This window comes from Paenibacillus sp. PAMC21692 (assembly GCF_014303795.1).
GTDB lineage: Bacteria > Bacillota > Bacilli > Paenibacillales > Paenibacillaceae > Pristimantibacillus > Pristimantibacillus agaridevorans.
Window position 1 is genome coordinate 1,560,001 of record NZ_CP060293.1, and the last position, 57,671, is coordinate 1,617,671.

At 49.9% G+C, this 57,671-nt stretch carries 42 protein-coding genes, 14 tRNA genes, 1 rRNA gene and 2 pseudogenes (1 of these 59 running past the window's edge); 51 read left to right on the forward strand and 8 right to left on the reverse strand.

The annotated features are described in order from the left end of the window. The first annotated feature begins 108 nt into the window (after positions 1–108). From H7F31_RS06310 to H7F31_RS06355, 10 genes are all read left to right on the forward strand, one after another. A tRNA-Ile gene (locus H7F31_RS06310) sits at positions 109–185 on the forward strand. Positions 186–215: 30 nt separating this feature from the next. Further along, positions 216–291: transfer RNA gene (locus H7F31_RS06315), tRNA-Ala, on the forward strand. 158 nt (positions 292–449) lie between these two features. Continuing rightward, positions 450–3,382, forward strand: a 23S ribosomal RNA gene (locus H7F31_RS06320). Positions 3,383–3,525: 143 nt separating this feature from the next. After that, positions 3,526–3,601: transfer RNA gene (locus tag H7F31_RS06325), tRNA-Asn, on the forward strand. Between the two features lie 3 nt (positions 3,602–3,604). Further along, positions 3,605–3,680, forward strand: a tRNA-Thr gene (locus tag H7F31_RS06330). A 41-nt stretch (positions 3,681–3,721) separates the two neighbouring features. Continuing rightward, a tRNA-Glu gene (locus H7F31_RS06335) sits at positions 3,722–3,796 on the forward strand. 5 nt (positions 3,797–3,801) lie between these two features. Continuing rightward, positions 3,802–3,877 (forward strand) — tRNA-Val (locus tag H7F31_RS06340). 12 nt (positions 3,878–3,889) lie between these two features. Continuing rightward, positions 3,890–3,964, forward strand: a tRNA-Gln gene (locus tag H7F31_RS06345). Positions 3,965–3,973: 9 nt separating this feature from the next. Further along, a tRNA-Lys gene (locus H7F31_RS06350) sits at positions 3,974–4,049 on the forward strand. A 24-nt stretch (positions 4,050–4,073) separates the two neighbouring features. Further along, positions 4,074–4,156 (forward strand) — tRNA-Leu (locus tag H7F31_RS06355). A 544-nt stretch (positions 4,157–4,700) separates the two neighbouring features. Here H7F31_RS06355 and H7F31_RS06360 read toward each other — a convergent pair. Then, on the reverse strand, positions 4,701–5,045 hold the full coding sequence (locus H7F31_RS06360; protein ID WP_187103441.1) for a hypothetical protein: 345 nt from the start codon (positions 5,043–5,045) through the stop codon (positions 4,701–4,703). A gap of 240 nt (positions 5,046–5,285) precedes the next feature. Between H7F31_RS06360 and H7F31_RS06365 the strand changes: the two genes are divergently transcribed. Continuing rightward, positions 5,286–6,623 (forward strand): hemolysin family protein, encoded by a 1,338-nt coding sequence (locus H7F31_RS06365; protein WP_187103442.1) that lies wholly within the window; start codon positions 5,286–5,288, stop codon positions 6,621–6,623. A gap of 138 nt (positions 6,624–6,761) precedes the next feature. Further along, positions 6,762–6,844, forward strand: a tRNA-Leu gene (locus H7F31_RS06370). A gap of 173 nt (positions 6,845–7,017) precedes the next feature. Here the strand turns inward: H7F31_RS06370 and H7F31_RS06375 are convergent. Then, a complete protein-coding gene (locus tag H7F31_RS06375) occupies positions 7,018–7,413 on the reverse strand; it encodes a DUF2203 domain-containing protein (RefSeq protein WP_187103443.1) in 396 nt (131 codons plus the stop codon). Positions 7,414–7,637: 224 nt separating this feature from the next. Between H7F31_RS06375 and H7F31_RS06380 the strand changes: the two genes are divergently transcribed. From H7F31_RS06380 to H7F31_RS06405, 6 genes are all read left to right on the forward strand, one after another. Then, on the forward strand, positions 7,638–8,501 hold the full coding sequence (locus tag H7F31_RS06380; RefSeq protein WP_187103444.1) for an ABC transporter ATP-binding protein: 864 nt from the start codon (positions 7,638–7,640) through the stop codon (positions 8,499–8,501). 261 nt (positions 8,502–8,762) lie between these two features. Beyond that, positions 8,763–8,837 (forward strand) — tRNA-Gly (locus H7F31_RS06385). A gap of 7 nt (positions 8,838–8,844) precedes the next feature. Further along, positions 8,845–8,921: transfer RNA gene (locus H7F31_RS06390), tRNA-Arg, on the forward strand. A 25-nt stretch (positions 8,922–8,946) separates the two neighbouring features. Further along, positions 8,947–9,023 (forward strand) — tRNA-Pro (locus H7F31_RS06395). 12 nt (positions 9,024–9,035) lie between these two features. Then, a tRNA-Gly gene (locus H7F31_RS06400) sits at positions 9,036–9,109 on the forward strand. 73 nt (positions 9,110–9,182) lie between these two features. After that, a complete protein-coding gene (locus H7F31_RS06405; RefSeq protein WP_187103445.1) occupies positions 9,183–9,971 on the forward strand; it encodes an HAD family hydrolase in 789 nt (262 codons plus the stop codon). A gap of 61 nt (positions 9,972–10,032) precedes the next feature. Here the strand turns inward: H7F31_RS06405 and H7F31_RS06410 are convergent, their stop codons facing one another. Next, on the reverse strand, positions 10,033–11,013 hold the full coding sequence (locus tag H7F31_RS06410) for a hypothetical protein (protein ID WP_187103446.1): 981 nt from the start codon (positions 11,011–11,013) through the stop codon (positions 10,033–10,035). Between the two features lie 370 nt (positions 11,014–11,383). Between H7F31_RS06410 and ppc the strand changes: the two genes are divergently transcribed. The 8 genes from ppc (at position 11,384) to glmS (ending at position 24,153) form a co-directional block, all read left to right on the forward strand. Further along, positions 11,384–14,188: a phosphoenolpyruvate carboxylase gene (gene ppc / locus H7F31_RS06415; RefSeq protein WP_187103447.1), complete on the forward strand. Its 2,805-nt coding sequence runs from the start codon at positions 11,384–11,386 to the stop codon at positions 14,186–14,188. A 523-nt stretch (positions 14,189–14,711) separates the two neighbouring features. Continuing rightward, a complete protein-coding gene (locus tag H7F31_RS06420) occupies positions 14,712–15,956 on the forward strand; it encodes a S1C family serine protease (RefSeq protein WP_187103448.1) in 1,245 nt (414 codons plus the stop codon). A gap of 336 nt (positions 15,957–16,292) precedes the next feature. Further along, on the forward strand, positions 16,293–16,859 hold the full coding sequence (sigW, locus tag H7F31_RS06425; protein WP_087570670.1) for an RNA polymerase sigma factor SigW: 567 nt from the start codon (positions 16,293–16,295) through the stop codon (positions 16,857–16,859). A 276-nt stretch (positions 16,860–17,135) separates the two neighbouring features. Then, positions 17,136–17,783 carry a zf-HC2 domain-containing protein gene (locus H7F31_RS06430; RefSeq protein ID WP_187103449.1) on the forward strand — a complete coding sequence of 216 codons (648 nt, stop codon included), beginning with the start codon at positions 17,136–17,138 and terminating at the stop codon, positions 17,781–17,783. 134 nt (positions 17,784–17,917) lie between these two features. Next, entirely contained in the window at positions 17,918–18,757 is an 840-nt protein-coding gene (cdaA, locus tag H7F31_RS06435) for a diadenylate cyclase CdaA (RefSeq protein ID WP_087570669.1), read from the forward strand. Between the two features lie 3 nt (positions 18,758–18,760). Continuing rightward, entirely contained in the window at positions 18,761–20,194 is a 1,434-nt protein-coding gene (locus tag H7F31_RS06440) for a CdaR family protein (protein ID WP_187103450.1), read from the forward strand. A gap of 121 nt (positions 20,195–20,315) precedes the next feature. After that, positions 20,316–21,659, forward strand: coding sequence for a phosphoglucosamine mutase (gene glmM / locus H7F31_RS06445; RefSeq protein ID WP_187103451.1), 1,344 nt, complete (start codon positions 20,316–20,318; stop codon positions 21,657–21,659). A gap of 661 nt (positions 21,660–22,320) precedes the next feature. After that, positions 22,321–24,153 carry a glutamine--fructose-6-phosphate transaminase (isomerizing) gene (gene glmS, locus H7F31_RS06450; protein WP_187103452.1) on the forward strand — a complete coding sequence of 611 codons (1,833 nt, stop codon included), beginning with the start codon at positions 22,321–22,323 and terminating at the stop codon, positions 24,151–24,153. A gap of 243 nt (positions 24,154–24,396) precedes the next feature. On the opposite strand, the gene H7F31_RS06455 is transcribed toward glmS, so the two are convergent. Both H7F31_RS06455 and H7F31_RS06460 read right to left on the reverse strand, forming a co-directional pair. Continuing rightward, on the reverse strand, positions 24,397–25,089 hold the full coding sequence (locus tag H7F31_RS06455) for a VanZ family protein (RefSeq protein WP_187103453.1): 693 nt from the start codon (positions 25,087–25,089) through the stop codon (positions 24,397–24,399). Next, complete coding sequence (locus tag H7F31_RS06460) at positions 25,086–25,415, reverse strand: PadR family transcriptional regulator (RefSeq protein ID WP_187103454.1); 330 nt, start codon at positions 25,413–25,415, stop codon at positions 25,086–25,088. Before H7F31_RS06460 ends, H7F31_RS06455 begins: the two co-directional genes overlap by 4 nt. Before the next feature lie 186 nt (positions 25,416–25,601). On the opposite strand from H7F31_RS06460, the gene H7F31_RS06465 reads away from it, so the two are divergent. The 8 genes and pseudogenes from H7F31_RS06465 (at position 25,602) to H7F31_RS06505 (ending at position 32,116) form a co-directional block, all read left to right on the forward strand. Then, positions 25,602–25,787 (forward strand): MOSC domain-containing protein, encoded by a 186-nt coding sequence (locus H7F31_RS06465; RefSeq protein ID WP_187103455.1) that lies wholly within the window; start codon positions 25,602–25,604, stop codon positions 25,785–25,787. Positions 25,788–25,864: 77 nt separating this feature from the next. After that, positions 25,865–26,806, forward strand: a complete 942-nt coding sequence (locus tag H7F31_RS06470; protein WP_187103456.1) for a DUF5667 domain-containing protein — start codon at positions 25,865–25,867, stop codon at positions 26,804–26,806. A 122-nt stretch (positions 26,807–26,928) separates the two neighbouring features. Continuing rightward, positions 26,929–27,237, forward strand: coding sequence for a TolB family protein (locus H7F31_RS06475; protein WP_222622741.1), 309 nt, complete (start codon positions 26,929–26,931; stop codon positions 27,235–27,237). 412 nt (positions 27,238–27,649) lie between these two features. Continuing rightward, positions 27,650–28,197 (forward strand): annotated as a pseudogene (locus H7F31_RS06480) (transposase). A gap of 250 nt (positions 28,198–28,447) precedes the next feature. After that, positions 28,448–28,660: a hypothetical protein gene (locus H7F31_RS06490; RefSeq protein ID WP_187103459.1), complete on the forward strand. Its 213-nt coding sequence runs from the start codon at positions 28,448–28,450 to the stop codon at positions 28,658–28,660. A 1-nt stretch (position 28,661) separates the two neighbouring features. Continuing rightward, positions 28,662–29,615 carry a hypothetical protein gene (locus tag H7F31_RS06495; protein WP_187103460.1) on the forward strand — a complete coding sequence of 318 codons (954 nt, stop codon included), beginning with the start codon at positions 28,662–28,664 and terminating at the stop codon, positions 29,613–29,615. A gap of 4 nt (positions 29,616–29,619) precedes the next feature. After that, positions 29,620–30,105, forward strand: a complete 486-nt coding sequence (locus H7F31_RS06500; RefSeq protein WP_187103461.1) for a hypothetical protein — start codon at positions 29,620–29,622, stop codon at positions 30,103–30,105. Next, positions 30,089–32,116, forward strand: coding sequence for a hypothetical protein (locus H7F31_RS06505; RefSeq protein ID WP_187103462.1), 2,028 nt, complete (start codon positions 30,089–30,091; stop codon positions 32,114–32,116). The genes H7F31_RS06500 and H7F31_RS06505 overlap by 17 nt, the downstream gene beginning before the upstream one ends. Positions 32,117–32,563: 447 nt before the next feature. Here H7F31_RS06505 and H7F31_RS06510 read toward each other — a convergent pair whose 3' ends face one another. Next, entirely contained in the window at positions 32,564–33,037 is a 474-nt protein-coding gene (locus H7F31_RS06510; RefSeq protein WP_187103463.1) for a carboxymuconolactone decarboxylase family protein, read from the reverse strand. A 117-nt stretch (positions 33,038–33,154) separates the two neighbouring features. On the opposite strand from H7F31_RS06510, the gene H7F31_RS06515 reads away from it, so the two are divergent. Continuing rightward, on the forward strand, positions 33,155–34,024 hold the full coding sequence (locus H7F31_RS06515) for a sigma-70 family RNA polymerase sigma factor (RefSeq protein ID WP_187103464.1): 870 nt from the start codon (positions 33,155–33,157) through the stop codon (positions 34,022–34,024). 89 nt (positions 34,025–34,113) lie between these two features. Here H7F31_RS06515 and H7F31_RS06520 read toward each other — a convergent pair whose 3' ends face one another. Next, the gene (locus H7F31_RS06520) at positions 34,114–34,530 is read right to left on the reverse strand and encodes a VOC family protein (RefSeq protein WP_187103465.1); all 417 of its coding nucleotides are present in this window, start codon (positions 34,528–34,530) and stop codon (positions 34,114–34,116) included. Positions 34,531–34,903: 373 nt separating this feature from the next. On the opposite strand from H7F31_RS06520, the gene H7F31_RS06525 reads away from it, so the two are divergent. From H7F31_RS06525 to H7F31_RS06580, 12 genes and pseudogenes are all read left to right on the forward strand, one after another. After that, complete coding sequence (locus tag H7F31_RS06525) at positions 34,904–35,152, forward strand: type II toxin-antitoxin system Phd/YefM family antitoxin (protein WP_261800326.1); 249 nt, start codon at positions 34,904–34,906, stop codon at positions 35,150–35,152. Next, positions 35,149–35,586 carry a type II toxin-antitoxin system VapC family toxin gene (locus tag H7F31_RS06530; protein WP_187103468.1) on the forward strand — a complete coding sequence of 146 codons (438 nt, stop codon included), beginning with the start codon at positions 35,149–35,151 and terminating at the stop codon, positions 35,584–35,586. Before H7F31_RS06525 ends, H7F31_RS06530 begins: the two co-directional genes overlap by 4 nt. Positions 35,587–35,995: 409 nt before the next feature. Then, entirely contained in the window at positions 35,996–36,952 is a 957-nt protein-coding gene (locus tag H7F31_RS06535) for an ABC transporter permease (protein ID WP_187103469.1), read from the forward strand. A gap of 31 nt (positions 36,953–36,983) precedes the next feature. Continuing rightward, positions 36,984–37,862 carry a carbohydrate ABC transporter permease gene (locus tag H7F31_RS06540; RefSeq protein WP_187103470.1) on the forward strand — a complete coding sequence of 293 codons (879 nt, stop codon included), beginning with the start codon at positions 36,984–36,986 and terminating at the stop codon, positions 37,860–37,862. Between the two features lie 93 nt (positions 37,863–37,955). Further along, positions 37,956–39,554, forward strand: a complete 1,599-nt coding sequence (locus H7F31_RS06545) for an extracellular solute-binding protein (RefSeq protein WP_187103471.1) — start codon at positions 37,956–37,958, stop codon at positions 39,552–39,554. A gap of 82 nt (positions 39,555–39,636) precedes the next feature. Further along, complete coding sequence (locus tag H7F31_RS06550) at positions 39,637–41,370, forward strand: polysaccharide deacetylase family protein (RefSeq protein ID WP_187103472.1); 1,734 nt, start codon at positions 39,637–39,639, stop codon at positions 41,368–41,370. 27 nt (positions 41,371–41,397) lie between these two features. After that, positions 41,398–42,639, forward strand: a complete 1,242-nt coding sequence (locus tag H7F31_RS06555) for a DegT/DnrJ/EryC1/StrS family aminotransferase (RefSeq protein WP_187103473.1) — start codon at positions 41,398–41,400, stop codon at positions 42,637–42,639. 46 nt (positions 42,640–42,685) lie between these two features. Then, positions 42,686–44,527, forward strand: coding sequence for an SMP-30/gluconolactonase/LRE family protein (locus tag H7F31_RS06560; RefSeq protein WP_187103474.1), 1,842 nt, complete (start codon positions 42,686–42,688; stop codon positions 44,525–44,527). Between the two features lie 29 nt (positions 44,528–44,556). Continuing rightward, positions 44,557–45,597 carry an alpha/beta hydrolase family protein gene (locus H7F31_RS06565; RefSeq protein ID WP_187103475.1) on the forward strand — a complete coding sequence of 347 codons (1,041 nt, stop codon included), beginning with the start codon at positions 44,557–44,559 and terminating at the stop codon, positions 45,595–45,597. A gap of 109 nt (positions 45,598–45,706) precedes the next feature. Further along, positions 45,707–47,149: an extracellular solute-binding protein gene (locus H7F31_RS06570; protein ID WP_187103476.1), complete on the forward strand. Its 1,443-nt coding sequence runs from the start codon at positions 45,707–45,709 to the stop codon at positions 47,147–47,149. A 191-nt stretch (positions 47,150–47,340) separates the two neighbouring features. Next, positions 47,341–47,837, forward strand: a pseudogene (locus tag H7F31_RS06575) (GNAT family N-acetyltransferase). Positions 47,838–48,108: 271 nt separating this feature from the next. Further along, positions 48,109–49,242: an SGNH/GDSL hydrolase family protein gene (locus tag H7F31_RS06580; RefSeq protein WP_187103477.1), complete on the forward strand. Its 1,134-nt coding sequence runs from the start codon at positions 48,109–48,111 to the stop codon at positions 49,240–49,242. 18 nt (positions 49,243–49,260) lie between these two features. On the opposite strand, the gene H7F31_RS06585 is transcribed toward H7F31_RS06580, so the two are convergent. Next, positions 49,261–50,202 (reverse strand): AraC family transcriptional regulator, encoded by a 942-nt coding sequence (locus H7F31_RS06585; RefSeq protein ID WP_187103478.1) that lies wholly within the window; start codon positions 50,200–50,202, stop codon positions 49,261–49,263. A gap of 190 nt (positions 50,203–50,392) precedes the next feature. Here H7F31_RS06585 and H7F31_RS06590 point away from each other — a divergent pair, with 190 nt between their 5' ends. The 4 genes from H7F31_RS06590 to H7F31_RS06605 all read left to right on the forward strand — a co-directional run. Beyond that, entirely contained in the window at positions 50,393–52,288 is a 1,896-nt protein-coding gene (locus H7F31_RS06590; RefSeq protein WP_187103479.1) for an ADP-ribosylglycohydrolase family protein, read from the forward strand. An 87-nt stretch (positions 52,289–52,375) separates the two neighbouring features. Next, on the forward strand, positions 52,376–53,752 hold the full coding sequence (locus H7F31_RS06595) for an ABC transporter substrate-binding protein (protein WP_187103480.1): 1,377 nt from the start codon (positions 52,376–52,378) through the stop codon (positions 53,750–53,752). An 84-nt stretch (positions 53,753–53,836) separates the two neighbouring features. Beyond that, complete coding sequence (locus H7F31_RS06600) at positions 53,837–54,955, forward strand: ABC transporter ATP-binding protein (protein ID WP_087570641.1); 1,119 nt, start codon at positions 53,837–53,839, stop codon at positions 54,953–54,955. After that, positions 54,949–57,671 carry the 5' portion of an extracellular solute-binding protein gene (locus tag H7F31_RS06605; protein ID WP_187103481.1) on the forward strand. It continues 238 nt past the right edge of the window, so the window shows 2,723 of its 2,961 coding nt (coding positions 1–2,723); it begins with the start codon at positions 54,949–54,951; the stop codon falls past the right edge of the window. The genes H7F31_RS06600 and H7F31_RS06605 overlap by 7 nt, the downstream gene beginning before the upstream one ends.

Here is a 57,671-nt window from a genome sequence, read left to right on the forward strand (position 1 = left end):
CTGGATAGGAAGCAAAGCTTCCATAACAGTAACTCTCAGGCAGGAAGTTGCTCGCTCGTTGTCAGTTTTGAAAGACTAATCCTCTTTCACAAGCGTAATCATACCCAAGGGCCTTTAGCTCAGCTGGTTAGAGCGCACCCCTGATAAGGGTGAGGTCGGTGGTTCGAGTCCACTAAGGCCCACCATTATCATCACTGAAGTGTTGATCCCATTACGGGGCCATAGCTCAGCTGGGAGAGCGCCTGCCTTGCAAGCAGGAGGTCAGCGGTTCGATCCCGCTTGGCTCCACCAAGCACATCCCCTTAGGGAGTATGTGCGAATTTGCACCTTGAAAACTGGATAACGAAAGTAAAAGAAGATGAAAATCTTCTGCTGAAACATCCTTTAGCTGGATTAAAAGCGACCGTATTTTCCGGAGTAATTCGGAGAAGCGATCGCAGCAAATACTAGGTTAAGCTAGTAAGAGCGCACGGAGGATGCCTAGGCACCAGGAGCCGAAGAAGGACGTGGCGAACAACGATACCGCCTCGGGGAGCCGTAAGCAGGCTTTGATCCGGGGATTTCCGAATGGGGAAACCCAGCTGGAGTAATGTCCAGTTACTCTCAACTGAATACATAGGTTGGGTAGAGGCATACCGGGGGAACTGAAACATCTAAGTACCCCGAGGAAGAGAAAACAAAAGTGATTCCGTCAGTAGCGGCGAGCGAACGCGGATTAGCCCAAACCAAGGAGCTTGCTCCTTGGGGTTGTAGGACATCTCACATGGAGTTACAAAGGAATGGATTAGGCGAAGAGGTCTGGAAAGGCCCGCCATAGCAGGTAAAAGCCCTGTAACCAAAAGTCCATTCTCTCCGAGGTGTATCCTGAGTACGGCGGGACACGTGAAACCCCGTCGGAATCCGGCAGGACCATCTGCCAAGGCTAAATACTCCCTGGTGACCGATAGTGAAGCAGTACCGTGAGGGAAAGGTGAAAAGCACCGCGGGAGCGGAGTGAAAAAGAACCTGAAACCGTGCGCTTACAAGAAGTCAGAGCCCGATCAATGGGTGATGGCGTGCCTTTTGTAGAATGAACCGGCGAGTTACGATTACGTGCAAGGTTAAGGTGGAAAGCCGGAGCCGCAGCGAAAGCGAGTCTGAATAGGGCGATTTGAGTACGTGGTCGTAGACCCGAAACCGTGTGATCTACCCCTGTCCAGGGTGAAGGTGCGGTAACACGCACTGGAGGCCCGAACCCACGCACGTTGAAAAGTGCGGGGATGAGGTGGGGGTAGCGGAGAAATTCCAATCGAACTCGGAGATAGCTGGTTCTCCCCGAAATAGCTTTAGGGCTAGCCTCGGTTATGAGTGTCGTGGAGGTAGAGCACTGATTGGGTGCGGGGCCCGCCAAGGGTTACCAAGTCTAGTCAAACTCCGAATGCCATTGACATGCTTACCGGGAGTCAGACAGTGAGTGCTAAGATCCATTGTCAAGAGGGAAACAGCCCAGATCATCAGCTAAGGTCCCCAAGTGTGTGTTAAGTGGGAAAGGATGTGGAGTTGCACAGACAACCAGGATGTTGGCTTAGAAGCAGCCACCATTTAAAGAGTGCGTAATAGCTCACTGGTCGAGTGACTCTGCGCCGAAAATGTAACGGGGCTAAACACACCACCGAAGCTATGACATTGCAGCTTGCTGCATTGGGTAGGGGAGCGTTGAATACGGATTGAAGTTGGACCGTGAGGACTGGTGGACTGTATTCAAGTGAGAATGCCGGTATGAGTAACGAAAAGACAAGTGAGAATCTTGTCCGCCGAAAGCCTAAGGGTTCCTGAGGAAGGCTCGTCCACTCAGGGTAAGTCGGGACCTAACGCGAGGCCGAAAGGCGTAGTGGAAGGACAACAGGTTGAAATTCCTGTACCACCGTAAGCCGTTATGAGCAATGGGGTGACACAGAAGGGCAGTGACGCGGACTGATGGAATAGTCCGTCCAAGCAGTGAGGCTGACTTGTAGGCAAATCCGCAAGTCGTTAGGCTGGGCTGTGATGGGGAGCGAAAATTGCAGTAGCGAAGGTCATGTACTCCGGCTGTCAAGAAAAGCCTCTAGCCAGGTGATGGTGCCCGTACCGCAAACCGACACAGGTAGGCGAGCAGAGCATGCTAAGGCGCGCGGAAGAACTCTCGTTAAGGAACTCGGCAAAATGACCCCGTAACTTCGGGAGAAGGGGTGCCTCGGTAGGGTGAATAGCCCGAGGGGGCCGCAGTGAAAAGGCCCAATCGACTGTTTAGCAAAAACACAGGTCTGTGCGAAGCCGTAAGGCGAAGTATACGGGCTGACGCCTGCCCGGTGCTGGAAGGTTAAGGGGAGCGGTTAGGGGCAACCCGAAGCTGTGAACCGAAGCCCCAGTAAACGGCGGCCGTAACTATAACGGTCCTAAGGTAGCGAAATTCCTTGTCAGGTAAATTCTGACCCGCACGAATGGCGTAACGAATTGGGCGCTGTCTCAACGAGAGATCCGGTGAAATTTTAATACCTGTGAAGATGCAGGTTACCCGCGACAAGACGGAAAGACCCCATGGAGCTTTACTGCAGCTTGATATTGGACTTTGGTACGATCTGTACAGGATAGGTGGGAGCCTTTGAAGCCGGAGCGCCAGCTTCGGTGGAGGCGCCGTTGGGATACCACCCTGATCGTATCGGAGTTCTAACCTGGTACCGTGAATCCGGTACGGGGACCGTGTCAGGCGGGCAGTTTGACTGGGGCGGTCGCCTCCTAAAATGTAACGGAGGCGCCCAAAGGTTCCCTCAGAATGGTTGGAAATCATTCGAAGAGTGCAAAGGCATAAGGGAGCTTGACTGCGAGACCTACAAGTCGAGCAGGGACGAAAGTCGGGCTTAGTGATCCGGTGGTACCGAATGGAAGGGCCATCGCTCAACGGATAAAAGCTACCCTGGGGATAACAGGCTTATCTCCCCCAAGAGTCCACATCGACGGGGAGGTTTGGCACCTCGATGTCGGCTCATCGCATCCTGGGGCTGAAGTAGGTCCCAAGGGTTGGGCTGTTCGCCCATTAAAGCGGTACGCGAGCTGGGTTCAGAACGTCGTGAGACAGTTCGGTCCCTATCTGTCGCGGGCGTAGGAAATTTGAGAGGAGCTGTCCTTAGTACGAGAGGACCGGGATGGACGTACCGCTGGTGTACCAGTTGTTCCGCCAGGAGCACCGCTGGGTAGCCAAGTACGGACGGGATAAGCGCTGAAAGCATCTAAGCGTGAAGCCCCCCTCAAGATGAGATTTCCCAGTATGTAAGACCCCTTGAAGACGACGAGGTTGATAGGTTCGGGGTGGAAGCACAGCAATGTGTGGAGCTGACGAATACTAATCGGTCGAGGGCTTATCCTAATCGCTTACTTGGTCATACAACCGGTAAGCAAGCTAAAGATTCAGCACACTTTCGTATCCAGTTTTCAATGTGCAAACATTGAAGCCGCAATTGTCTCTTAGCCGCTTATGCTCAAGGACACATTTCAACACATGTTTAATGTTCCCTGATAGCTCAGTTGGTAGAGCACTCGACTGTTAATCGAGTTGTCACAGGTTCGAGTCCTGTTCGGGGAGCCATACGCTCTCATAGCTCAGTAGGTAGAGTGCATCCATGGTAAGGATGAGGTCACCGGTTCGATCCCGGTTGAGAGCTCCATTACTTTCTTGGTAAGCAGACAAGCAGTGCAATTTACGCATGGCCCGTTGGTCAAGGGGTTAAGACACCTCCCTTTCACGGAGGTAACAGGGGTTCGAATCCCCTACGGGTCACCATTTACGGAGGATTAGCTCAGCTGGGAGAGCATCTGCCTTACAAGCAGAGGGTCGGCGGTTCGATCCCGTCATCCTCCACCATACCGCCCACGCTGGGGATTAGCCAAGCGGTAAGGCAACGGACTTTGACTCCGTCACTCCAAGGTTCGAATCCTTGATCCCCAGCCATTTTATTAAGAGCCATTAGCTCAGTTGGTAGAGCACCTGACTTTTAATCAGGGTGTCGAAGGTTCGAGTCCTTCATGGCTCACCAGTTTTTTACCCAAGCTTTATCCTTGCGCGTATGGCGGAATTGGCAGACGCACTAGACTTAGGATCTAGCGGGCGACCGTGGGGGTTCAAGTCCCTCTACGCGCACCATACCATGAAAAAACCCTTCTGAGACGAAGGGTTTTTTGCGTACCACAATAGAATGTATAAGTTTTCGAGAACTCGAAGAAAAAATTCTATTTGCAAAAAATTCTACCTTTAAACGCGATCGCTCACCGAGGGGCCGTTCGTACATCGCATCGGAAAATAGAGGGAAAAGCTCCCTCTAATCCGGAAAAATCGGAATATCGGCTCCGCTTAGAGGGAAAACCTCCCATTAATCGGGGTGATTAAACCCGAAAATAACGATTCGGCCAGAATTAGAGGTGGGATTTCCCTCTAAAGAGCAAGCAAGGGAGGAGACGGGGTTATTAGAGGGTGTTTTTTCCTCTTAGCCGAGAGCAAGGTGAACGAACAGACAGGAGTGACGTCGTTTCTTTCTGGCGCTAGCACAAAAGGGACCGTCAGGATGATCTGCTCTGACGGTTTTTCTCATCTGCAAGAACAAACAAATTATCAAACGATAATCCTGACAAAAAGGAAAGCTTAATTCTAGCCGATCCGGCAGTTAAGCTTTCCTTTTGCTGCATAACGACTAGAAGCAAGTGAAGGACTGAATAGATCTCAGATCGAAGCCGGTGTACATCCAGAAAAATCCTGTCCAGCGGAATCCTGCAATCGAGTTTGGTCCAACAAAGACGGGGAAAAACCAGAATTGATTGCCGTTATGCATCCAAATATACGTATTGCGGAACACGCAGCGACGAATGGCGCCAGGATCTACGGCAAGCAGCGACGCAGAAGGCTGCTGCGGCACGAATGACGGCGGAGGAGAGGATGGTGCGGCATGGGGACCTCCAGGTGTTGGCCCTGGTCCTGGACCAGGGCCAGGACCAAATGGAGGTCCGGGCGGCGGACCAAAGGGAGGGAAAAACGACATATGCGTTCACTCCTGTTTCTTTAGTTTTCGAATCGGGTACTTAATTGGGCAAGGGCTCTAGCTTATGTAATGTATTCAAGTCGAGTTTAGGATGTTAATCATTTACAGGCTATAATTTGAATGATAGCAATTATGTATTTTGTAAATAATATGAAACATGGGCACGACTTGTACGTAGTATTCGGCTAGAGCCATTTCAAAAACAAACGGAGGTGAATCCCTCGTACTTGAGGGAACTAATTGGACTTATCCATCTTGATTAATTTGCTGTTGGTAGCGCTGCTTATCGTAATGACTGCTTTCTTCGTCGGATCGGAATTCGCGGTAGTGAAGGTCAGAATGTCCCGGATTGATCAATTGATTGCGGAAGGCAACAAGAAAGCAATGGCGGCCAAACGGCTAGTAACGGATCTGGATTATTATTTGTCGGCGTGTCAGCTGGGTATTACGGTCACTGCACTCGGACTTGGTGCGCTCGGCGAGCCGACAATCGAAAAAATTCTGCATCCGATCTTCCACGATTGGGGCGTATCCGACGCTTGGGCCACCCCGATTTCCTACACGCTTGCATTGTCGCTGATGACATTTTTGCACGTCGTATTCGGAGAGCTGGCTCCTAAAACAATGGCGATCCAATTCGCGGAGCGTATGACGCTTCTTCTGGCAGGCCCGCTTGTTTTGTTCGGCAAGATTTTGTTCCCCCTCATCTGGCTCCTTAACGGCTCGGCTCGAGTATTCTTGAGAATGTTTGGCGTTCAGCCGGCGGGTCACGAACAAGCCCATTCGGAGGAAGAACTTAAGATTATTATGGCTCAAAGCTTCAAAAGCGGCGAGATCAACCAGACGGAACTTTCTTATATGCAAAATATTTTTGCATTCGACGAACGCGTAGCGAAGGACGTTATGGTCCCGCGTATGCAGGCTATGTCGGTTGACGCGCGTATGACGCGTGAAGAAGTGCTTGCAATTATTGATGAGAACAACTACACACGCTACCCTGTGACTCAGGAAGGCGATAAGGATAAAGTAATCGGATTCCTCAATGCCAAGGAATTGGTAACCGATATCGCGCTGGGACGTTCTACTCCAATCCAGTCGATGATTCATGAGATCGGAACTGTGCACGAGACTGCCCCACTGCAGGATGTCCTCCTTAAGATGCAGAAGAAAGGCGTGCATATCGCTCTCGTTATCGATGAGTACGGCGGCACGGCCGGCATCATTACGATGGAAGATATTCTCGAAGAGATTGTGGGCGAGATTCGGGACGAGTTCGATAACGACGAGCAGCCCGACATTGTTAGAAAGTCAGAGAACGAGTATGTGCTGAACGGCTTGGTGCTGCTTGAGGACATCGAGACTCAATTCGGCGTCAAATTCGAAGAGGATTTCGGCGTTGATACGATTGGAGGCTGGCTGCAGGTCCAGCAGTTCTCACTCGAAGAAGAACCTGTTCCGATTACACACGGTCGACATGTCTTTACCGTCCTGGAGATGGACAACCACCAGATTCTGAAGGTGTCTATGTCCCTGTATGCAGCGGAGGAACCGGAAGATAACGAAGAAGACGAAGATTAAAAAATCTCAGCGAGGACGAGGGCGTAGTTGCTGCCCTCGTCCTTTTTACGACATAGGAGAATTAAAGCGATGAAGCGCAATCAGGACTTGTCAACAGCATAGGGAACATGATATGCTCAATATCTAAGCATCACCTTTGCGCGTATGGCGGAATTGGCAGACGCACTAGACTTAGGATCTAGCGGGCGACCGTGGGGGTTCAAGTCCCTCTACGCGCACCATAACATGAAAAGGCCCTTCGGAGACGAAGGGCTTTTTGCTGCTTATTATTCATACTAGAATTAGCTGCGATCCTTGTTGGCTTCATCTAGGTACGGACCTGCTTCCCCTTGTCGATACTCACAGTACCGGATGATGGAGAGGATATAACCCAGATCGGCCTCCTACGCCAGCTCTAGGCATCGGGATGAAGCTTGCGGCCGGCAAATCCGTCATGCCAGCCATGATACTGTGTGATGCGCTCCTCGCCTTCCCGCCAGCATAACAGGATCTCTTCGCCGTCCATGACGCCGGGGAAGTCGATAAGGCCGGGATTGATCATTTTGATCAATACGCCTCGTCTTGCAAAGTTTTGCATATACAGCTGCAATTCGAATTGCATGAAGTCCATCTGTCCTTCCATCTCGAACAAAAGCTCTCCCGACAGCTCGGTATGTCCCGCCTTTACCTTCCGGTAGTGGATATAGTGCTCCTCCAGCTTGTGCGACAGCTCTTGCAACTGCTCCAGGTTCTGCTTCACTTCGGGGAGCAACGCATTGGCTTCCGCCAATGTGTATCGTTTGGTTATCATGGATATCCTCTCCTTACCAATCAGTATACGAAATGTTACCCGATCGTACAAATCGGAAACATCGTTCATTTGGCAACTATGCATTCAAGCTGAAAGTTGTCATTGACTTTGCACCTGAGAACAATTATCATTAATATGTCGTTGATAATAGTTTTCAGTTTATTGCTTAAATATATAGATGTTACGGTCGCGCCAGGAGCGCGGCGGGAGGAGCGTGCAGCACCATGTTTCGTCTTTCAACTTCGGATCTGGCTATTTCTTATGACGAACGTCTCATTGTACAGAACTTGAACATTTCCATTCCGCAAGGAAAGGTGACGGCTCTAGTTGGAGCCAATGGCTCCGGCAAGTCGACCATTCTAAAGACGATGGCGCGGATTATGAATCCGTCGCATGGCAATGTGCTTCTGGACGGCAAGTCGATTCATAAGCAATCCACGAAGGATGTGGCGAAGCAGCTTGCGATTTTGCCGCAGAATCCGACGGCGCCCGACGGCTTGACCGTTGCGGAGCTTGTCTCTTATGGTCGTTTCCCTTATCAGAAGGGCTTCGGCTCCATGAGCAAAGAAGACCGCAGCGTCGTGCAGTGGGCGATTGAAGCGACGGGCATGCTTGAATTTACGGATCGCCCCGTCGATCAACTCTCCGGTGGTCAGAGACAACGCGCATGGATTGCGATGGCGCTTGCTCAGGAGACGGATATACTGTTCCTGGACGAACCGACTACATTTCTCGATATGGCGCATCAGTTGGAGGTTCTTCACCTGCTTCAGAAGCTGAATGAGCACAATAATCGCACGATCGTAATGGTCGTCCATGACTTGAATCATGCGGCTCGTTACGCGCATCATATGATTGCGATTAAAAGCGGCGTTGTACGCGGCGAGGGCTCGCCGATCGAGGTCATAACGCCAGACATCATGCGCGATGTATTTAACATTGAAGCAGATATCGTTCCGGACCCTAGAACAGGGGTGCCGCTGTGTCTGCCGTTTGCGTTGGCCGGCATGCCTACCGTCGACAAGGTGATGGGCAGCAGCTTGGCCGACAAGGAAGGGAAACCGTCTTTGACGGCAGCAGGGGCTTAGTCGAAGTGACCGAATATAGGGCAGAGAGATCCCCATTCTTATGCAGAATGGGGATTTATTATGGGGAAGGCAGCTTAGTGGAACCACTTGCTGCAGGTGCTTGACAAGCACGTGAACCCACCTATGCCCATGTGAGAAATAGGCTCTTTAAAAAAAGTTTGAGATTTCATGAAAAATAAGTTGCAATTTATTTGGCTGAGTGATATATTATTACTTGTCGCCACGACGAATTGATGGCTAATTGCTTGAAAACATTACCGTGCGGAAGTGGCTCAGCGGTAGAGCATCGCCTTGCCAAGGCGAGGGTCGCGGGTTCGATTCCCGTCTTCCGCTCCATAATCTTGCGGCCTTAGCTCAGCTGGATAGAGCGTTTGACTACGAATCAAAAGGTCAGGAGTTCGAATCTCTTAGGCCGCGCCATTTTTTTCAATGTTTCATACTTAAACGGGACGTAGCTCAGCTTGGTAGAGCACCTGGTTTGGGACCAGGGGGTCGCATGTTCAAATCGTGTCGTCCCGACCATCTTTTTATAATGCGGGTGTAGTTCAATGGTAGAACTTTAGCCTTCCAAGCTAATAGCGTGGGTTCGATTCCCATCACCCGCTCCAGTATCTTAACCGACAGCCTTCTGCGATGCAGAAGGTTTTTTTGTATACACAAACTTACGAAGGAGAGTTGGATATGGAGCTCCGGGCCATCGCGCTGGATCTGGACGGAACGCTGCTAAACAGCGCCAAGGAAGTGTCGGCACGCAATCGGGCGGCCGTATTACGAGTGTTGGAGAAAGGCTTGCGGGTCATCATCGCGACGGCCAGGCCGCCGCGTTCTGTAGCAGAGCTGCTGCCGAGCGAGCTGTTGGAGCGTGCTTCAATCGTATGTTATAACGGCGCCATCGTGCGCGACAGGGCCGCGGGGATTGACGAGCATTATCCTATGACCAGCGAAGTGACGGCGGAGGTTATTCGTTATTGCGGAGAATATCTGCCCACGGCTCATCTCAGCGTAGAAGTCAACGACAAGTGGTATGCGAATCGCGATTTAGCGGACGGCGCGTTCTACCATCCGCGATTTCGCCCTGAGCTTGCAACGTACGAGGTTCTGGCGAGCCAGGCTGCGACCAAAATATTGTTGACGGAGTATCGTGATGCCGAGGTGTTGCGAGAGAGGTTCGCTCCGTTAACCCAGTTCGTGGTGACCGATGGAGGTGCGCTGATCCAAATGATGAATCCTGCCGTCTCTAAAACATCGGGTATCCTTCGGTTATGCGGACACTTTGGAATTCAAGAATCGAAGATTGCCGTATTCGGAGATGATCACAACGATTTCGATATGTTTCGAATGGCGGGTTATTCGGTGGCGATGGGCAACGCCGTGCAAGAGCTCAAGGACATCGCCAACGAGACGACGGCAAGCAACGACGACGATGGCGTCGCTGTGGCTCTGGAGAGGCTGCTGGTCCTCCAGCAGTAGCGAGCGGCATAATGGAGTCGCGGATGTGGACCCGGCATCATGCCGCTCTATTCTGTAAGTATTAGGGGAGTTGGAATCGCCGGCCATCGCTAAACACCACAAATCCTTCTTCTTCAAAGCTAATTCTCCCGGCCTCGGAACTCGGCTTAATCTCTAACTCTGTCCATTCTCCAGAACTCCAGTGCTTCAGATCCACGGAGGCCATCCAAAGCCGTGCGGTATTGGTGGGCAAATGATGAGTCCAGATGGCCATCGCTCCTAGTGTTTTAGAGAGCTGGATATCTCGAAATTGTTCTTCGTATACAGGCTGCTCCCATAATAGATGTAACGCGCCATCCTTGGTCAATGCGGCAATGCGAATGTTGACTTCCAACCCATCGCGGTCTTCAAAGGAAATGTTCGAGTGCAATAATACGATTCTTGTTTGGTCATCCTCCAGGTATTGGTACATTCGGCCTGATTCGAGCTGCTCGCCGTTCCTTCCATCGAAGACGGTGAAAGAGGTATCTCCGGCAAATGGGGAAGGGTATTCATTCCATTGCACATAAACATGATTGCCCAGCCAGCCAAAGTAATGACAAGGCTCCACTTGATCATCGCGAGAGAGGGAAGTCTCTTGTCCCGATTGCAAGTCTAACAGCGTTAGCTCGCAGGGAGTTTGGGTAGAAGTTCCCTTATGCTCCACACGATTATAGAGTATGCGGCCGCCGTCCTCCGAGAGTGCGGCGCTGAACTTATCCGAATCGAGGCGGCCAATCTCCGTCAAGACTCCTTCTTTGTTTTTCGCAAACAGCTTGTTCTCCCTTGCGTAGATCTTGCCAATATCGGATTCGCCGATCAGCAAGCTAGCCGAAAGTTCGATCTCGGCCGTTCGAGAAGGCTCGGAAGATACGCTTTCCACGACTGTGTCGGTATGGAGCGCGGATTCGGGTGTCGGCGTATTCAACGTCGTTGCCTCGCTCCCGTTAGCCGTACAACCTGCCAACAAGAATGCCATAAACAGAACATATCCAGCTTTCTTAAACCTGGAATTTGCCTTCATACTCGTCCTCCGTTCCGCGTTCCCTCTATGAAGAAGCTAGCCAATTGTATAACGTTCTACATAAGGTAATTGTTTCTAGTCCATGGAACAAAAACCAAATTTAGCAGCGGGAAAAGCTCAGGATAGCGTAATATAGCCGCGCTAAAGCGGAAAAGCAGAAAAAAATCCGCTCCCAGAGCGGGATAGCGGCTCCTTGTCATGATTGGATTGTGGTTCAGGGCTTCAATGGAAGGGTATTTTGTAGTATGATGGTAGGAGTGATTACGCCATATTAACTGAGAGTAACCTTACGATAGAATTAGGCATGTGCGCGTAGCAGGGCTGATGCTTTCGGAGTGGGTTTGCTGCACAGACTTGTAGGAGGAACGGTATGTCGGAACAATCTGTATCAACGACGTCGGCTAGTCGAACAAGCACGAACAATTTGCTCAGACGGGACGTGCGCTTCCTGGGCAATATTCTTGGCGAGGTGCTAGTGCATCAAGGCGGCCGCGAACTGCTGGACATCGTCGAACAAATTCGGGAACAGAGCAAGGCGCTTCGCGCGGAATTCGTGCCGGAGCTGTTCGAACAATTCAAAACGAAGGTTTCTTCGTTAAGTCCGGAGATTCGCCACCAAGTTATCCGGGCCTTCGCGATTTACTTCCAGTTGGTTAACATCGCGGAGCAAAACCACCGGATTAGACGGAAGCGGGATTATGAAGTGTCCGCTGGCGAAGCGGTTCAGCGCGGCTCCATCGAGAGCGCTATCCAGGATTTAAAGGAACGCAACATTGAGGTTGGCGACGTACAGGACATTCTGAGCGGCATTTCCCTGGAGCTTGTCATGACGGCTCACCCTACGGAAGCGACTCGCAGAGTGGTGCTGGACATCCACAAGCGTATTGCCGAAGACGTGATGCAGCTCGACAATCCGACGCTGACGTACCGCGAGCGCGAGAAGCTCAAGGAGAAGCTGCTTAACGAAGTGCTTATCCTTTGGCAGACCGACGAGCTCCGCGACCGCAAGCCTACCGTTATTGACGAGGTGCGTAACGGACTGTATTACTTCGACGAAACCTTGTTCGAGGTGCTGCCAAGCGTATACGAGGAGCTTGAGCGCTGCCTGACCAAGTACTACCCGGAGGAGCATTGGCATGTGCCGGCTTATCTCCGATTCGGATCCTGGATCGGCGGCGACCGCGACGGCAATCCGTCCGTCAAAGCCAAGGTGACCTGGGAGACGCTTCAGCTGCATCGCCAGCTGGCGATCAGCAAGTACGAAGAGAAGATTCATAGTCTGATGGATCTGCTCAGCTTTAGCACGAATCTGGTCGAGGTGTCGGAGGAGCTCAAGGATTCCATCCGCAGCGACCGCGAACATGTAGAGCTCAAGTGCGTCGATCTGTGGCGCAACGCGAAGGAGCCTTACCGCATCAAGTTAGGCTTCATGTTGGAAAAGCTCGCGAATACCCGGGACGAAGCGCTTAAGGGCTCGCCTATGCGTTACAACCATCCGGAAGAACTGCGAGAAGATCTGCTTGTCATTGACCGCAGCTTGCGCAACCACTATGCGGATTACGTTGCGGATACCGATCTGGCTACGCTTTTGCGCCAAGTGGAGCTGTTCGGCTTCCACCTGATGGCGCTGGACGTTCGTCAGCACAGCAAGGAACATGAGAACGCGATGTCCGAGATTTTGTCCAAGATGCATATCGTATCGGACTACGCATCGCTCTCCGAGGAGGAGAAGACGGAGCTGCTGCATAAGCTGCTTAACGATCCTCGTCCGCTGACTTCCGGTCATCTGGATTATTCGGAGTCGACGCAAGAATGCTTGGATGTCTACCATACCATCTACCGCGCTCAACAGGAGTTCGGCGAAGGCTGCATCTCCAGTTATTTGATCAGTATGACAGAGGCTGCCAGCGATATTCTTGAGGTTGCGGTGTTCGCGAAGGAAGTCGGTCTGTTCCGTCAGGAAGCCGACGGTACGGTTCGCTGCACGCTGCAGTCCGTCCCGCTCTTCGAGACGATCGACGATCTCAATGCCGCCCCTGCTATCATGAAGGAACTGTTCGAGCTTCCGATATACCGCAAGGCGATCGAAGCAAGAGACAACGTGCATGAGATCATGCTGGGCTACTCCGACAGCAACAAGGACGGCGGAGTCGTGACGGCGAACTGGGAATTGCGCGTGGCGCTTAAGGAAATTACAGCCGCGGGCAAAGCTTATGGCGTCAAGCTGAAGTTCTTCCACGGCCGCGGAGGCGCGCTTGGCCGCGGAGGCATGCCGCTGAACCGCAGCATTTTGGCTCAGCCGCCGCATACGATCGGCGGGGGCATCAAGATCACGGAGCAAGGCGAGGTGCTGTCTTCCCGCTACTTCATGAAGGGCATCGCTTACCGCAGCCTGGAGCAAGCGACATGGGCGCTTGTTACGGCGGCGCGTCTGGCGAAGTATCCGCAACAGGAAGCAGAGGCGGAAGCCGAGTGGGATTCCATTGCTCGCTCCATTTCCGATACGGCGCTTAACAAGTATCAGGATCTGATCTTCCGCGATCCGGACTTCCTGACCTTCTTCAAGGAGTCTACGCCGCTTCCTGAGGTTGGCGAGCTGAACATCGGCTCCCGTCCGTCCAAGCGGAAGAACAGCGACCGCTTCGAAGATCTGCGCGCGATCCCTTGGGTTTTTGCATGGACGCAGAGCCGTTACTTGCTGCCTGCATGGTATGCGGCCGGTACGGCGCTCCAAACGTACGCGGGCGGCGACGAGTCGAAGCTCGCCACACTGAGAACGATGTACGAGCAGTTCCCGTTCTTCCGTTCGCTGATCGACAATCTGCAGATGGCGCTGGCCAAAGCGGATCTGCTTATCGCGAAGGAATATTCGCTCATGATCAAGGATCAAACCGTTCGCGATCGGATCTTCTCGCAGATCGAATCGGAATACAATCTGACTTCGACGCTGATTTTGCAGATTACGGGACAAGACGAGATTTTGGACAACGTACCGGTCATCCAGGAATCCATTCGTCTGCGCAATCCGTACGTGGATCCGCTCAGCTACATGCAAGTGCAATTGCTGTCGGAGCTTCGCGATCTGCGAGCTAACGATGAGGATGATCCCGAGCTGCTCCGCGAGGTGCTGCTAACCATTAACGGCATTGCAGCCGGCCTTCGGAATACGGGCTAATACCCGATTCGTGCTTGCTAGGCAAGATTTATCTTATAGACACCAGACCAGCCGGCCGCGACTTCTGTCGCGGCTGGTTTTTTTGTTGTACGAGAAATGTTGCGACTCCCAGAGTTGTAAAAAAGATTGAAATCTAACGGACATCGGAAAAATCTAACAGACACCATCGACGCTATTTGTCCGTTTCTTGATCTCTCCCCAATCTAAAGGACAGGAACGACGTGACTTTGTCGTTATGGAGCCGCTTGGCGCTCTGATGATGCCAATAAGGCCGTCTGTGTCCGAATTTATGTCCGATAGGCATTGTGTGACGGGACGTTTTAGGTTTTTGAATCACCATCAGGTGATTTTGTTCACGATTAGAAAGTACAAGTTCTCTCTTGTTTTCGCGAAGCAAGAGCAGGAAATCATTTTAGGTAGCATTTAGGCTGGGTTAAGATTGGTTTAAGGAACATCCCTCATGATAGAGCTATCGGATAAGACGTTAGCAGCTCAGTCAATCTGACATGGGAGGGATACACATATGAGAGAATGGGATACTTACAAAAGCGGACAAGCACAGGGCGAGACGGGCAATAGCCCGGAATCGAAAGTCGATGTCAATGTTGAACATAGCACCAATAAGGATAACGATACAGCGTCAAGCAGGTATGAAAGCAGCTATGAGTCGAGGCAGGCAAGGTCAGAAGGAACAGAGTCAAGCGAGCACAAAACGACGGTTCAAGCGACAGTGACTCACGCGGCACCGCAATTCGAAGCTTATTATAATGAAATTCGAAGCGCGAAGAGCTCGAAAAGCTCGAAGAAAAAAATGAAGATGAATCCGGCCTTGCCGATGATGGCGGCCTTTCTGGCTGGCGCGATTATGGTTGGCGGTCTGTCCTACGCGGCCGATCGTGCCAATCTGTTTACGGGAGGCGTAACGGCGGGCCAATCGGCGGCCGGGCAAGCGGCGGGAGGTTATGCCGGGCAAGATGCGGGTTTATCCACGGCCTCTCTGAACCCGAATGAAAATATTGCATCCGTATACGAGCAAGCGAGCCCTGCGGTAGTGAAGATCGAGAACTACACAGAGGTGCAGCAGCAATCGCGCAGGTTGAACGATTCTTTGTTCCAGGAGTTCTTCGGCGGCATGGGCGGCAGAGGAGGAAGCGGACAGGGACAGGAGGGATCGCGCGGTCAAAGCGGGACTCAGGATGGCAACACCGGCACTGGCGAGCTCCAGCTGTCTGGCTCCGGGACAGGCTTTTTCTTCGACAAAGAAGGCTACATTCTCACGAACGAGCATGTTATTGCCGGCGCTTCCGAGGTGAAGGTGACGGTAGAAGGCTACGACGAGCCGCTAACGGCTCAGGTGCTGGGCGCAAGCTATGAGCTCGATCTGGCGGTGCTGAAGGTGGTGAACCCCGGAGGCGGCTCCTTCCCCGCTCTGACGCTGGGCAACTCCGACGAGACAGCCATTGGCGACTGGGTGCTAGCGATTGGCAACCCGTACGGCTTCGATCATACGCTGACGACAGGCGTGTTAAGCGCCAAGGAACGTCCCATAACGATCCAGGGTGAGCAAGGCGAGCATGTCTACGAGCATCTGCTGCAGACGGACGCTTCGATCAATCCCGGCAACTCCGGCGGTCCGTTGCTCAATGAACGGGGCGAGGTCATCGGTATCAACACGGCGGTAAACGCCGAGGCGCAGGGGATCGGATTTGCTATCCCAACGTCGACTATTCTAGAGGTTCTGGAAAAATTGAAAACAAACTCCTTGTAAGAGGTAGTTCCATCCAAAAGTGTCCGCTTTAATCACGAAGCATGTCAGCGAGGCGAGCCGTACCCCGGGGTGCGGCTTGCTTTCTGCTTTCTGCCGGGTGCTGGCTGGAGCGTTAATAAAAACTTCCTTGTCTTCTTCCTAGGTCCGCCTCGTTAATTTTTGGGCTCGAGAACAGCATAATTGGCGACATCGCTTGCTTTTTTGGAGCAGGTGGATTACCATTTTTGAAGGAGCGCGTGTTGGCGGGTTATTGACGCGGCGTATGAAGTCTGGACGTCGTCGGCTTGAAGGTCGGCGAAACCCCGGGCGGACCGGAAGTTTGGAGGAATAGACAAGGTGAATGTGCTGGAGAACCAGCTTGCGAGGTTGGCGCTGAAGGGCGACCAGCAAGCTTTCGAAGAGCTTGTGGAGCTGTATCAGGATAAGCTTTTCCATATGGCGTACCGAATGCTTAGCAATCGTCAAGAGGCCGAGGATGTCGTCCAGGAGACGTTCCTTCGCGTGTATAAGAATCTGGATCGGTTCGACGAAACGCTTAAATTCTCGACATGGATCTACCGAATTGCGACAAATTTATGCATCGACAGGCTGCGCAAGCGCAAGCCGACTTATTCCCTGGACGCGGAGTCCAGCGAGTACGAGGGACTTGACGGGTATTCCATGATCCCGAGCGACAATCGCACGCCGGAGTCCGAGGTTGTTCTGTCGGATACGCAGCGAATTATCCATCAGGCTATGGAGACGCTGCCGCCCAAGTACAAGTCCGTCATGATGCTGAGATACATACAGGACTTATCCCTGCAGGAAGTTGGCGACATTCTGGGCATGCCCGTTACGACGATCAAAACTCGTGTCCACCGCGGACGTGAGTTTCTTCGCAAGAAGCTGGAACATCGACTGTGAGCTTTTATTAAAATTACGAGTTCAATAAATTCGGTTTTCAGCACCGAGAAGATTGAATGAAGGTAGAAACTGAGTAGCGGAGCGTAGTGGAAGCTACGTGAGCAACGGAAGTTTCGCCTGAATTCAATATTCGATGTCGAGTAGGCTCCGTGGCATACTTCGTGATCAAAAGCGGATTTTTTGAACAACATTAAAAATATTTTTGAAACATCCCTCGGGATGATACGTATCCTATACCGAGATTATGAACACAGCAAGAAGAAAGGACTGGCTGCTATGGAATGCAAAGTCGCCATCGTCAAAATTCACGAATATCTGGACGGCGAGCTTCCGCGCGAAGAGAAGGGCGCCCTGCACGAGCATATACTTGCTTGTCCGGATTGCCACACTCGCTTCGAACAGCTGGAGAAGACCGATGCTGCGGCATTCCTGGCTCTAGAAGGAAGCCACGCTTCCGTCTCGGGTTATGATGCGCAAGCTTCGCAGGCTCTCAAGAACCGCATCATGTCTTCGTTGCCGAAGGGCAAGACCAAGAAGAGGAACCGCTTCGTCCGCATGATCTATCGTTATCCTGGACTGACCGCTGCCGCGGTGTTCCTGTTGGTTATGTTCACCAGCATGTTCGCGACCTGGCAACAGGACTCCAAGTTGATTGTCGCAGGCGAGGATCTGCAGCATGTTGTCATCAATGGCAATACCGTCATCGTACCGGAGGGCGTCTCGTTAATCGGCAATTTGACCGTGGAGAACGGCCAGCTCGAGGTGCAAGGCACCGTCAGCGGCGATGTTACGGTGATCGACGGCTCCATGGTTCTGGCATCGACGGGCCATATTGCCGGTCAAAGCCGCACGATCGACCAAGCGTTGGATTGGTTCTGGTACAGGGTCATATCGACATTTAATGGCGCTGCAACAACTCATTAACTACGGCTTCCCTCCCGGAGGGAAGCTTTTTTTTCAAATTTAGAGGAATTCCCATGCCAAAAGTAGAAAAACATACAGTTGAAATGCGATAATAGAGATATACGCAATTTCAGGCAGCAGTCGGGGGTGAACGCTTGAACTACTTTACGGATTCTACATGGCAGGATTGGCTCAAGGATATAATCGATGTAGGCATCGTGAGCTTTATTATCTATAAATTGATTCTGCTGGTTCGGGGAACGCGCGCCGTGCAGTTGCTCAAGGGCATCTTTATGCTTATCGCGACTTGGGCGATTAGTACCTGGCTCAATCTCTATACGCTTAAGTGGCTCATGAATCAGATGTTCACGCTCGGGATCGTGACCATAATTATATTGTTCCAGCCGGAGCTTCGGCGCGCGTTGGAGCAGCTTGGGAGGGGCAATCTGTTCTCGCGTTCCAACAGTCCAGAGAAGACCGCGCTCAGCGAGCAGATCGACGAAATTATCCGTGCCGTGCAGCATATGGCGAAGCGCAAGATCGGCGCGCTGATCGTCTTCGAACGGCAGACGGGTCTCAGCGAGATGATCGAATCCGGCATTGCGATGGAGTCAAAGATTACTTCGGAGCTGCTTATTAATATTTTCACGCCGAATACGCCGCTCCATGACGGGGCCGTTATCCTTCGCGGCAATCAGCTGATGGCTGCGGCCTGTTACTTGCCGCTCTCGGAAAATCCCTTCATCAGCAAGGAGCTGGGTACGCGTCATCGCGCCGCCATCGGCGTGTCCGAAGTGAGCGATGCGCTCGCGGTTGTCGTGTCCGAAGAGACGGGACAGGTTACGCTGTCGCTAAACGGCATGATCGTTAGGGACATTAACGAAGAATCGCTCATCTCGAAGCTCTTTGAGGAGCTGACTCCCAAGGCGAGCGGCCGGGGCAAGGACAGCGGCGGAGCCGCCAAGTCCCCGTTCTGGAAGCGGAAGGGGGTATAGAGGATGGATAAGTGGCTAAATCATCCGACGGCACTAAAGATCGTATCCGTCGTGCTGGGGCTCATTCTGTTTGCAATGGTACATATCGATCCCCAGACATCGCCGCAGACGACGGCTTCCAGCGTCGATACGAAAGTGATCGAAGCGGCGACCATTGTGCCTGCGGGGCTGGATCAATCGAAGTATGTCATGACCGCTATGGAGCCGACCGTCACGAAGCTCGTCGTGGAGGGCAGCATCAGCAAACTGATGGCGGCATCCACCGACGATTATGTCGTGAGCGTCGACCTGACCAATGCGAAGCCGGGACCGCAGGAGCTGCCATTGGCAGTCAAGCTTCCGCGGGGCATCAAGGAGGTCCAGCTCTCTCCGCGTACTGTCGTCGTGCAGATCGAGGAGATCGTCACCAAGTCGTTCGACGTGCAGATCATTACGGAGGGAGAGCCGGCAGAAGGTTACGTGATGGGTACGCCTTCGATATTAACAGAGAATGGAAGCGCGGTCGAAGTGACATTGCCGAAGGATGACATGGAGCGGGTCGGCGTCGTTGCCGTCACGCTGAACGTGCAGGATGAGGATAAAACCGTCTCCAACAAGAAGGCCAAGGTGGTCGTATACGACTCCGAGGGAGTCGAGATTACGGGAGCGTTCGTCACGCCAAGCACGATACATGCGGAAGTGCCGATTACGCTGCCATTTAAGCAGGTGCCGCTGCAAATTCGTTACAGCGGCACGCTGGACGACAACCTCAGTCTGGTGTCCGTGAGACCGACAATAGAAAATATTACGGTCTACGCCCAGCAGGACAAGCTGGATACGATCCAGGTTTATGACGGCGCGGTGCTGGATCTCAGCAAGGTAAAGGAATCCGGCAAGATGAAGGTGAAGGCAACGCCGATCGACGGCATTCAAGCCGTGTCTCCTGGCGAAATCGAGCTTGACGTAGTCGTGGAGAGGACGGCGACGCGCACGCTCGACAATTTGAGGATATCGGTAGTCGGCGCGCCAGCCGGAATGAAGGCTGTAATGCGTACGCCGGAGAGCGGACGGATGAGTCTGCAGCTATCCGGTGCGGAAGCCGTGCTGGCGGACGTAAAGGAAACGGATGTCGTCATCACCGCCAACGTAGAAGGACTCGCTCCGGGCGTTCATACCGTACCGCTGGAGTTGGAGCTGCCTCCGTATATTGAGGCTGTATTAAACGATGGACAACCCTTGACGGCGTCCATCGAGATCGTGGACGAGTCGGCGCCGTCCGGCGGCGGCGAGACCGAACCGCCGGAGGATATCGAAGTTGGCGGTACGCCGACCGAGACGCCGGATCCCGGAGAAGAGAATACCAATAATAGCGGCGGCAGCGGCAATGAAACGGCTGAAGAAGGCGGAACAAGTGGCGGGGATGGCAGGAATACCGGCACGCGCTCATTGACCACATAAATAACCAAGCATGCGGATGTCATAGAGGAGCGATTCTCGACGTTTTTGTCACCGTCTAGGCGCTTGCTGCGTATTCGTATCAGGAATGCACCATTATTGTACTTAAAGGAGAACAGGAAATATGGGGAAATATTTCGGAACCGACGGCGTTCGCGGCGTCGCCAATAGAGAATTAACGCCAGAGCTGGCATACAAGATTGGCCGCTGCGGCGGTTATGTGTTAACGAGAACGGCAACGGGGCAGCCGAAGGTTGTCATTGGCCTCGATACGCGAATCTCCGGACCAATGCTGGAGTCCGCATTGATCGCGGGCTTGCTGTCGATCGGAGCGAACGTCGTCCGGCTTGGCGTCGTGTCGACGCCGGCGGTTGCTTATTTGACAAAGGAACTGGAGGCCGACGCAGGGGTCATGATCTCCGCATCGCATAATCCGGTTGAAGATAACGGCATCAAGTTTTTTGCGGGAGACGGCTTCAAGCTGTCCGACGAGACGGAGCTGGAAATCGAAGCGCTGATCGACGCGGAGCAAGACGAACTTCCTCGCCCCGTGGGCGTAGAAATCGGTACGTTGACGACGGACGAAGGCGCGAAGAAGCGTTACCTGGACTATTTGAAAACGACGATCGAAGGGGGCTTTGGCGGCCTTAAGATCGTGCTTGACTGCGCGAACGGATCGGCATACGAGCTTGCCCCTGCCGTATTCCGCGAGCTTGGAGCGGATATTACGACGGTCGGTGCGGAGCCGGATGGCCGCAATATTAACGCAGGCGTCGGCTCGACTCATCCCGAATACTTACGCGAGAAAGTGCTGGAGCTTGGCGCCGATCTCGGCTTGAGCTTCGACGGCGACGCCGACCGGCTGATCGCGATTGACGACAAAGGCGAAGAAGTAGACGGCGACTTCATCCTGTGCATTATCGGCGATCGCCTTAAGCGCGAGGGCAAGCTGGCCCATGACACGGTCGTGACGACGGTGATGGCGAACATCGGCTTCTTTAAGGGAGCCGAGAGCATCGGCCTTAAGACGGCGCAGACGGCTGTAGGCGACCGCTACGTTATGGAAGAGATGCGCCGCGGCGGCTATAACTTGGGCGGAGAGCAATCCGGCCATGTCATCTTCCTCGACCATATTACGACAGGCGACGGCATTCTGACCGCGCTGCAGCTGGTGGATACGCTGGCGGCATCGGGCAAGAAGCTGAGCGAACTGAAGGGTCTGATGCGAAAGTACCCGCAGAAGCTCGTAAACGTTCGCGTCGCGGACAAGAGCTTGTACAACGGCAACGAAGCTATTTTGGCTGCCGTAAAACAAGTCGAGGATGAGCTCGGCGACAATGGCCGTGTACTCGTCCGTCCATCGGGCACGGAATCGTTGATCCGCGTGATGGCGGAAGGCCCGGACAAGGAGCAAGTAGAGGCTTACGTCGACCAGATTGCCAACGTGGTAAAGAGCGCGCTAGGCTAAACATATCGAAAGTTGTCGATGGATGCGGTTGACACAGCGGCAGCGAATTTCCGTTACGGATATTCATTGCCGGCTGCGCCGTTCGTTTCTCGTCATTTTCAGAAAATGGTTGCGCGGGCAGGATAAAATGAATATGATAAGACGTAGGCTTCCATTCAAGAAGGAAAGAGAGGGCAGAGGTTACTCCAGATTGATAAGCGCCAGAGCTTGCGTGATGAAGGCTGATGTACTTGCTGACTTAGATTGAGAGCGTGGACGAAGCTTCATACGGAAAGCTGACGAGGTGAAGGTGTTCGAAATTTCGGCGGGGACCTTCCGGTATATAGCGGCCAACCGAAAGCCGATACGCAAAACGATTGGGCGACCAATCCGACAAACGTACGGCGGGCTGCAGCAGAATGAAAAATTCGCTCCCGAGTGTCCAGGGGTGCCTCCTGTGAGGAAGGCGCGGGCAATGGGGTTGGTTTTGTCGCACTTATTTTTTCGTAATCATAGAGATCGTGATAAGGTGCATGGCCGGATTCGAAATTCGGGATGGCGACCTTCTCTTGGAATATGCTTACTTTGAGGAAATCATAAGACAACTTCATAATTTGCCTGTGCCGCCTTGGTTGGCATCCGTCTGGACGGGGAAATATACCGTTAACGGAGGTCTATTCATATGTGTGGAATTGTAGGATATATTGGTAATCGCGGGTCGCAGGAAATCTTGCTCGAGGGTCTAAAGAAGCTGGAGTACCGGGGTTACGACTCGGCAGGCATCGCCGTGTTTACGGACAAAGGGCTGGAGATCAAGAAGTCGAAGGGCCGTCTCGCCATGCTGGAGGATAAGCTGAAGGGAGAGCCGCTGGAAGGCTCCGTCGGCATCGGGCATACGCGTTGGGCAACGCATGGCAAGCCGTCTGACGTAAACTCCCATCCGCATACGGACAATTCTTTGAAATTTTCGGTCGTACACAACGGCATTGTCGAGAATTATCTGGATCTGAAGGATGAGCTCATCGCCAAAGGGCATGTGTTCGTATCGGAGACGGACACGGAGGTCATCTCCCATCTGGTGGCTGACGAATACGACGGCAACATTGTCGAGGCTGTACAACGCGCGGTAAAACGGATGCGCGGCGCGTTCGCGCTTGGCGTATTGACGGAATACGAACCGGAGCGGCTTGTAGCCGTACGCTTCGCCAGTCCGCTCGTTATCGGCATCGGCGAAGGCGAGAACTTCATCGGTTCGGACATTCCCGCCATTTTGGAGCATACGCGCAATGTGTATATTCTGAACGACGGCGAAATGGCTGTTCTGACACGTAATGGTGTCGAACTGATGACGACGGATGGCGATACTATTTCCAAGGAAATATTCCATGTCGATTGGGATCTGGTAACTGCGGAGAAAGCCGGATTCGATCACTTTATGCTGAAAGAAATCTACGAGCAGCCGAAAGCTTACCGCGACACGATGCTCGGCAGAATCGCGGATGACGGCAAGTCCGTCCATCTAAAAGAATTGTCGATGACGGATGATTATATCCGCTCCATCCGCAAAATTCATATCGTCGCTTGCGGTACGGCGTATCACGCAGGCTTGGTGGGCAAATCGGTCATCGAGACGCTGGCTCGCATTCCGGTCGAGAACGACGTCGCTTCGGAATACCGTTACCGCTCGCCCATTATTACGCCAGATACGCTCGTCATCGTCGTCAGCCAATCCGGCGAGACGGCCGACACACTGGCCGCTCTGCGCGAAGCGCAGAAGAACGGCGCTCGCGTGCTCGCGATCACGAACGTGGTTGGCAGCTCCGTCGCCCGCGAGGCGAACGATGTCATTACGACTTGGGCGGGACCGGAGATCGCGGTCGCATCGACAAAGGCATACACGTCGCAGTTGATCGCATTCTACCTGCTGGGCCTGCATCTGGCTCGCGTGGCGGGTACGCAGGAGCAAGCCGCTGTAGAGGAGATTATCGCAGGTTTGCATGCGCTGCCTGAGCAAGTCGAGAGCATTTTGGAGCAAGCCCCGGTACTCAAGCAAGTCGCCGAGTCCATGGCTCATCACAAGAGCCTGTTCTTTATCGGCCGCGGCGTCGACTACGCTGTCGCTCAGGAAGGTTCGCTCAAGCTGAAGGAGATCTCGTATATCCATTCCGAGGCTTACGCCGCCGGCGAACTGAAGCATGGCACGCTCGCGCTGATCGAAGACGGCGTACCGGTCATCGCTCTGGTGACGCAAGAGTCGCTATACGAGAAGACGCTTAGCAACATAAAGGAAGTGAAGGCGCGCGGCGCCCACGTGCTTGCGGTCGCGAACAGCGGCTTCGAAGACGAGGTCGCGAAGTCTGTCGACGAAGTATTCTCGATACCGAAGACGCTGCCGATTTTGTCGCCAGCTCTGGCTGTAGTGCCGCTGCAGTTGCTGTCTTATTACGCGTCGCTGGCTTTGGGGCATGACGTGGATAAGCCGCGGAATTTGGCGAAGAGTGTTACGGTTGAGTAATGATTAAAAAAATTAAAGTGTTGGTGTTCAAAGAAAATAAAGTATTAGACTCGGAAAATAAAGTTGTAGACTGAGAAAATAAAGTATTAGACTGCGCCGCTTCATTGAGCTAACGGGCAGTTTAGCGTGGGTGGTACGGCGAGCATAAATGCGAGAGTGAAGTGAAATTCGTTTAATTCGGTAAAATGCAAAGAGCAGGAATGCGTGCATTCCTGCTCTTTTATTTCGAATCGTACAGCACATTTACTTTATCGCTGGGCGAAGCTTATGCAAAGTAGTCCGCCAACCCACATCAGCCATTATCCATACTGCGTATCCAATTGCCCCACCGAGTACGTTCAAAACGAGATCATCTACGTCAAAAGAGCCGAGACGCGCACCTAGCTGGGTCAGTTCGATGGTTAGGCTGGCCAGCATCGTCCAGACGATGCTCATCGAGAAACGCCGTGCCTTAGCGAATAGAATCGGTAGCAGGAAACCAAGTGGAACGAATAGCAGAACGTTGCCGAAGAGATTAAAGAACCAAGTATCGAAGTTGTAACTCTGGTAACGGTTGGCGTACATCAGAATGGTTTGAAAAGGAATAAAGTTGGGATTAGGCAGTTCCGTGTGGCGTAGTATAAGTCGCGATTGGCTCAAGAGTAGTTGGTAAACAATGATTAGCGAATAAGACGTGAAGACGAACCACGACAAGGCTAACAGCCATTTTCGATACGGTAATACCGACTTGTTAATCAAGCCTCCCACAAGCCCCGATTCGCCGAAATCGGCGATTGCCAACTTAATCGCATGCGCATCTTGCACACCATCGGTGACATAGCTCCTCCGTAATTGCTCCAGATGATCGAGAAACTCTTCGTACAACTCCCGTTTAGTTTCAGCCGATGCGTCAACTTTTTGAAGGATTTTGTTTAAATACTCTTCAAAGGAATTCATGCGAAACCCGCCTTTCTGCAAGATTGAATAAGCGCGTGTACTTGATCCCAAGCAGCCAGCTTCTCGGTCAACTCCGCACTTCCGGTTTCCGTGAGCGCGTAGAATTTCCTCCGGCCGCTTGCTTCGTTGTCGGTCCAATAGGAACGAAGTAATCCTTTGTTTTCGAGCCGTCTTAGCGCAGGATAGAGCGTCCCTTGGCTCATCTGGTACGAATCTCGGCTTGATTCCTTCAACTGTTGGACAATCTCGTAGCCGTATGTATCCTTGCGTGCGATGATGGAGAGCAGAAGGATGTCGATGCTGCCTTTCAAAATCTCTTTGTCCATGCCATTCACCTCTAACAATAATTGTATAGCGACATATGTCGTTATGCAAGTAGTGTTTTCAATTTAGTAAATTCGTTGTGCTATCGGGGAACGTTATCTCTACAACAAACGCAACAAAGTCACTCTTCCTTCGTTTACATAAATAGGAAAAGCTTGAGGGCATTAAAGGTGAAGTAACAGTAACGCATGCAGGTGGACAGCTATTGCGAGCGCTGCAGTCTCATCACGATCGACCCGGATACGCTGGAGACGAACAAGAAGGTGCTCCAAAAAGTAAAGGACGAATTGGACCTGCATTTCGGCGTATACGCCTCCGTCGTTAAGACGGGAAAAATTCGCCTCGGTGACGAGGTTTGGTTAGCGACCCCCTGAAAAACATTCATCCATCCGTATACTTAAATTAAATGCCGCTGCAGCGCACAAGCCAACAAGATGGGATGGATGATCATATGAATTACAAGGGATTAATAGCCAAAGGCACGATCGCGAGCATGCTCGCGCTTTCTATTGGGACAGGCTCGGCATGGGCGGATGAGGCGGGAACGCAGCCAACCGTTACATCTGATGCAGCCGCGACTACAAGCACAACAAGCGCAACAAGCACAACAGAAACCGAACAGAAAACGCCTTCTCTTCTGCCGGGTGATTTCTTCTATTTCGTCAAAATGGTCTATGAACGTATTCAGCTTGAATATGCTTCAAACGATATGGAAGAAGCGATTCTGCTTGCTCAATTTGCTCAAGAACGGTTAGCCGAAATGGCTGTTCTGCTCGAGGAAGGAAGCTTCGAAGCGGCGGAGGAAGCGTTCCTGCTATCGCTGTCCCAACAGCAGCAAGCGATCGAAACGGCCGCATCCTTCACGGATCCGGCAACAACAGAAACGACCGTTGAAGGAGATGCGACTGAAACGGCAGCAGAAGAAGGAGCCTTACAAGAAGAGGACCAGGCCGGCTCGGAAGCTGAAGAGGGCGTGGAGCCTGTCCAAGCAGACAATGTGAAGAACTCTCTGCAGCATAATATCGTGGCATTGACCGCCGCGCTGGAGAAAGTAAAAAATCCGCAGGCGCAAAGCTCCTTGCTGAAAAATATTACGAAATCCTTTGCTAAACTGGAGAAGAAACTGACGAAGCTTAGCGAGAAGAAAGAAGTCGCGGCAACGGCTCCGGTTAGCCAAGAGACGGCGGCTTCTACGGATGGATACGCGGAAAGCACCGAGACAATCGAAACAGCCGAGACAGCGGTTGACGACAATGACAATGAATACGTAAAGCCGGGTCAAGAGAAAAAACAATCTCCGAAGAAAGCGGAGAAGCAGCCGAACAAACCTGCCAAATCGCAGGGGAATGCAGGCAAAAGCGAATCCGCCGGGTCCAAAAAAGAAGCAAAATAAATGAAACAAGGCTGCCGTGCGAATGGCAGCCTTTTTCCTTGCAGCCACGTGACGGCAAACGGTCCCTCTGGGACTGTCGCCTAATTAGCGCCTTTAAGATGCATCAGGAGAGGATGTTAACCGTGATAGCTGTTCCTCATCATTTTGATCAAGGATGGATTGCCTACACGTCGGACCGTAACGGAACGTTCGACATTTGGCTGTATCGGCCGCAGAGCGGTCTTCATTTTCAACTTACACGAGGGCTTGGGGCGGAGCATTCCGTTCCTTATTGGTCTCCGGACAACAGGAGAATGGTGCGCTGGCGGAGAGCAAGCGACCCAGCTCTGGATCGTCGATATCCGGCGTCAGATGCCAGTGAACGTTCACAGTGGCGGCCGGATTACCGCCCTGCAATGGTCTACTCGCGTCATCAAAAGACCGTCTCTTAAAGAGAGGATTCAACCAATCATAATTATTGTTATTCTTTAAGCTAACGGGGAACGTTAGTTTAACAAGAACAGCGGCAGTCTAGGACTTTATTTACTTGTCCTTGGCTGCCGCTGCTTTATATTAATGCCTCAGGTACGTGTCCTTTGTAAGGATCTGTTGCCACGTCTACAGAAATACGAAACCCAGCAAGAGGTTCTTGGTGAACGAAACAGCTTCAGCAAGACCGATCATGACGCTACATTCATGCGGATGAAAGAAGATCACATGCGTAATGGACAGCTTAAGCCTGGCTACAATGTACAGATGGGGACAGAGAACCAGTTCATTATCGGATACAGCTTGCATCAACGTCCGACTGATACGCGTTGCCTAAAACCTCACTTGGAGAAGGTTTAAGCAGCGCTCGGGAAGTTGCCGAAAACGGTTATTGCGGACGCTGGATACGGTGGTGAGGAAAACTACAAGTACAGCACCTACCACAAGGAAAAAACAAAGAAGTGGAAGCAAGATATCAGTAAGCTAGACAACTGGCAGTACGACGAGGCCGAAGACACGTGGACATGTGCGGCAGGACAAAAACTGCTGTTCCGTTATGAAAGTAAGGAGAAAACGGAAAGTGGATACGAGCTAAGAAAACGGCATTATCGGAGCAAAAGTTGTGACGGGTGTCCGCTTAAAGAAGCTTGTACAAAATCGAAAGGTAATCGCGAAATCAGTGTAAGTATGAAGTATTTACGCTACAAGGAACAAGCCCGCGAGAAACTTAGAAGCGAGGAAGGATACGCGTTAGCGGTTCGGAGAGCGTGTTTGGGCAAATGAAGAACAACAGAGGGTTCCGGCGTTTTCTGCTTCGAGGCTTGCCAAAAGTAAGCCTTGAGGTCGGGTGGCTTTCGCTTGCCCACAATTTGCTCAAGAAGGCAGCAATAGACCGAAAGCCAGAAAAGGCGGTGCAGGGATAACATCCTAGCACTGCCTTTTCTTCATTATTGACGTTTCATTCATCAAGTGAGCTGTCTCATCGAGCGGACGAACTTACTTTTGAGACAGCTCCTTTTTTTTGAATAAATCGGGTTGAATATTGTAAAATTTTATGTTCCGTTTAATGGTCTAAACAATTAGAATACATATATATAGTATGCGGAGAAAAATGACGGAAATGGTAGTGTAAATTGAATTTCACAAAATGAATGTAAGGAGGAGGAATACTAGTTGACTTTATTAGCAGAACCTCCTCAGGTAAATAATCGAATGTTCTTTGGCAATTTAGAAGTGGTTATTGTAAAAATTATTGAACCTGTTCAATTGGCCAAGGTTAAGTTATATTCGTCGCCTAAAACATTTATGGTTAACTTATCCGCTTTACAGAATACGCCGGACACAAGTAGTTCAATCTCTATTTCAATTTTAGGCGGGGTGCTTTGAAATGTTAGACTTTATCGACAGTTACTTAACTGGTGACGCATGGGAGAGGCTTTGCGAATCATGTTTTCGTATGAAATATGAAGACGAACACTTCACGCCTATTCCTGCTGTCCATGGTGGTGATGGGGGAATCGAGGGGTTTACTAGGACGGGGAGAGTTTATCAGTGTTATTGCCCAGAACGGGAGTATTCAGATGACGAATTACACAATCATTTAAGAAACAAAATGACTAAAGACATAAATAAACTTGTTTCTTTGAAATATGGAAAGCGATTAAAGGAGTTAGGTGTATTAAGAATTAAGGAATGGCACTTTGTTATTCCGCAATACAAAGATTCAAGGATTATAGTGCATGCCGAGACTAAAAGAAAAGAAGTACTTGCATATAAAAGAGAAAATCCAGAAGAGTATGACTACATTGATGAAAGCTTTGCGATAGTAATCAAACAAGCCGAGGATTTCAAAGTTGAGATTACTCGTATTATTCGATCTACAATTACCGACGTTAAATTAAACTTTGCTATATTTAATGCAGGAAAGCCTGATTGGTCAAAATGTGATTCTGAAAAGGCGGATAATATTAAAAGAAAAGTTAAGGCCGTTATGGGTGAGGTGGATGAGTCGGACGAAGACTTTAATGACGTAGTGAATATGTACATAGAATCATACATCAACGGAATCGAGATTCTCAGAATCTTAAGAGTATCGTACTCGGAAGTATATGAAGATTTATACATGCTAGAACAGTCCTATAAAAAGCAGGTCAAGATAAAAACGAAAATGAACACGGACAGCTCAATGAATTCAAAGCTATTTAACGATATACTTGATGACTTTCAAAATAAACTTGAGCAACAGTTTAAGTATCTCACTCCAGCTTCAATAATGGACCTAAAAAATGATCTTGTAAGTGGTTGGCTTGCGGACTGTTCAATGCAATTCAAAAGTAGGTGAGGATATGAAAAGAAGCTACGTACTTACTGATGAGATTATTTTTGACGCTAAACCCGATGCTGTACCATTTAATTATCGAATAAGTTACAAGATTGCACAGCTTATTCTTATATTAGAGTTTACTGCACGCGGTGGTTGTTCATTAATGAAATTGCAAATGATATCTACGGCACTAAGTACTACAAGCGACAGAGAAAAACTATGGGAATTTGCAAATAATAATACCAATAGCTATACGGTTGTAAGGTTTGATCCTGCGGTAAATCGAGCGGTGAAATATGCGATTGCTGAGGGGCTACTCACACAACAGAAGAATGGATTGTTTCGTCTTGCTAAAAAGGGAAAAGAATTCATGAAGATAATTATGAAGGATCCAAACCTGTTGAGTTCTGAAAAAAAGTACTTGTTTTTACTTTCTAATAAGCTAACCGAAGAGAAAATAAAGGAGCTAACATCTTTTTGGAGGTACACCAATGATAAGGATAAATAGATTAAGAATAGAAATTAAGACAAAAGATAAAGTTTTTGGTTTTGATGAAAGATTTGAGTCGGGGTTAAATCTTATTGCAAGCGATGATAACACTCGAGGCAAAAGTTCAATTATTGCAATGATTTATTATTGCTTGGGATTCGAAGAGATTATTGGAGGACGCGGTGAGAAGGTACTTACCGCAGCTTTTAAATCCGTTATTGAGGATGGGAAAAACGCTTTGGCTGTTCTTGAATCAGGGGCATATTTAGAAATTACGAATGGCATCGAAGTTATTACTATTTTCAGAACAGCTAAGATGGAAAATAGGGATAGTAGATTGATAACTGTATACTATTCAAACTTAGAAAATATTTACCTGCCAGAGACGCAAGCCGAAGACATGTATGTTCATTTGCCTAACTCTGCGAATAATAAAAAGGGGTTTCATAACTACCTAGAAACATTCTTACATATTGAGTTGCCTTTCGTCCCAGCTACCGATGATGCTGTTAGGAAGTTATATCTTCAATTGATATTCTCAGGGATGTTTATTGAACAAAAACACGGTTGGGCGGATATTCTATCTGGAATTCCAATATTGGGAATAAAAGAGTCAAAGAAGCGAGTAATTGAATTCATACTAAACTTAGATACGCTGGATAATGAAAAGAAAAAAGACAAGTTACGTTCTGAAGAGGATAACATTAAAAAAGAGTGGAATGCAATTGTAAGAGATGTAACGCTACTCGTTAATAGGGAGTCTTGCATAATTACTGGACTACCTGTTTCTCCGAAAATATTAACTGACTTAGACTATTCAAAGATTATCATTCAGAAGAACAACGAACACATAGATGATTATATAGAGAACTTATCCGAGGAATACAATGCTCTAGTTGCTTTGAAACCCAAAATTATCGACAACTTTGAAGAACTTCAGATTGAACTCAGCGAAACTGAGAATACTATGCGTGAATATGAAAGAGACATCATTAAACTAAGGGATCTTTTAGATTCTGAGTATATAAGTATTAGGCGATTACAAAATAATCTAGAGATAATTGAGACAGACATCAGTAATAATAAGGATGCTGCACGTCTCCGGGATCTTGGATCAGAAATAGATCTTTATACTTCGAAAGATGTTTGTCCGACGTGCCATCAAGATATATCTGATTCATTATTACCGCTTCCGAAAGACATGCCGACTATGAGTATCGATGAAAACATAAGACACTTAAATGCTCAAAATGACATGCTTAAGTTCGCAAAGTTAAGTCATGAAAGCAATATAGAAAAATTCCAAAATAGTATCAACCTTATGGAGGGGAGTTTGTTTAAGCTTCGGAGTTTGGCTAAATCACTAAGGAGTGATATATACCAGACAAATGATAGCTTTTCTGAAGCACTTGTCTATAAGAGGCTAAATATTGAATCAGAAATAAGTAATCTTAATAGACTAATTGAATTTTATTCAAACCATAAAGTTACTTTAGAAAAATTATCTGAAAGATGGAAGGATTATCTCGATAAGAAAGAAGCTTTGCCTGGCAATAAATATACTGAAAGAGATATCATTAAGTTAAACCATCTGCAGAGATATTTTGTCGATAACATAAAAAAGTTCGGATATAAAAGTGTCATGAACTTAAACCAGGTAGAGATATCAAAAGAAAATTATCTGCCGGCAATAGAAGGATTCGATATGAAGTTTGATTCATCGGCAAGCGATCACATTCGAGCTATTTGGGCGTTTACTCTAGCGCTATTGCAGACATCAATAAGAGATACAGGGAATCATCCAGGCATATTAATTTTCGATGAGCCTGCACAACATAGTATTGTTGTGAGTGATATGAAGGAGTTTTTTGGTAGTATTATTAATAGTGTTGGTGTAAGTCAAGTAATTATCGGTATTACTGTGAAGGATAGTGATACTCGTCGAGTAGTAAATGAACTTCCTAAGGGAAAATATAATATAATCATGGTACCAAATAAAGCATTTCAAAACCTGGACAAAAGTCTATAAAGTTAATGATATTTCTCCCATTTGGCTAAAAGTCAGGGAATAATCTACATAGGCTATTACCAAAAAAATGAATTAAACTAACTCAAGAAATCAATGGGTGAGTGAAACCTGTCGTTTCCAACTTTAATGTCCACGGCAAAAACTTGGCGTCAAACTTTAATGTACGCAGATGATATTATTGAAATCCCCAAATCCCTTGATAATATAAGGTTTCCTGGTGTCCAACTTTAATGTTCGCGGACATTGAAAAATAAAGTATTAGACCGGCAACGCCCATTAAGCTAACGGTGCAGTTTAGTTTAAGATCAAACACGGTGAACCTTATCACAAGTAACGGCAAGTTTTTTGACAATTTGCTTGGTTTATATGTGAAGCCTAGACGGCCTCTTGGCATCTAACTATGGGGATAGGACGACTACATGGAGTCGTCCTTTTCCTGTTTTATCTTCAATTGGCGACCGAAGTGGCAACAATCTGCTTGGTCGTGACATTGAGGCGATTATATAGGTTGGCTGTTGCAATACCTGCGATCAGAGTCGCCAATGCCTGTTCTTCGTAATGTCTGGCAGCCTCGTCGTAGATTTCATCAGGCACGGAATCTGCTCTGTCGTTAATTCGGGTAACGGCTTCGCTGAGCGCAAGGGCTGCTCGTTCCGCGTCATTGAAGTGGGAAGTTTCACGCCATGCCGAAACGGCGAGAAGTCGGTCTGCCGTTTCGCCTGCCGCTTGCGCATTGCGCGAGTGGAGATCGACGCACACGCTGTCTCCATTAATTTGGCTCGCACGGAGATAAGCAAGAAACATTGTCTTGTTCGGGAGTCCCACAACCGCTGCAGATCCGAACAAGGCTTTACCAAGCGCTTGTAGGGCTTGACTTGCTTCTGGTAAAATCATGGCGGGGTTGTTCATTCTTGGTTTCATTGGAAACACTCCTTTGTTAAATATCGGTGCCGGTAATCGGCCCTCACTAAGTTGACGGATCAAAACTGGGGTTTGTGACATGTTCGGGAAAAATCCATTAGGAAGAAGGACTGGAAGATGAGTGCTACGCAGGATTGGTTGGCTGAGCAATTCGAAGCGCATCGCTCCCATCTTCAGGGGGTGGCTTATCGAATGCTTGGATCGTTGAGCGAAGCGGAGGATGCGGTGCAAGAATCTTGGTTCCGCTTAAGTCGATCGGATACCACCGATCTCAAGAACCTTGGAGGCTGGCTGACAACGGTTGTTTCTCGAGTATGCCTTGATATGCTTCGTACACGAAAAGCCAGAAGGGAGGAAGCGTTGGAAGGATACTTGATCGAGGCAATCGTAAGCGATGAAGCTCGAGGCAATCCTGAACAGGAAGCGTTGATGGCGGAATCTGTTGGTCTCGCGATGCTGGTTGTGCTCGGTAATCTGAATCCGGCGGAACGCGTTACATTCGTGCTTCACGATATTTTTATGATGCCATTTACCGAAATTGCCCCGATCATAGGGAAATCTGAGATGGCGACCAGACAACTTGCAAGCCGGGCACGCCGTCGAGTCCATGGGGACGTTTCGCATTTGAATCCCGATCTGTCGCGCCAACGCGAGCTGGTCGACGCATTCCTCTCTGCGGCGTACGCAGGCGATTTCGATACGTTGATTACAACGCTCGATCCAGACGTCGTACTTCGAGATGATCGACAGTTTGAAGCTGTTCGAGTGATTCGAGGCGCGGCAGCATTGGCCAAGCATGTATCGGGACGAGCGAAAGCGGCTCAGGTGGCTCTCGTGAACGGTTCTATAGGCGTCATCGCCGCTCCGCAGGGAAAACTTCTTTACGTACTCCAATTTACGCTCAAGAACGGGAAGATCTCCGAGGTCGATTTGATTTCCAACACTGCACGCATTCGCAAGCTGGATTTGTCGATTTTCCCATCATGAATAAAACTATTCATCGCGAAGAAGACGCCGGGGAAGATGCCCGGCGTCTTTCTTTATGAACCCTAGTACGTGCGTGCTATCCGTTAGCCTTAACCTTGTGCCGCATCCATGTTCATGTAGTTAATGGCCCACAGATGGCCGTCCAAGTCCACGAAGCCCCAGTGATACATGAACCCATGATCTTCAGGTTGAGCGTGCAATTTTCCGCCCAAGGAGACAGCGGTATTCACGATTTCATCGACCTTTTCCCGACTCTCGAAGGCCAATGCGATCGTCATCTGCGCATACTTGCTCGTATCGACGGATTCCCTCTCCGTGAGCGTATTAAAGAATGCTTGATTGATCAGCATGGCCTGCAGGTTGTCGCCAATCACGATGGCTACCGAATTCTCGTTCTCAGGGAATTGCGGGTTGAGCTCGAATCCAAGTCCGGTGAAGAACGCTTTCGATTGTTCTACGTTTTTTACAGGCAGGTTGAAGCTCGTGAATGCGGACGTTAATGCCATCTTCAAAACACCTCTTCGTCAAATTAGTTTGTGTTCATTTATGCCTTCGTTTATATAGACGACAGCCGACCCGGGAATTCATCGGTCTCATGGATCTCGATCAGATCGCGACAACCACTTAATTACACAGCCTGCAGGCGAGATCCTTCAGACTGAACGGAAAACAGAAAACATTAGCTTCAAAAGGTTTTCTGTCCAACCCTTTTTTGTGTCTGCTTTAGCAGAAGTGCAGTGAGGCGGAGGCCCGCCACTTCTGATGATTTCTACATATTGCTTCAAAATCGGGTGTTTAGTTCTAAAAATAAGGCGATTATAATAATGTATTCTGTGTTATAATATGGCTAGACTGTCTAGATTATTGGAGGGATCGATAATGCAATGGCAACTACAAGAGGCGAAGAACAAATTGAGCTACGTTGTTAAAAAGGCTAGGGACGAAGGAGCTCAAATCATTAGCGTACGAGGCGAACCCACTGCAATCATTTTGTCAATTGAAGAGTATAATCGGCTCACACAAATGAAATCCAGTCTAACAGATTTTTTTCAAGAATCACCTTTTTCTGATGATTTACAACTTGATTTGGAAAGAAGTACAGCCCCTTCGCGAGAGGTAGATTTATGAAATATCTTCTGGATACTAATGTCATATCAGAATTGGTCAAAAAGGAGCCTAACCCAGGTGTTCTTCTTTGGATAGAAAAATGTGATGAGATGAATTTATTTTTGAGCGTTATCACATTCGGTGAATTACAAAAAGGAATTAGTAAATTGAGTGATAAGTCTCGAGCAGATCGGTTGCAAACCTGGGTGAACCAAGATCTGAAAAAACGATTTGAAGGAAGGATTTTGCCTATCGAGCTGGACGTTGTATTAACATGGGGCAGGATACAAGGAATTTCAGAAAAGAACGGAGTAAAACTTCCTGCGATGGATAGCCTTATAGCAGCAACTGCGATTACTCATAATCTGATCGTTGTTACTCGAAATGTTGAAGATATTGAGCGTTGTCAGGGTTCCGTATTTAATCCATGGGATGATGCGTATAACAGAGCATAATAACAGCTTGAGTAACACCTATCACCATTTCAATTTTCCACCTCCGTTTTCAGACGCTGGTTCTCTTTTCGCAAACTATTCGAGCAACAGATAAGCGGTGTTCCTGCACAAAAGACGGGGACACGGCTTATTTGCGCCCGGATTACGGGAGACGCTGCCGACGCATACTAAGGCGCCTTGATGACGAAGGAAAGGTGGAACGGTTGCCCTAGGCGAAGTCGTTCCCGCTAGGCACATCGGTTAGGCAGAATCAGGTTGTCATTTGGATTCGCTTACAATTGTGCGATCGAAAACGCATTCATTTTAAAAAAAAGGATTGACAGCCATAGGCACACGCTATAAAATACAGGTAAAATACATGTTCAAATAATGATCAAAATTTCTAAAAGCGAGGAGTGCTGAGCAAGTAATGATACGAACAACAGTCCCGGTTCAGGGAAGCACGAAGTCGCGAAGCGCATGGGGAAGAATAGGTCTGCGGTTATGGAAGGAACGTTACGTTCATTTGCTGATATGGCCAGGCATCTTATATTTCCTTGTGTTCCGCTATCTTCCGATGGCCGGTCTTGTAATCGCATTCAAGGATTTCAACCCGTTTGCAGGGATATGGGCGAGCGACTGGGTCGGCTTTGCCCACTTCGCCCGTATTTTCGAAGATGATGAAGTTGTAAGAGTGCTCTGGAACACGATCAATATCGCGCTTCTGCAAATTTTAGTCGCATTTCCGGTATCGATTGTGCTTGCGCTCATGCTCAATGAGGTGCGTAACGGCACATACAAGCGATTTGTGCAATCGATGGTTTACCTCCCCCACTTCTTGTCATGGGTCGTCGTAGCGGGGATTTTCACCGTATTCCTGCGGGGAGAAGGTCTGATTAACACCGTGCTGGGCTCATGGTTCGGGATAGAAGCCATCCCGTTTCTGACGGATCCCGCGTTCTTTAAGCCGCTTATCACGCTGCAGATCATCTGGAAGGAATCCGGTTGGGGCACGATTATATTCCTGGCCGCGCTGGCCGGCGTCAATACGAGTCTTTATGAAGCAGCCGTTATCGACGGCGCCAATCGCTGGAGGCAGCTATGGCATATTACGCTCCCGTCCATTCGCGGCGTTATTGTGATCATGTTTATTATTCGTTTGGGTAACGTGCTTGACCTGGGCTTCGAGCAGATCTTCCTGATGCTTAATCCATTTAATATGGATACCGGCAACGTCCTTGATACTTATGTGTACTTCAAGGGGATTCAGCAAGGCGATGTCAGTTTTGCGACAGCGGTAGGCATGTTCAAGGGCGCTGTCGGCCTCGTGCTCGTTGTCATTGCAAACCGGATCGCCAAGCGGTTCGGCGAAGATGGACTGTATTAATTCTAAAGAGAGGGTCGGGTGATTTGCATCTATGTACAACCGGTCTATAACCGATCGAATGATTGACGCTGCCAACTGGCTGCTTCTTGCTATCGTTGCGCTGTTAATGGTGTTCCCATTCCTGCATATTTTCTCCGTATCGTTCTCATCCTTGCGGGATGTGCTGGAGAAAGAATTTATTATGTGGCCGACCAATTGGGTGACGGATGCGTATCAGACGATTCTTGCCTCCAACAACTTTATTCGCTCATTGGGCGTCTCGGCGTACATCACAATTGTGGGCACCGTTGTTAGTCTGCTGCTGACGGCCACCATGGCATACGGTCTTACGAGAAACGTGACTGGACAACGCATTATATTGCTGCTAATTATTTTCACTTTGCTGTTTAACGCTGGCATGATTCCGACATATCTGGTCGTAAAGGAAGTCGGGTTGATGAACTCGACATGGTCGCTTATCATTCCGTCGGCGATCAGTGCTTTCAACTTGATCGTGATGAGACAGTTTTTCTTAAGTATACCGAACGAGCTGACGGAAGCCGGCCTAATTGACGGCGCGAGCGAGCTGCGGATATTTACAAGCATTATGCTGCCGCTGTCCAAGCCGTCGCTGGCCGCCTTCGGATTGTTTTATGCGGTAGGCTATTGGAACAAGTATTTTGAAGGCGTTCTCTATTTGAATGATTCCTCCAAATGGCCGATCCAGGTCGTTCTGAGGCAGATTGTCATTATGAACGAGGCGACCGCAGCGTTAGGCAACGAAGCGATGCTCATGCTAGAGAATCCGCCACCTCCGGTGACGATCCAGATGGCTGCAATTTTAATGGCAACGCTCCCGATTTTGATTGTGTATCCGTTCCTGCAAAAGCATTTTGCCAAGGGGGTGATGCTCGGTTCGGTAAAGGGCTAACCGATGTGCTGTAGCGGGCAGTCCGATTGGCTAGGCGAGCATGAGCAGGCAATGATGGAAAGTTGTGAAAAGACAAAAATGGAGGGTTCTACGATGAAAAAGAAAGCGTACCTCGTATCGACAGTAGCTGCCGCAATGTTGGTTTCGGCAGCATGCTCGAACGGAAACAATGCTGGCGGCAGCAGCAGCGAGAAGCCAAGTCCGACGCAGTCGACGCCGGCGGAAAGCGCGGCGCCAGAGAAGGTTCATAAGATTAGCGGCATTACGTACATTTATGGAAACCCAGCACCTAATGACGGTGAAGGCTTGAAGAAGCTGAATGAAAAGTTTAACGTGGACTACTTCGTTGAAAAGGTTCCGGCGGAAACGTATCCAGAGAAGCTGAGCGCAGTCGTTTCCTCCGGGTCGATGCCGGATATGATCGGCTTCGAGGCCAGCCGCGCGGATAATTTCCCTCGCTGGGCGAAGCAAGGCGCATTCCTTGAGCTGAACGACTATATCGATCAGTATCCATCGCTGAAGGCCATTCCGGATGAGCTTTGGGCGCCATTTACCATCGATGGCAAAATCTACGGCATTCCGTCCTGGTCTCCGACAGAGTCAAGCTCTTTCTATATCCGTAAGGATTGGCTCGACAACCTGGGTCTGCCCGTTCCGACGAACTATGAGGAACTGGCTAGCACGCTCATCGCTTTCACGAACGACGACCCGGATAAAAACGGCAATAAGGATACGTATGGCATGGCAATCGGACAGAACATCAACCCGAACTATGCTATGGGGCCGTACTGGCAGTTCGATTCTTACTACCACCAGGACGAGAAAGGGAATTACATTCCTGGCATGATCTCGCAAGGCCGCAAGGAACTTATCGAATTCTTTAACAAGCTGTATCAAGCAAAGGCGCTGACTCCGGACTTCGCCGTTATTAACTGGGCGGATACGAATAATGAATTCTACTCCAGCAAGGCTGGCCTGTTCCTGGTTGCGCCAAGAGGCATGTCCCAGGACTACATGACAAGCTTGCTCGAGATTTCGCCGGATGCGGAATTTGCAGTGCTTCCTCCATTCCTGGCGCCAGACGGCTCCCAAGGACTTGTTGGCGGCAAGGGTTATGCTCGCTTCAATGCATTTAACGCCAAGCTGAAGGATGATCCCGAGAAGCTGAAGAAAATTCTCGACATGCATGAGTTCTCCCGTCAGTTCTACCCAATGGCCGAGCAAAATGCTTCCAATGCGGATCATGACTGGTTCTACGGCGGCGAAGGCGCAGGCTACGAGGTTGCAGACGGCAAGCGTAAAGTCATTGAGCCGGAGAAGGGCAGTCAGCCATACAACTACTTCCAGGACAACACAGCATGGGTGCTTCCGGATCAGGATCCCGAGTTCGAGTCGGCCTACACGGAGCCGAAGCTCATTCAGGCAACAACCGATCTCGTGAAGATGAGCAAAGACTATAAGCAATACTTCCAGCCGAACGTAGGGGTTGTGTCCGAGACGGAAGCGGCGAAAGGCGCAGAGCTGATGCAGTTCCTCATGAACGAACAGACCAAAATGATCGTCGGCCAACGTCCGATTTCCGATTGGGATGCCGTAGTTAATGAATATCTGTCACGCGGCGGTACTCAGATCATCGAAGAATATAATGCAGTGTTCAAGGAACGCGGCTATACAGAGCGCCGTTGGAAATAACGTATAGCGGATCGGGCTATGTATCATAGCCCGATTTGCTATCGATGGAAATGATTACGAACAGCAAAGGTGCGTTTAAACTATGAAAATGGCAAAAATAGGCATTTATCTCGATTCGCTGGCTACGGCTCGTATTCACCAGCATCATGCTAACGTTTTTCAGCTCTACATCCAGGAGCTGATGACGTTTGCGGGTATTCCATTCAGGAGCTTCGATTCGGCGGACAAAATGGACGCTGGCGATTTTGATGTAGTTATTGCGGCGCTTACCGGCGGTATGGAATCGGAAAGCAGTCTATGGGACTTCGCAGAACGAGGAGGCATCGTCATTTCCTTCGCGGGTTTGCCATACTTGGCGGCTCGGCTCGGCTGCCGGCAGCTGCAAGAGGTGCCGGTTGGCTATGCATCACTATCAGGCGAGCCTGGCGGCGGTCGCCCGATGCGATACTTTCGGGCGCGTCCATGGCTGCATACGTCCTCGGATGCGGGTTCGCTTGCGCTTTCTTGCGAGGAAGACGGCATGGTTCGCGTCGGAGCTGCAGATGGCGCCGTCGCTGGGCCGCTTCTGCAGACGTTCCGGGTTGGCAAGGGGATAATCGCCCGCTGGGCCGTAGATATTCCTACTCTGATCGTACGACTTCAGCAAGGCGAGCTGCCCGTCTATGAAGACGGCATTCCGGCGCAGGACGGATCAGGGGCCCTCACTGAAGGGATTCTGAAGGCGGACGACCAATGCCAATTGGACTGGGAAGCCGACAGAACGCACACGGCAACGGGTATGCCCTATTATGAGCATCCGTACGCAGATTATTGGCGAGAGGCGTTCATGCATCAGCTTCTGTCCGCGGCATCGGCCTCCGATCTGATTGTGCCCTTCGTCGACTACTGGCCGGCGGGAGTCGAGGCGGTTGCTATGATCTCGCATGACAGCGACTTTAATAGCGACGATGCGGGCCGGACGACTCTCGAGGTGTTAAGCGAATGCGGCGTAAGATCGACATGGTGCATGATTGAACCGGGATATTCCCCAGAACTGTATCCGATGATACGGGAGGCGGGTCATGAGCTTGCGCTTCATTATAACGCTCTGGAGATCGAGCAAGGCATTTGGTCGCAAGAGGAATTTAATCGCCAAGCGTCCTGGTTCAAGAAGGCAACCGGTCTTCCGGCGGCGACATCCAATAAAAATCACTATACGAGGTTTGAAGGCTGGGGCGAGCTGTTCCGCTGGTGCGAGGAGGCCGGGATTCAGTCCGACCAAACACGCGGTCCAAGCAAAAAGGGGAATGTTGGATTCCCGTTCTGCACAAGCCATCCGTACTTCCCGATCGCCTGGGCGGACGAATACAATCGTCTCTACGATGTGCTGGAAATTGGGTTCTTGACGCAGGATCTGATGCATCCGGCCTTATCGGATACGTCTGTTATTGCGCCTTTCCTGGAGAAGGTTATGGAGGTTCGCGGCGTCGCGCATTTTCTTTATCATCAAAAGCATATTCATGAGCTGCCTGAGGTCCGGAAAGCGTTGGTGACTACAGCAAGCGAAGCGAAGAAGCTCGGATTCGAGTTCTGGACCGGAGCCGAGATCAATGACTGGGTGAGGGCGAAGCGCGAGCTGCGGATTATTGGACTTGGCGAGGGTGGACGCTTGCGCGTAGAAGGCGAAAGAACGGCAATCGCCGCTTATCGTCCGCTGCTTGCAGGGGAGTCGTCCGATGGCGCGGTGAAGCGATTTGGACTCCCGTGCGTTTTGCTGCAGGTCGAGTTCGGAGGAGCATCGCAGCAACAATCCGTTGCGTTATCCTCATTACAATAAAGCCGAAGGGCCGAAAGGGGCAATGAAATGATAAGCAAGACGGAGGAGCTCGCGCTGTTGGGCGGGCCAAAGACGAAGACGACCGCATTTAGCACAGGCAAACGATTCGGGGTCGAGGAGGCTCGCGAGCTTCTGGAGGCGCTGGAGCAAGAGACGCTGTTTTATCATTTTGGCAATAAGGTCAAAACGTTTCTTGATGATTTTAATGCCATCTACGGCGTAAAGCACAGCGTTGCGACATCGTCCGGAACGGCGGCGATTCATGTGGCGCTCGGCGCGGCGGGCGTAACCGTTGGCGATGAGGTTATTACGAGTCCCATTACGGACCAAGGAACGCTGATTGGCATCCTATACCAGAATGCCATCCCGGTATTTGCCGATCTGGATCCGCATACGTACAACCTGGATCCCGCATCTGTCGAGGCGCGAATTACGCCGCGTACGAAGGCGATTGTCGTTGTTCACCTGGCCGGCAATCCTTGCGACATGGATGCGATCATGGCGATTGCGCAGCGTCACAACCTTAAAGTGATTGAAGATTGCGCTCAAGCCTACTTGACCGGGTACAAGGGGCGTTATGCGGGTACATTTGGCGATTATGGCTGCTTTAGCACCAATGATTTCAAACATATATCGACCGGCGAAGGCGGCATGGTTACGGTGAATTCCGGCGAGGAGACAGACTATTACCGGACACACGGCTTCGCGGACAAAAACTATCATCGATTCGGGACAGAGGTGCAGCGCGAGCTCCATTACGTTGCCCCCAACTATCGAATGACCGAATTGCAAGGCGCTGTCGGCATCGCGCAGCTGAAAAAGCTGTCATGGATTTGCGAACGTCGGCAGGCGATCGGCGATCGGATTACCGAAGGACTGCGCGGAACGCCGGGCATACATGTCCATCAAGTGACTGAAGGCGGGGCCTGCACGTATTGGTTCTACATGATGAGGCTTGACTTGTCCGCCTTATCCTGCACGAGGCAGCAATTCAGCGAGGCTCTTGAAGCGGAGGGGATTCCGAGCCGGCCCGGCTATATCCCGCAAGTGGTCTACAAGCAGCCGTTGTTCCAGCGGAAGCAGGCCTATCTGAACAGCCACTTCCCGTTTGATCTGACGGATCGTTCGTATCAACAAGGAGATTGCCCGGTAGCCGAAGAAATTTTAGAGACAGCCATACAAATTCCGATCAAAGAGTTTTATTCGGATACAGATGCAGAAGATATTATTCGAGGGGTGCGCAAGGTCGCATCGTATTACAAGAAGTAAATCTACGAAAGCGAAATCGATGACTTGTGAAAATGGGATGGTGAGCATGCAGCAGTATACAGAGCATGGCGTTCCTGCGCCTGTGGTAGAGTCGCGAACGGCCGCGGTGTGCCGAAGCCGCAACGGCGACGAGCGCGTCGTCATTCTGGCGAAGGGATTTCTGCTCGTTGTCGACCCGGTAACGGAACGCTGCACGCAGGTTTCGTTCCCGAATGGCAACACGGAATATCCATATATGTGCTTTGCCAGTTCGGAAGGCATGTTCTATGCCGGAGCCGGGACGCAGTTCATGGCGTTCGATCCGTTCGATTGCAGCTTCCTTCATGCCGAGGATGTCGGCATGGAGGGTGAACTGGTCGGCTTCAGCTATGCGGAGTCGGCGGAGGGTACGATATATTTTGCGGCTTATCCTCATTGCAGATTGTTTGGTTATGTGCCTTCGGAGAGACGCGTTATTCCGTTAGGCCAGCTTGATGCAGAGGAAAAGTACCCAAGTCATCTCGCGGTTGATGAAGCAGGCTGGGTGTATGCGGGCATCGGCACAGAACGGAGGGGACTGATCGCCTTTCGGCCGTCCGATGGACGAACGGTTCAGCTTGTTCCGACGGAGGAGCGGACGCGAGGGATGGGCGTTGTTTACGCGGCTGCGGACGGCTCCGTGTACGGTCATTGGGCGTTCGCCGATTTGCGGGAAGCGGAGACGCCGGAACGATACCGCTGGATGCGGCTTCGCGGCGGGCAGGCAACGCCGGTTGATTGGCGCGATGTCCCGCCTTCTTTATATTCCGGAGCGGCGTTCTATCGGCTGCATCGTCAGCTATCGGGCGCATGGAAAATCGAGAAGCATGATCTGGCCGAACGAGAGCTGAGGCTGCGGGCGACGGAGGGATCAAGCACGCGACTGATTCCGCTTCTATACGAATGCGGCGGCGCGCAGCTGTCTCCGCTCAGTGCGGGTGCGGACGGGCATGTATACGGAACGAGCAACCATCCGCTTCACTTCTTTAGATATGAGACAGGCGAGCAGCGGCTTCGCAGCTTCGGAGGGCAAGTCATTGAATTCGGCGGCGGCGGCAACCTGTGCGCCTATGCTTCAGTTGGTCCGATGCTAGCCGGAGCCGCTTATCCGGGAGGGCACCTGCATCTGATGGATACGAGGCTGCCTGTCCGGGCCGAAGCCGGAGATCCGAACCAAGCGCGCAATCCGCGCCTTGTTGCCAGTCACCCTGAGGTGCACCGCCCACGCTGCGCGCTGGCGCATTCCGACGGGGAGCATGTGCTGTATGGCGGTTATCCCGGCTACGGCGCTGTCGGAGGAGGCTTATGCCTCTATAATATAACGACAGGCGAGGACCTGCTTTTGACGCATGACCAGGTAGTTCCCTTCCAGAGCACGATCAGTCTTGCGGAAGGCCAGTCGGGTCATATATTCGGGGCCACCAGTATCGAGACGCCGGGCGGAGCTGAGCCTAAGGAGACGAGAGCCAAGCTGTATCGGCTGCACTGGGATAGCCGAACGGTGAATGGGGTATGGTCTCCCGTAGAAGCGCGGGAGATCGTCTGGATTTATGCAGACCGCAAGGGACGTATTCATGGCATGACCGAGGCTTCCCGTTACTTTGTGTTCGACCCTGAGGAGGAGAGGCTTTGCGCCGAATCCGATTTATCGGAGTGGGGTACGCCGGTGCGAGTCGGTCTCGCAGCCGATCCGAACGGAACGATCTACGGTGCGCTCAGCGGGGCGATATTCCGCCTTGATCCTGATCTGTCCATGGCGGTGAAGCTGACGGAGCCTCCTGTTGCCATAACGGCGGGTCTGGCCGTTGCCGGGGACAAGGTTTTCTTTGCATCGGGCTCGCGGCTGTGGAGCTATCAATTGGAAGCATAAACAGCGGAAATGCCGAAAGGAGGGATTTTATGAAGTATCGATTATCGGATTTGAATGAAGGCAACGTGCCGAAGCTTGCCATCGGCAAGGAGGCCGGCGCCGCCGAGGCATGGGGGGAACGGCGCGCGGAGATCGAGGCGGCATGGAGGGAATATGTCGGGGAGATTCCCGCGCCAGTTGATCCGCAGCCGGAAATACTGGAGACGGTGCGGGAGCCGAATCATGTGCGCGTACATTTGCGATACGCTACCGGCTTCGGCGACAAGGTAACCGCCTATTTGCTCATCCCCGGCGACGATCCGTCGCCTCGGTCTCCGCTCCCTGCTATATTAGCGCTGCATCCGACGCATGCCTCCGGCAAGGCCGACGTTGCGTCGTCCGAGGCGCGTGCCAATCGGGCGTACGGCTTGGAGCTTGCAGCGCGGGGCTATGTCGTGCTTGCGCCGGATACGATCACGGCGGGAGAACGCATCTACGAGGACGAAGAAGCATTCCGGACCGCGCCGTTTTACGCCATGCATCCGGCTTCGACGGCAGTCGGGAAGATGCTGCATGACCATCGGCAAAGCCTGGATGTATTGTCTGCTTTGCCGTTCGTGGACGCGACGCGAATAGGGACGATCGGCCACTCGCTTGGCGGCTACAACGGCTTCTTCCTTGCCGGTTTCGATCGCCGAGTAAAGGCCGTTGTCTCAAGCTGCGGCTTTGCGACCTTCGCGGGGGATCCCGATCCGAACCGCTGGGGACAGAGGGACTGGTTCTCTCATTTGCCGCGAATCAGCGAATGCTTATCGTCCGGCTATGTGCCGTTCGAGTATCATGAGATCGCCGCGCTTGCAGCTCCGACGCCGTTTTTTAATTGGAGCGGCATGTCGGATCCGATCTTCCCGCATTGGAAGCCGGCAGCGGAGGCATTGGCGGAGCTCGGCGAGTTGTATCGGATGCTCGGAGCAGAAGACCGGCTCGAGGTGCTGTTTGGCAACAGCGGTCATGATTTTCCGCCTACGATTCGGAAAGCGGCCTATGCTTTTCTTGATCGATGGCTGAAAGACGCGGTTGAGGAAGGATGACCTGCAAGTGAAAATATGTTACAATATTGAAGACTAATATACAATATAAGGAAGATATAGCTGGTGGATATGGACTGTCGTGATGTGGCAGAGAGGGGAGCCGGTCGGCATGCTGAAACGTACCAATAGTTTTGAAGATCGGTATAACCGATTACAGCAGGAGTTGCGAAATGAGATTCTCACAGGCAGTCTTCTTCCGGGCGAATTTATTTTGCCCGAGAATACGCTTAGCGAGAAGTATGAGATCAGCCGCGTGTCGGTTCGCAAGGTGTTGGCTAAGCTTGTCGACGAGGGCCTTATCGAGAAGATTGCGGGCAAAGGCAACCGAGTGCGCATTCCGGGCGAGGATCTTAAGCGCGAGACATTGACCGTCGCTTGGTTCTCCACGTCCTACGAGCTTGATATCATTCGTAATCTGATTGCTTTGTATGAGCAAACGCATCCTTATGTCAAGGTAGAGCTGCTGCTTCTGACAGAGGCAGAATATATTAATAATTTGGTTCATCTTATCAATTACGGGTTTGGACCCGATGTGTTCATTCTCTCTGATATTCATATTCGCCATTTGATCGAGAAGGATCATTTGGACATCTTGATGCCCTATATGCCTGCCGGTATCGATATCGAGCGGGATAGCTACCAGAAAGTATTCGACATGTTTACGGTGCAGGGAGAAGTGGTATCGACGCCGATCGTGTTTTCGCCGACTGTCATTTGTTATAATGAGCGGCTGATCAAGGACGCAAGCGCCGAGCTGCATGATTCGATGAAGGATTGGTCCGATCTGCTGAGCTTGGCGGAGCGATGCACCGTGCAGCGCAAGGATAGCGAGGTTATCGATCGGTTCGGCTTCTGCTTCTCCGCATCGCCGAACCGCTGGCCCGTATTTATGCTTCAAAATGACGGCAGATTCATTGAGAAGGACGGGCGAGCATCCGTATTCTCCGAATCCAATAACGTTGAAGCGCTGCAGTTCTGCGTCGACCTGATGTATAAACATCAGGTTTCACCGATCTATTCGCACGGCAGCAGCTATTTGGCGGAGGGCTTGTTCAAGAAGGAACGCGTGGCGATGATTCTCACAACCTATTACTTTATGAACGAGTTCCGCGGTCATGATCTTCGCTGGGATGTGCTGCCGCTGCCGCAGCGGAAGAAGCCTGCTACTTTGCTGATCGGAGGCAGCCTGGCCATCAATCGCCAGACGAATCAGCCCGAGATTGCCAAGGACTTCATTACCTTTATGACGAGTAAGACCGCCCAGACGATGTTGAAGCAGCAGGGCTGCACGATCCCGATTCTGCGCGAGGTCGCGGAGGATGATGGGCTCCTCGACCCCGACATTCATCCGGAATGCTACAACGTATTCCTTGAGGTACTGCCGTATGCATCGACGCTCCGCGATTTGTCGCTTAGTCAATCGGAGCTCGAGCTTGTTCAGAAGGAGCTCAGCTTGTTGTGGGCCAATATGGAGACGCCAGAGGACGCATGCAAACGCATCGAAGATCAGCTGAACGGGCTCAGAAACATTGTCCCGGTATCGGGGGGCTGATACCGGAGGTCAGGCTACCAGAGAACATTTTATACAGGTGAACACGGCCGCTCCAGTGGAGCGGCCGCTTATATTCTAGGAGGTTATAAAATGACGGAGCGATTTGTATTCCGTTAAGTCCGTGCTCCCCCTTCAGCTCTTTATTCGCACCTTAAATAATTAGCGCCTTAAATTAATTTAGGAGGACGAATATGGAAATATTAGTTAGGGAACTGAAAGCCGGGGATGAAGAAAGTGTGGCAAACATTGACGGGAATTTTATCGTGGACTCTACCCTTATCTTACATCTAAAGGGAGATGAAATCGGATATACAGTGAAGGAGAGGCCATGTAGAATTAAAAGCTATGATGACGAACAGTCCGAGGAAGACACTGTTGAGGATTACTCGAACTATATCAGCAATCCCCATCAAACTATGTATTTAGCGTTCGTAGATAATCAGCTCGCGGGTCAAATCGTTTTAAAAAGAAATTGGAACAAATATGCCTGTGTGGAAGATATCAAGGTTGGACGAAGGATCGCGGTATGACGGGAATCATGCTGGAGACGCAAAGTAATAATGTTCGGGCATGTAAATTCTACGAAAGTTGTGGTTTTATCATCGGAGGGTTCGATTCCTACGTCTATAGGGGTCTGGATCAAGAAACGGACGAGATCGCAATTTACTGGTATATGATGCTTGAATAATAAGAGATAACACAGCGACAGTCTAGGACTTTATTTCTCGTCCTTTGACTGTCGCTGTTTATCAATAGATAAATTTTGATATTGTCGTTCGCGTGAGGGATCATTGGCAAGCCCGGCAAATAAACGTTCCCTCCCGACCCTCTATCAATACTATATACCTCTATGATTTTAAAGTGTGCAAATCTTAATCCAGATCATTTCTAATGGCAATAAAAGTTGCTATTATTAAGGCAATAACATATTACATGATCCTAATTAATGAGGTGAAGCTTTGCATACAAACTCAAGAGTTCAATCAATTGATGTTCGGATACCGCAAAAAATATGTACGTTCAATGATGCATGGACGCAATGGCTGCAAGGAAGCAAGTTCCCGATTGCTTTTTTCGGAGATAGTACGGTCGACGGCGCGAATACGACGGGGTGGGTTGCCAATACGATTGGAATAGACGGCACTTCGCCTAACGCTTTTTCGAAGAAACTGGAGGAATTGCTTCGCCAAGCTACTAATAACGAAATATTGCGCATCTATAACTCGGGCTTCACCGGAACGAATGCGAGTTGGGCGATAACGGTCTTGGAGGAACAGTTTGGTGAATCTTCCGCCTATCATGATGCTCAAATGATTGGAATAGGCTTCGGAATCAACGACCGGCTTCTCTATCCGAACGAAAAAGCGTATAGGGACGGATTCAAAGGATGTATCGAACGAATGATTAACTGGTGCTATTCGAAGAACATCCAACCGTTTCTCCTGACAACCCAAGCGATACTCGAGCCGGGGGTAAAAACGGAATATGCGGAAGACTACCCGATGAGAACGAGCGAGCATATCGCGAGCATAGCCAATGAAGTGAAAAGAGAACTGGCGGAAACGTACGGACTTCAGCTCGTTGATATGAATGAATATACGGAAACGTTTCTCCTGTATTCTTCTATAAGCGCGCAGAAAATCATTTCAGACCATTTGCACTTTGGAGACATCGGCCATCGGTACGAGGCGGAAGTCCTTTTCACTTGCTTATCCCCTCGTACGATCATCGTGGACGGCTATACCAAAATCGATTATTCTAGTCAGAAAATCAAAGACAGCGTTCCTGACGACTGGTTGACAATACCTGAGATGCCGACGGACAGCTTCAAAGTTTTCGTGGACTACACGAAGACGGATTCGATGGACAGGATTATTATGTCCGCATGGGTGTTCGTAAACGCCAAGCGAAAGCTGACGTTGAAGGCATATAAAGGTAGTTCGCCGGATACCTATGTAAAAATTAACGGCAACATCCAACGTTTAGCTGGTGAAGAGTCGATTATCGATCAATTGGATCTAGGCTTATATAAATTGGAAGTATTCACTGGAGCGTCAACAAAAGTGGACTTTAAAGGCTTCATTCTTGAATAGATGAACAACAGCTCCTATCTAATAAAGATTAGGAGCTGTTGCTTTAGTAAATGATGGATTACCAGCAGATAAGAGTGTTTGGAATTTATCACGATAGTGCGAAGGCGATAATCCTTCCAGCTTTTTGAACGTTTTGCTGAAATACAAAGGGTTCTCAAAGCTTAATTCAAAGGCGATATCTTGCACGGACTTCTCGGTTTCACGAAGCAAATACTTAGCCCTTTGTATACGGAGTTGTTGCAGATACAGGTTAATCGTTATGCCCGAATATTTCTTGAATATGTTGCAGAGATATTCGTATTTTCGGTCTAGCATTCTCTCTATAGACGCAGCGGTGCATTCTAGCATATAGCTTTCGTTCAATATTTCCACGAGTCGTTGGTAAGTGATGATGGATGCGGGCAAGTTGATGTCGGACATGACTTTATCCAGTAAATCCTCCGCAGATATTTCGATTAATTTGGCCAAGCAGCGATTTAATCGATAATGGTAATAACCTTTCGGTTTGTTGAATTCGTTGATCATGATTTCGAACGTATGCAAGCATTCATAACGACGCGACGGAGTATAAAGACGAGGAATAATTAGTTTCCCTGCATGTTCATTCGTAGAAGTACGTAAAAAATTTGAACTCGTATGGCAAATCTTAAGCAGCGAGGTTAAATTATCTCCTGCATCTATTAATTCAAGTGACGGGTCGGATGAGAATTGAACCCAGAAGAAGCTGCCGCCCCCGGGTTTCCAGGCGAAATGCTCCTCCCAAGGCAACAAGAGTAAGCAGTCCCCGCCGTTCAAAGTATATTTCTCTTGTCCGACTTGAATGAATACAGGACCATCAGCAACCATGATCAGTTCATAGTGCGGATTTGCCCGCGGTATCAGAAAGTTTGGGTCTATGTTGTACAATCGCGACCACTTTACGTCTAGTCTGGACAGTCCGTTTATAGAAAAGTAGTCCATTCTGAAGCCTCCTTTACACATTCTTCGATAAGCAAACATTAATCCTAGCAATGTTGTTATTGAATAGGAAGCCATATAATGAAAACACTTACAATTATACAGAAGAGTCACCTATTGGGTCAATCCATTCGACATGATGGTGATGGTGATGTTGAGTTGTATTCATTGAAGATAAGAGGAGGTGAGCGGATTGAAAAAAAGCGTATTAAACGAACAAGATTATTATCGCAAAGTATTCGGTGGGTGGCTCGGTAAAAACATTGGCGGTACTTTGGGTGGTCATGACGAGGGAAGAACAGAACTACTGAATTTGACCTTCTACCCCGAAATCCCGGATAAGCCTACAGCTAACGACGATCTTGATTTGCAGCTCGTCTGGCTACATGTACTGGAACAGTATGGCGCAAGAATCACTTCGAAGGAACTGGGACAGGAATGGGTCGAGCACGTCTTTTTCCCGTTTGACGAGTACGGTTATAGCCTCACGAACTTGCGCTATGGATTGCAAGCGCCGGTAAGCGGGTGGTTCAACAATCCGTTTACCGATTGCATGGGATCGCCGATTCGTTCGGAAATTTGGGCTATGGTGGCGCCAGGAGCACCTGGAGTGGCAGCCTATTACGCTTATCAGGACGCGATTGTCGATCATGCTGGTGGCGAAGGCGTATACGGCGAAATGTTCTTTGCGGCGATCGAGAGCGCGGCTTTTCTCGAATCCGACCGGGATCGGCTCATTCAAATCGGCTTAGCCTTTATTCCTGAGCGATGCCGGATCGCGAATGCGGTTAAGGATATCCTGGATTGCAAGACAATGGGGAAGTCGTGGATTGAAGCGCGGGAATTAATTGTAAGCAAGTATGGGAATTACAATTTTACGGATGCCCCCCAGAATGTAGCGTTTACGATCCTTGGCTGGATTTACGGCGATAATTTTGAGGATTGTATACTTAAAGCGGCCAATTGCGGCTACGATACGGACTGCACGGCCGCAACGCTCGGCGCGATTCTTGGAATCATTGGCGGAGCGGAAAGTATACCGGAACGATGGGTCAAACCGATCGGGCACAGTGTAGTCGTAAGTCCGCAAATCAAAGGATTTTCTGTCCCCGCCGATCTGGATGAGCTCACAAGACGCACGCTGCAAGTGAGCAATGAGGTCATCGCTATATGGAATATTCCAGTTATGATCGATAGTCAGTGCTCGACCTACGTTGAGGAGGACAACATTCGCGTCCCTGGTGCATGGATCGGGGATTATAATCCTCGTGGGCTGCTGGAGCAAAATGTGAGAGTCAACCGCTACCTGCTTCCTGAAGGAGCTGCTTTAAATCAAGGTTTGGAGGTGACGATAGATTATGGGCCTGAAGGACCTACCGTTGGAATGACGGAGCGGAAAAAACTGATTATTACGCTAAGCAACCAATCAGAGGAGCCATGGGAGGGGAAGCTTGCGTTAGAAGTTCCGTCCTCATGGAGTTCGGAAGAAGCCCCTAACTATCAGCTTCAACCTTGTGAAAACCTGGTATGGGAAACGGTTGTTGAAACGGGAAGCGATAGGCAGCCATTCTATGAACTATCCTTCCATATCGAACGCTTTCACGACAACTCTTTATGGAACAGCCATACCGTTCGATTTATATTACTATCAGCGGGCCATTGGAGGCTATGGGGGCCAGACAGCACGGAACATACTGAAGTTGTCATTCCTGGAAATCAAATTTCTTTCTCCAAGCTACTAGGAACGGAAGAGCCGGGAACATATAAGGCTAAGACAATGTTGATCAATCCACGTAAGCGCAATGTCAGGTTGATCATCGGTACTCCGTTTCCGGTAAAAGTTCACTTGAATGGAGAAATCGTATTAGAAGATCATGAGATGAGAGATTTCATTCCAGGCTATCATCGCAGCTATATGCACAGGCTATTCGAGATGGAACTTCCCCAGGGAGAGCATGTACTGGAAATTGAAGCCCAGAAGGGGAAAGACCCCTTGGAGCTGTTTGTGCTGCCAGTTGCATTCACCAAGACGAAGACTCCCGGAGGCAATTATTATTTTACAGATATCCTGTTTGGATCAGTCGAATAACTAATATTGATACAAAACACTAAAATAGTAGATACAATATTAGGTTTCAATGTAAGATAATATAAATGGATTTCGGGAGGGTTATCTATGAAAAAGCATGGATTATTAAAGGTTTTGAAAGTGCTTACAATTTGTATGCTTGTAGTAGTTGTAGCGGCATGCAGCAGTAAAAATGAACCACAAGCTACAACGGCACCGACGAAGCAGCCAGAGTCCAGCCCGGTAGAATCGCAAGCAACGCCAGAATCGCAAGAGCCCATCACGCTGAGAGTAGGTTGGGTCATTCCGCCAGAAAATCAGGATTGGCCTAAAATGTTCGAAGCTTTCACCAAGAAATTTCCTTGGATAACGGTGGAGGGCGTGTATGCGGAAAATGGCGAAGATGAGTTAATTAAAAGCATTGCAGCGGGACAGCCGCTCGATGTTATATGGAATACTTCGCTGGATCGGGCGATCGAAGAAGATCTTATCGAAGATTTAACGCCGTACGCCGAGAAGGACGCTGAATTCCAAAGCTATCCGTATCGCGATGGGTATTTGGATAATTTCAAGAGAGATGGCAAGCTTTATGCGCTAAGCCGCGGCAATGACGGATTTTTCATCCTGTACAACAAAGAATTATTAAAGCAATACGGTTTGGAGAAGCCGAAACTAGATTGGACTTGGGAAGACTTCAGAACGATGGCCAAAGCAGCTACCAATCCGGGTGCTGGTCACTTCGGCGTAACCAACAGCGTATGGTGGCACAACTTCGTGTCGATGGCATTGCCGATGGCAAATGGACATGCGCCTAACATGGCGGCGATGAATGAAGATTTCTCGAGAAATCTTGCCGACGGCTCCGTTCCTGAAGTATTGGATGATTTGAACTTCTTTAATGATTTGATGGTTAATGACGGATCGCTAATCAATACGAAACGCGCGGCGGAAGCAAAAATTGAAATGAATGCGTTCCATATCGGACAATCTTTATTCTTCACTGCGATCGGCCCCGTTCTCCCAGGCTTTAAAGCAGCATTCCCATTCGAATGGGACATCGCCACTATGCCTAAAGGGACAGCGAAGCAGGTTAATTTCGGCTGGCTCAGTCCAATGTCGATCTCGAAAGCGAGCAAGCATAAAGAGGCAGCTTGGGAATTGATCAAGTTCTGGGATGCGACCAAGGAAGGTCAGAAGACATTGTTTCAATTCGGCGGCTCGTTCCCGAACTCCAATGACCCGGAATTGGTGGAAGCTTTCGCGAGCGCGGCAGTATATGAGGGCTTCGATAAAGAAGTATTAATGTATACGCCGGGAATTACCCATTTCGATCCTGCAAGATTCATACCTGCTAGTAAAGAAATAGGACTAAGCTTTACGGAATTTGGATCCATAGCCTATGAGGAAGAGATCAGTGCGCATGAGTTTTTCCCATCAAGAATGCAAAAGGTTAATGAAATTCTAAAAGAGAAGCTTGGCAAGTAGGAGAAGAGATTTAGGCAACAGTGAGGATAACAGTCAAGCTTTGGATAAACCCGAAGCTTGACTAAGCATAAGGGGGGAGCGACCGTGTCTAAAGTATTGTTTCAACACATTTATAAACAATACGCCGGGGAGCAGCGGGTAGCAGTTAAGGATTTTCATCTGGAGATTGAGGATGGCGAGTTTCTGGTGCTTGTCGGTCCTTCTGGCTGCGGCAAGTCCACTTTGCTCCGGATGTTGGCCGGATTGGAGGATATATCGGAAGGAAATATTATTATCGGAGACAGGATTGTCAATTATATTTCGTCCAAGGATCGCAATATTGCAATGGTATTCCAGAACTATGCGCTATATCCGCATATGACGGTATATGAGAATATAGCGTTTAGCCTCAGACTAAGTAAACTACCGAAAGCTGAAATTCATGAGCGTGTAAATCGCGCAGCCAAAATATTGGACATCGAATCGCAACTTCATAAATTGCCAAAGCAAATGTCGGGCGGACAAAGACAGCGGGTTGCTTTGGGGCGGGCCATTGTTCGTGAACCTGAAGTATTCCTCCTGGATGAGCCCTTGTCGAATCTCGATGCCAAGCTGCGTATTCAGATGCGCGAAGAGATTGGCAAGCTGTATCGCAGACTGCGTACAACAACGGTTTATGTTACGCATGATCAAGTAGAGGCAATGACGATGGGAACACGCATTGTAGCTATGAAAGATGGAGTTATCCAGCAGGTTGCGAAGCCCGAGGAAATTTATAGTAGGCCGGCAAATTTGTTCGTGGCCGGGTTTATCGGATCACCGCAGATGAATTTTATTGAAGGAAAGGTCAGGGTTCGCGATGGGTATAGCTTATTTGAAACACGCAAGCATACGCTGCGCATCTCGGAAGATAAGAGCAAAATGCTGCGTGATAACGGATCAATCGATAAGCCGATTATTCTAGGCATTCGGTCGGAAAACCTGCTTTATCGAAATGATGATTTGGCGAAGCCTGAGCAGCAGATGAATGTATTCGAGGCTGTTATTGAAATTAAGGAATTGTTAGGCGCGGATACCTACTTGTATACAAACAACAAAGAGCAGAGAATCGTTGTGCGTGTAGATCCTAAAACCCGTTTCGAAGAGGGAGAACGGATCGTCGTTGGCGTTGATATGAACCATGCATTGTTCTTCGATAAAAATTCGGAGGCTTTAATATGTTGAGGCGTTGGAAATACGTTAAAGCTGTGGTGTTATCTTCTATCCTACTTTTTTCGTTTACAGGTCCCTTGCCCATGCAGATTGTGAACGGGGATACACATAATGAAATCAAAACACGTCCGATCGAGAAAGTGAACGGAATTCCCACCTATTTGCAATGGCTAGCGTTGGCGCCCGAAGGAACGCAAGATTCGACCTTGCTGAAACAGCCACTTCTGCTTCCTGCCGAAGACTACGCGGACTTTTCCGATCCGCAGCTATATAACCTCTTGTCGGATGACATAGGTCTGCTGTCAAAGGGAGGTGAAGGGTGGATTGAATGGACGGTAGAATTGCCGGAGGATGGCTATTACAACATGGGTGTGATCTATGATAGTGCCGATGATCATAAGACCGATTTGCGGTTAGGGATTCAAATCGATGGCATTTCTCCCTACCTGGAGGCTGAGCGTATTGTACTTAAACGCCACTACTCGGACAGTGTTTATCCACCGGAACGAGATGAATTTGATAACGATCGCAGGCCTGCTTCCGTTGAGGTAAAGGGCTGGAAAAATGTACAGCTAACCGACTACGCAGTTGACCCGAGACCTTTAAAGTGGTTTTTTACCAAGGGGAAACACACAGTCCGACTAATATCTAGCCGGGATGCAATGAAGCTACAAGGTCTTTATTTGGTATCCCCTCAAGATCCAATGCTTTCAGATGAGCTCACACGGGAAAATGATCAGATTACAGCAACGACAGCTTCAGGTAAATGGCTGCAGAAGGTTGAGGCCGAGCAAATCTCGCTTAAGTCGAATACGTCAATTCAGCTGCAATCGACGGATAGTGCATTGATATCTCCAGCGGCAGACGGTCATATTCGTTACAACACGATCGGAGGCGACCAGTTCCGCAGAAGCGGGGAATGGATTGAATGGGAATTCAATGTGCCCAAAGATGGCATTTATCATATCGGATTTAAATATTTACAGGCATATTCCAATAATGCATACGCTTACAGAACCATTACGATCGACGGCAAGTCTCCGTTCAAGCAATTGCAGCAGGTCGGTTTCCCTTACAATTCATCATGGGATTGGCAGGGATTTACGCTATCAGATGAAGAGGAACAGCCTTTACCGTTTCAATTGACAGAAGGGAAGCATACCCTCAGAATGACCGTCAGCTCCGCTCCAGTTATGCCGGTTTATGAAGGACTGCTGCACAACTTGCAGAAAATAGGCAAGCTGGAACAGACCATTCGGAAAATTACGGGGAACTTCGAGAAATCGTATTCGACAGGGGGAAATACGGATCTCAATCGAGATTGGGATTTGGAGAAATATATTCCCGGTCTCTATGAGCAAATGACGGTTATTATTGAGGATTTATCCGATTTGTCGAGCTTGCTTGGTGAAGTTACAGTCGGACGATCGGATATTGAGAATGCATTTGAATCGGCGGCCAGAGATCTAACTGATTTACGAGACCATCCGCGTACGATCCCGAATCGCTTGTATCTGTTTGCATCCATACAGAACAATTTAGGAACATGGACATTTCGTCTGCTGGATCAACCGCTGCTGTTGGATTTTCTGTGGATCGCCGAGCCCGGTGCACAACTTCCTAAGATCAAGCCCAATTGGTCGCAACGAACCGGCCATATGTTAGGCAATTTCTTTCGTTCCTTTACTAACAATTTTGAATATGTTCGTAACAAGCCTGAAGCAATAGATGTATGGGTCAATCGTAATCGGGATTACGTCAACGTGATTCAACAATTAACGGATGAAACTTTCACAGCTGAAACTGGCATCCAGGTTAATATCAACATTGTACCGGACCCGCAGCTGCTTATTCTGGGCAATATATCCGGCAGGCAGCCAGACGTGGCGTTAGGTGTCGACGCAGGGATGCCGATTGACTTTGCAACCCGGGGAGCATTGACGGATTTATCTCGTTTTCCCGACTACGATGAGGTCGCCAAGCGATTCCACCCCGGTGCGTTATCGGTGTTTCATTATGATCGGAAAGACTATGCACTGCCCGAAATACAAGGATTTAATGTCCTGCTCTACCGTACGGATATTTTGGAGCAATTGGAGTTGAACGCTCCGGACACATGGGAAGATGTCCTGCGGATGCTGCCGACGCTGCAGCAGAACGGATTCGATTTCTATATCCCGCCCAAGGACGGATTGCCCTTCCTGTATCAACAGGGCGCTTCCTACTATACTGCCGACGGTTTGTACTCCGCACTTGACAGCGAAGAAGCGCTGCAAGGCTTCGAACAATGGACAGATATGTTCAATTTGTACCAAATGCCCAAGGAAGTGCCCAGCTTCTATAGTCACTTTCGAATCGGCGACATTCCGATAGGTGTCGTTGACTTCAATACTTATTTGCAAGTTCAATTTGCCGCTCCCGAGCTTGCAGGGCGTTGGAAGATCGCCCCGATCCCCGGCATGAAGCAAGCAGATGGGACGGTTGTTCGCTGGGCCGGAGGAGCATTACAGGCCGGGGTTATCTTTCAGAAATCCGAGAAACAGTCGGATGCTTGGGAATTCTTGAAATGGTGGACTTCTACGGACACCCAGCGGCGCTTTGGCAATGACATCGAAGCATTGTACGGACCGGAATACCGATGGAATACGGCCAATATGGAGGCATTCAAACAACTGCCGTGGCCTGAGCAAGACCTCAAATCGATAGGAGAGCAGCTCCAATGGTATAA

Coding starts and splice junctions, on each gene's coding strand:
- H7F31_RS06540 (WP_187103470.1), top strand. CDS start 36,984: ATGTACAACCGGTCTATAACCGATCGAATGATTGACGCTGCCAACTGG.
- glmS (WP_187103452.1), top strand. CDS start 22,321: ATGTGTGGAATTGTAGGATATATTGGTAATCGCGGGTCGCAGGAAATC.
- H7F31_RS06430 (WP_187103449.1), top strand. CDS start 17,136: ATGGAATGCAAAGTCGCCATCGTCAAAATTCACGAATATCTGGACGGC.
- H7F31_RS06520 (WP_187103465.1), bottom strand. CDS start 34,530: ATGGCATTAACGTCCGCATTCACGAGCTTCAACCTGCCTGTAAAAAAC.
- H7F31_RS06565 (WP_187103475.1), top strand. CDS start 44,557: ATGAAGTATCGATTATCGGATTTGAATGAAGGCAACGTGCCGAAGCTT.
- H7F31_RS06595 (WP_187103480.1), top strand. CDS start 52,376: ATGAAAAAGCATGGATTATTAAAGGTTTTGAAAGTGCTTACAATTTGT.
- H7F31_RS06500 (WP_187103461.1), top strand. CDS start 29,620: ATGAAAAGAAGCTACGTACTTACTGATGAGATTATTTTTGACGCTAAA.
- ppc (WP_187103447.1), top strand. CDS start 11,384: ATGTCGGAACAATCTGTATCAACGACGTCGGCTAGTCGAACAAGCACG.
- H7F31_RS06530 (WP_187103468.1), top strand. CDS start 35,149: ATGAAATATCTTCTGGATACTAATGTCATATCAGAATTGGTCAAAAAG.
- H7F31_RS06505 (WP_187103462.1), top strand. CDS start 30,089: ATGATAAGGATAAATAGATTAAGAATAGAAATTAAGACAAAAGATAAA.
- H7F31_RS06460 (WP_187103454.1), bottom strand. CDS start 25,415: ATGGACAAAGAGATTTTGAAAGGCAGCATCGACATCCTTCTGCTCTCC.
- H7F31_RS06545 (WP_187103471.1), top strand. CDS start 37,956: ATGAAAAAGAAAGCGTACCTCGTATCGACAGTAGCTGCCGCAATGTTG.
- H7F31_RS06420 (WP_187103448.1), top strand. CDS start 14,712: ATGAGAGAATGGGATACTTACAAAAGCGGACAAGCACAGGGCGAGACG.
- H7F31_RS06410 (WP_187103446.1), bottom strand. CDS start 11,013: ATGAAGGCAAATTCCAGGTTTAAGAAAGCTGGATATGTTCTGTTTATG.
- H7F31_RS06525 (WP_261800326.1), top strand. CDS start 34,904: ATGCAATGGCAACTACAAGAGGCGAAGAACAAATTGAGCTACGTTGTT.
- H7F31_RS06555 (WP_187103473.1), top strand. CDS start 41,398: ATGATAAGCAAGACGGAGGAGCTCGCGCTGTTGGGCGGGCCAAAGACG.
- H7F31_RS06455 (WP_187103453.1), bottom strand. CDS start 25,089: ATGAATTCCTTTGAAGAGTATTTAAACAAAATCCTTCAAAAAGTTGAC.
- H7F31_RS06405 (WP_187103445.1), top strand. CDS start 9,183: ATGGAGCTCCGGGCCATCGCGCTGGATCTGGACGGAACGCTGCTAAAC.
- H7F31_RS06550 (WP_187103472.1), top strand. CDS start 39,637: ATGAAAATGGCAAAAATAGGCATTTATCTCGATTCGCTGGCTACGGCT.
- H7F31_RS06510 (WP_187103463.1), bottom strand. CDS start 33,037: ATGAAACCAAGAATGAACAACCCCGCCATGATTTTACCAGAAGCAAGT.
- H7F31_RS06560 (WP_187103474.1), top strand. CDS start 42,686: ATGCAGCAGTATACAGAGCATGGCGTTCCTGCGCCTGTGGTAGAGTCG.
- H7F31_RS06470 (WP_187103456.1), top strand. CDS start 25,865: ATGAATTACAAGGGATTAATAGCCAAAGGCACGATCGCGAGCATGCTC.
- H7F31_RS06515 (WP_187103464.1), top strand. CDS start 33,155: ATGAGTGCTACGCAGGATTGGTTGGCTGAGCAATTCGAAGCGCATCGC.
- H7F31_RS06440 (WP_187103450.1), top strand. CDS start 18,761: ATGGATAAGTGGCTAAATCATCCGACGGCACTAAAGATCGTATCCGTC.
- H7F31_RS06570 (WP_187103476.1), top strand. CDS start 45,707: ATGCTGAAACGTACCAATAGTTTTGAAGATCGGTATAACCGATTACAG.
- H7F31_RS06375 (WP_187103443.1), bottom strand. CDS start 7,413: ATGATAACCAAACGATACACATTGGCGGAAGCCAATGCGTTGCTCCCC.
- glmM (WP_187103451.1), top strand. CDS start 20,316: ATGGGGAAATATTTCGGAACCGACGGCGTTCGCGGCGTCGCCAATAGA.
- H7F31_RS06380 (WP_187103444.1), top strand. CDS start 7,638: ATGTTTCGTCTTTCAACTTCGGATCTGGCTATTTCTTATGACGAACGT.
- H7F31_RS06535 (WP_187103469.1), top strand. CDS start 35,996: ATGATACGAACAACAGTCCCGGTTCAGGGAAGCACGAAGTCGCGAAGC.
- H7F31_RS06360 (WP_187103441.1), bottom strand. CDS start 5,045: ATGTCGTTTTTCCCTCCCTTTGGTCCGCCGCCCGGACCTCCATTTGGT.
- H7F31_RS06495 (WP_187103460.1), top strand. CDS start 28,662: ATGTTAGACTTTATCGACAGTTACTTAACTGGTGACGCATGGGAGAGG.
- H7F31_RS06585 (WP_187103478.1), bottom strand. CDS start 50,202: ATGGACTACTTTTCTATAAACGGACTGTCCAGACTAGACGTAAAGTGG.
- H7F31_RS06465 (WP_187103455.1), top strand. CDS start 25,602: ATGCAGGTGGACAGCTATTGCGAGCGCTGCAGTCTCATCACGATCGAC.